Raw genomic sequence first — 57,671 nt, forward strand, 5'->3', positions numbered from 1 at the left:
TAGGCACGCGCACCGAAACAAACACGTTCCCCGACCCTCAAAAGGAGATGGAGGGGTGACCCGGCGTGAAAGACTGGATTCACGCAATTTCGACTTCCGGGAGCCATCTGTGACCATCACCACCCCCGCGAAAGCGGAGGTCGCCGTCATCGGCGGCTCGGGACTGTACAAGCTCTTCGACTCGAGCCTGTCCACCACGCACGAGATCGACACTCCCTACGGAACGGTGCAGGTCACCATCGGTGAGCGCGCGGACCGCACGGTTGCCTTTCTCCCGCGGCACGGCACCGGGCACAGCGAAGCACCGCACCTCATCAACTACCGCGCCAACATTTGGGCTCTCGCCTCGGTCGGCGTGCGCGCCATCATCTCGTCCGCGGCTGTCGGCGGCGTGAGTCCGGAGTACCCGCCGGGAATGCTCGTCGTGACCGACCAGTTCATCGATCGCACCACGGGACGCGCCGACACCTTCTTCGACCAGGGCTCAGTGCAGCACCTGGCCGCAGCCGACCCCTTCGACCCCACCCTGCGCCGCATCGCCATTGAGGCGCTCACGGCGCTCGGCGAAGATTTTGCGCCCACCGGCACCGTCGTCGTCATCCAGGGCCCGCGCTTCTCCACCCGAGCGGAATCCACCTGGTTCCGCTCCATCGGCGCCCATATCGTCAACATGACGCAGTATCCCGAAGTGGTCCTCGCCGCCGAGCTCAACATGGGCACCGTCAACCTGTCCTTTGTCACCGATGCGGATGCTGGACTGGCCCCGCTCGAAACCGCCGAGGCCGTCTCGGCATCCCTCGTGTTTCACCGGTTGAGGACGGCGCAACCGCGCATCCTCACGGCGATCGACGCGATTCTTCGGGGGCTGCCCGAGAACTTCGAACCACGTGAACTCGTGGCCAGTGCCGAGGTGAGCGCCGCGTTGGCGCGCGGAGTTGTCGGTAGCGCTCCGGTATTCGCTGTCTCGGACGCAGAATGACGCACCTTCTCGTCACAGGGGGAGCGGGCTTTATCGGCGGCGCCATCGTGGAGCAGGCCCTCGACCGAGGCTGGCGCGTGCGCGTGCTCGATTCGCTGCGTTCTGACGTGCACGGAGCGCCGCCCACGATCGACTCGCGAGTCGATTTCATTCAGGGTGATGTCACCAACCCCGACGATGTGGCGGCCGCTCTCGTCGGCATCGACGTTGTCTGCCACCAGGCCGCCAAGGTCGGTCTCGGCGTGGACTTCGCGGACGCCCCCGACTACGTCATGAGCAATGAGGTGGGCACGGCCGTGCTCCTCGCGGCGATGGCTGTCGCCGGCATCGACCGGCTGGTTCTCGCGTCGTCGATGGTCGTCTACGGCGAGGGCAGCTACCTCGGGCGCCACGGCCCGGCCAGGCCCGGCCCCCGTCGCGCGATCGATCTCGAGGCCGGCCGCTTTGACCCGGTCGATGAGATCACCGGCGATCGCCTGCACCCGGCCCTGATCTCCGAAGACGACCCGCTCGACCCCCGTAATGTCTATGCCAGCACGAAGCTCGGCCAGGAATACCTCGCCACCTCGTGGGCCCGATCGACCGGCGGACGAGTCATTGCGCTGCGGTACCACAACGTCTACGGTCCGGGCATGCCGCAGAACACGCCCTACGCCGGTGTCGCGTCGCTTTTTCGGTCGGCGTTGGAACGCGGCGAAGCCCCCACAGTGTTCGAGGACGGTGCCCAGCGCCGCGATTTTGTGCACGTGCGCGACATTGCATCCGCTAACCTCACAGCCGTCGACTTCACGGCGCACGCCCCGGCCGAGTTGTTTCGCCCGTTCAACGTGGGCAGCGGAACCGTTCACACCATCGGTGAAATGGCCGAGGCGCTGAGCGCCGCGGCGCACGGTCCCGCACCGGTGGTCACGGGCGAGTACCGCCTGGGTGATGTGCGCCACATTACGGCGTCTTCCGAGCGTTTGCGCCGGGAATTAAAGTGGATGCCGGCCGTCACATTCGAAGACGGCGTGCGTGAGTTCGCCTCGGCTCCCCTCCGGGCCGCGGTACAGCGGTAGGAGAGCCGAAGGTTGCGGATCGCTCCGGCGACCGTGCAACCGGCCGGGAGAGTGAGGGCCGGGTCAGGCGAAGGTGGGGGCTGTCACGTCTGTGGCGACGGGCAGCAGCACCTCGAAGCGACAACCCTCGTTGGTGTTCACCACGGACACCTCTCCGTGGTGCGCCCGCACAATTCCCTGCACAATGGCGAGGCCGAGCCCCGCGCCGCCGGTCGGCAGGCCGGGCGCGGCCGGGGTGCGCGGCTCACTGGCTCTCCACCCGGCCTCGAAGACACGCGGGAGGTCCTGCTCGGAAATGCCGCCCGCGAAATCGAGCACGGCGATCGACGCTAGCCCGCGGTCGTGACGGGTGGCCGACACAACGATGGGACTGCCCGGCGGCGAATGCTGGATGGCGTTCATCACCAGGTTGCCCACCACCCGGGACAGCTCTCGGGGGTCGGCGAGGATGGAGAGGCCTCTCTCGCCCTCAAACCGGAGGTCAAGCCATTTCGCGGTCGCCACCGGCGCGAGTTCCGCCACCGTGTCACTGATCAGGTCGTAGAGCGACACCTGCTCGAGGGAGAGGCGAAGCGTTCCAGCGTGAATGCGTGACAGCTCGAACAGGTCGTCGACCATGCCGGTGAGCTGGTCAACCTGCCCACGAATCTGCCGGTAGTACCGCACCGGGTCGGGCGCCATGCCGTCTTCGAGCGCTTCGGCCATCGCACGGATGCCGGCGAGCGGCGTGCGCAGATCGTGCGAGATCCACGACGCGAGTTCCCGCCGGCTTGCCTCGACCCGCACCTCGAGTTCCCGCGCCTCGGCGAGCTGACCGGCCGTGCGCGCAAGTTCCGCACGCGTCTCGGCCAACGCCACAGAGTCGGTGTCGATGTCGGCGATGCTCGTGGGAGCCGGCGCAAACGGGCGCGAAGCGGTCACCGCCTCCCGAGAGCGGATGCGCCGCGCCCCCACCACCAGCGCCACGAGAGCCAGCGCGGCGAGCAGGCACGCGCCGAGGAGGGCGACGGTGGCAATGGTCGCCAGGTCGCCCGGAGTCATCCGCCGGGTCCTGCCGGGGATGTGGACGACACGGGTCCCGTGGGCGAGAAGGGCACGGCGCCCTGGCCCGTCGGCACTGGATCGAAGCGGTAACCCACGCCCCACACGGTGTTGAGCAATTGGGGGTGCGCGGGGTCGGCCTCGATCTTCTCGCGCAGGCGGCGCACGTGCACCGTCACCGTGGAGAGGTCACCGAACTCCCAACCCCACACCAAGCGCAGGAGGTCTTCGCGACTGAGCACCTTTGACGGGCGCCAGATGAGGTAGGCGAGCAGGTCGAACTCCCGACCGGTGAGCACAAGCGCCACGCCGCGCAGCCGTACTTCGTGCGCCGACAGGTCGAGCGTGAAATCCCCGGCCGACATGACACCCTCCGGAATGTTTTCCTGGCCGGTGCGGCGCAGCACGGACTGCACCCGCAACACCAGTTCCCGCGGAGAGAATGGCTTGGTGAGGTAGTCATCGGCACCGGCCTCCAGGCCCTCGATGCGGTCCTGTTCCTCTCCGAGCGCGGTGAGCATGATGATGGGTATCGACCACGAAGCTCGGATGCGGCGGCACACCTCGATGCCGTCCAGCAGGGGGAGCATCCGATCAAGAATCACGAGGTCGGGCCGCATCGCCTCGGCCTGTTGTAGGCCACTGGGACCATCGGTGGCCGAATTCACCTCGAAATCGGCCGCCCGCAGGTAACGACACACCACTTCGGACACCATCTGGTCGTCGTCGATCACGAGGATACGGCGCCCGGCAAGCGCATCGGCGCGCGCGGATCCAAAGTACTGGGAGGGTGTCACCCCCTCAGGATAGGTCAGATGATGTCGCGTTTTTAGGACCAATTCAGGTTCCGTACCGCGGCTAACAGTGTTTCACCAGATCTTCCCACCTAAAGTCGAGCTATGACTCAGACACGGGTAGATGTGGTGTTCCCCTGCCTGAACGAAGCCGGCGCGCTGCCGTGGGTGCTCTCTCGATTGCCAAGGGGGTACCGGGCCATCGTGGTGGACAACGGTTCAACGGACGGGTCCGCCGACGTGGCCCTGGAGTATGGCGCAGTCGTGGTGCACGAGGCTCGCCGCGGATTCGGTGCCGCCGCACACGCCGGGCTCCTGCACTCCACCGCCCCCATCACGGCGTTCTGCGACGCCGACGCCTCCATGGACCCGCACGATCTGCCCCGCCTCGTGGGTCCGATCGAGGCCGGAACCGACGATTTGATGCTCGGGCGCCGCCGCCCCACCACGCGCGGTTCGTGGCCCGTGCACGCGCAAATAGCAAATACCTATCTTTCTTGGCGACTGCGCCGAATAACGGGCGTGACCATCCACGACCTGGGCCCCATGCGGGCCGCCCGGCGCGAAGCGCTACTGTCCCTTGACCTGCAAGACCGTCGCAGCGGCTATCCGCTCGAGATGTTCCTCCGCGCCGCCGACGCGCGCTGGCGCATCCGGGAGATCGACACCCCGTACGCTCCGCGAGTGGGGCGCAGCAAGGTGACGGGCACCGTTCGTGGAACGATCACGGCGATCGCCGACATGTCCAGGCTGCTGCGGGAGACGGCCTCATGACCGTTCTCGTTGTCATCGCCAAGGAGTGCCTGCCGGGCCGGGTCAAGACCCGGTTGCACCCGCCCCTGAGTCTTGAGCAGGCCGCCCTGCTCGCCGCCGCAAGCCTCGACGACACCCTCACTGCCGTCGCGAGCCTGCCCGCAACCCGCCGCGTGCTCGCCTTCGACGGCGACATCCCGCCGGCCGCGGCTGCGGGCTGGGAGATCCTGCCCCAGGTGAGCGGCAGCCTCGACGAGCGTCTCGCCGCCATCTTCGACACATTCGACGAGCCAACCGTGCTCATCGGCATGGACACCCCCCAGGTGACCGCCGAACTCCTCGCGCCGGTCTTCGCGTCCGATGCTGAAACGGATGCCTGGCTCGGCCTCGCCGAAGACGGCGGCTTCTGGGCGCTCGCCATGAACAAGCCCAACGGTGCCCTGATCCTCGGCGTGCCCATGTCCCGCGGCGACACGGGCGCCCACCAACTCGACCGCCTCACCGATGCTGGCCTGCGCGTGAGCCAGCTGCCTCCGCTCGTCGACGTGGACACGATCGACGACGCCCATTTCGTGGCGGCCGCGGCACCCCACGGGCACTTCGCAGTTACCCTCGCTACGATTCTCGACGCCACCCGAATCCTGCCCCTCTTGCCCGGCACCTCGCCCCGAAGGGATCACGTCGATGACTCTCGAATCCGCCCGTGACTACGGGGTGCCCGTGCAGACCGACGCCGCCTTCGGCGGCGGCGGCGCTGAACCGTATGCCGAGGCCCTTCTCGGCGCGTCGAACGTGTTGTACCTGCACGGAGTGCGCTCACCGGAAGGGTCCGGCGTGTTCGCTATGAATGCCGGCCGGTGGAGCGCCGATGCCGACGCCACCGATCTCTCGCTGCTCGCGGGTGCAGCCTCACCGGTGCTCGACATCGGCTGCGGTCCCGGCCGCATGGTGCGCGCGGCAACGACGCTCGGCCTGTCGGCCGTGGGCGTTGACGTGTCAGTGACGGCCGTGCGCATCGCGATCGCCGCCGGACTCACCGTGCTCAACCGCTCGGTCTTCGACCCGATCCCGCTTGAGGGCACCTGGGAAACCCTGCTGCTCGTGGACGGCAACATCGGTATCGGCGGCGATCCCCGGGCGCTCATGCGCCGGTGCGCCGCCCTGCTCGCCAGCGGGGGACTACTCGTCATTGAGGTGAGCGCCGACCCCGATCACGAGCTCAGTTATGAGGGCACGCTTGAAGATGCCCAGGGGCGCCGCAGCGCACCATTCCCGTGGTCCGAAATCGGTGCCAGGGCACTGGGACCGCACGCCGAAATGGCCGGTCTGCGCCTGGCTCAGGAGTGGCGCGTGTCGGGCCGCTCGTTTGTGCGCTTCGTGCGCGAGTAGAGCCACGCGGAGATCCCTGCGGCGAGCACGGCAAGCACCAGCCAGAAGATGGCCAGGTTGAGTCCGTAGTTGAGGGGCAGAACGGTGGGGTTGGCTGGCCTGTAATTGATGGCCACGATCGCGGGAACGACGATGAGCGACACGATCGAACCCACCACGATGAAGCCCTGAACCACAACGACGACGGTTCCGCCAACTCGCTGGCCGCCCCGGCGCAGCAGTATGCCGATCAGCAGCACGATCGGGGCCAGAATCGCGTCGTGCAGAACGGTCGCGGCGATGATCCACAGGGCCACGCCCGGCAGCCTCGTCACGCGCACCGTGTCGAGCATCACGTAGGCACCCCAGGCCAGCAGGCCAACGCCCAGTACAATCAGCCCCCAACGGATGCCGCGCATCACGCGCGTCTCCTCGACCTCCGGTGCCAGGGCGCCCCTGTCGGTACTCAGCTGATCGCTCATGCGTCTATTGCCTCGATTCGGCTGAGCCATTTGGTTTGCAGTACGCCGGGGCGACCCGGTGCGATCATGCGAGCGGGATAGCCGTGCTCAAGGTGGAGCGTGTCCCCGTTGAGTTCAAGCGCCACGAGGGTGAGCGGGTCGCGCACGTATTCGTGGCCCATCTGCGTTTTGCTGAAACTTCCACGCTCTTCGAGGCTGATCAGGCGGAACGAGGTGCCGGCATCCGCTCCCACCGTGTCGGCGAGATCCATCAGCCGTACGCCGCGCCAGGTGGCCATTTGACTCCAGCCCTCCACGCACGCGATCGGCAGTCGCACCTCGGTCTGCTCCATGGCGAGCAGTTGCGCACGCGTGAACCGGTGTTCCGTCCCGGCGTACACGACCGTGAGGGCCCAGCCGGCGTCCATGGCGACCTCCGCTACCTTGGCCTGTGTGGAGGTGCGGTTCACGGGCACGCCCTGCGGGCCGAGGCCCTTCTTGCGGGGCGCGAACACGTTCGTAGCGTCGAGGGGTGTGAAGGTCTGGCCGGCGGTGAGGCCCACAACCGCGGTGACGCCAACGGCCACGGTGGTGAGGAAGCCACGGCGACTCACTCGGCTTGGGGTGGCGGGGGTCGCGTCAATATAGTCGAGCAGGCGTCCGGTGATTCCGCCGGGGCGCGAGCTGCCCCACAGACGCACCTCTTCGAGATTCCTGGACCGGTCGGGGGATGCGGCTTCGGAGAGATGCTCGGGTTCGCTGGCGTCTGGCGCCTTGCGCCAGTACCGAGTGATGAGCGGGAGTTTCACCCCGATGTGAATGACCAGCAGGCCGATGAGCACCCAGCCGAGCGCGAAGTGCACCTGACGAAACGGGAACGGCCACGGATACCACTGGTAGGTGTTGAGCAGGCCGATGACGATCTGCACGAGCGATATTCCCACGAACAGGGCGATGGAGGTGCGCTCGAGAAAGTTCGCGAACGACTTCACCGGCGGCCACGCGAAGAGCGCGGGAAACACGATGTAGAGCTTGGCGAGCAGCAGCGGGAAACACGCGATTCCGGCGACGATATGCGTGCCCTGGGTGAACTGGTACAGATACGCGGGGCGGGTTGCGAAGTGCATGCCGGGGAGTGGCTGCTGCAAAAAATGGCTGTACAGACCGGTACCGAAGCAGAGGAGGAAGGCGGCGCCCAAGAGCCGCCCGATGACCGTGGCCATTCGGGGGTTTCGCACCGGCGACGCCAATGCTCGCTGGGCCTCGTACATCAATCGCCGCATATAACCAGTTCACACTACGCGCGCGCCCCAGGAGGGAGGAAAACATTACGGTGGGGTGACGGGCCGCGCGCACCGCGTCGCGTGTATCCGCTGACGTCGGAAGTCGGCAAGGATGACAGTGTGCGAATTGTCCTGGTCTCCGTGCTCCTCCTGCTGAGCACTGCCCTCACTGGCTTCACGGTTCTCACCTATGACAACTTCCGGCCGAATCCGGATTCGGCCGCGCTCATTGTATGCACGGGACTGTTGTGGCTTCTGTTCGTTCTTGCCCTGCTCGCGCTGCGCGGGGTCAGTGGGCGAGCCGTGGTGGTGCTTGTTCTCGTGGGCTCGGCTGCAATTGGCGGTGCCGCCATGGTGGGCCCGCCGAACACCAGCACCGATTCCGCCCGCTACGCCTGGGACGGCATCGTGCAGAACGCCGGCATCTCTCCGTACGCGTATCCGCCCACCGATGAACGACTGGACACGCTGCGCCCCGACTGGCTGTTCCAGGAGCCGGTCATAAACCAGCGCGGAGACGCCGTGTGCCCGGGGGAACGCATCCAGCGAGCACACAAGGATCAATCCGGTGAGCTGTTCTGCTCGGCGCTGAACCGCTCAAACGTTCCCACCATCTATCCGCCAGCGAGCGAGATCTTCTTCGCGGGGGTGCGGGCCATCGCTGGGCCGACCGCGCAATACTGGCCGCTCCAGCTCACGGGGTTGTTGCTGAGCGTGGGCACGACGGTGATGCTGCTGCTCGGGATGACGCGGCGGGGCATTGATCTTCGCTGGGCGGCAATCTGGGCGTGGTGTCCGCTCGTGGCCACCGAAGCGGTCAATAACTCCCACGTTGACATGCTCGGCGTGGTGTTCACGCTCGCGGCCGCCTTCTTCGTCAGTTCCGGCCGCCACTGGAGGGGCGGAATAATGCTCGGCATCGCCATCGGCACCAAACTTATCCCGGTGATCGCTGCACCCGCCATGCTGCGTCACCGGGGGTGGAAGGTGATCATCGCCTCGATTGTCACCTTCGGGCTGCTGTACGTGCCCTATGTGCTCGCCACGGGTATTGGTGTGCTCGGCTATCTGCCCGGCTACCTCAGCGAGGAGGGCTACCAGGACGGCTCGCGGTTCGCCCTGGTCTCCCTTTTTGCGCCCGGTGAGGCGGCGATCGTCGTCGCCGGGGTGCTGCTCGTCGGGATCGCACTGACCGTGTTCTTCACCACCAACCAGGCGGAGCCGTGGGTGGGCCAGCTCGTCATGATCGGCAGCACGCTGCTCATTGTCAGCCCGCGCTACCCCTGGTATGCCCTGCTGATGCTGCCGTTCATCGCCCTGAGCGGTCGATGGGAGTGGCTCATGGTTCCGCTCGCGCTCAGCCTGCGCCTGCTGGAACCCATGCCGGAAGTGACCCAGGTGGCGATGGCGCTCGCCGCAATCGTGATCGTGGTTGTGTCCCTGCTCCGCGCCGGACCGGGTGCCACCGGGCGCTTCTTGCGCGCCCCGGGGGCCTGGTTGAACCGGCGCGCTTCGGCCAGGTCCTGACCGACCGCTTCTGCCGCCTCTCCCACCACCGCGCCTGAGGCACCACCCCTCCGTCGGCGCACCGCCACCGCGCCCGAGTGGGGTGGCCGCTACGCCGAATCAGTAGTCCCCTCCGATTTCAGGGGCGGCCGCGAGCAGGATCGCGCGCTAGACGTACCCGGCCACGGCGTTGGTGATGCGGCCGCTCAGTGCGATGTCGCGCTCGTTTCACGCGCGTGGTTGCAGCGGCGACCCCAACTTCAGCGGCGATTTGCTCGCCAGGCGGATGGGCGTTCGGGTGGGGTCGGCCGCCGGTGGTGGGATCAGCCAGTACTCGGTGCCGGTGCGGGTGATCTCCCATAGGTCGTTGTGCAGGCGGAGGTGATCGCGGGCGCAGAGCAGGATGCCATCCTCAAGGTTGGTCAGGCCGCCGTCGGCGTTCCAGTCGTGCAGGTGATGCGCTTCGGAGTAGCTCGGTGGTCGGTGGCAGTCGGGCCACCTGCAGCCGCCGTCGCGGAGCGCCAGTGCCGCGCGTTGCGCCCGCGTGAAGAGCCGCTGTTCGCGTCCGACGTCGAGCACCGTGCCGTCTCGACTGAACAACACGGGAGTGAAGCCGGAATTGCACACCACTCGGTCGATCGTGGCCGACGGGGCCGCGTCCGGGGATCCTTCGATGAACCCGTTTCCCCAAGCCAGCGGGCCCGGAGCAGGCACTGCGGCCGTGGGTTCCGGTGCCGGCGCCTCGGTGACGACGAGTTTGACGGAGGGGCGGATGCGGCCGAACAGTGTGCCGGGGTCGGCGGCCGCGGCGACCTTGATCACCTCGATCAGAGCCTCCGCGGCGATCTGCTCCGTTGACCGCGGGTCGGCGATGATGCGCTGGGCCCGCTCCTTCTCACCCTTCTCCACAAACCGCGGCCCACCTTGGCGCGGGCCGGTGATCTGCAACAGAAAGTCCTTGAAATACGACCCGTTCTCCGGATCCAGTTCGAAGCTCCCGTGCAGCATCCCGTCGGGCTTGTCCCAGACCCGGAGGTATTGACGGGCTCGCATGGCGTCGGCGCGGGAGGCGATGCCAGCGGCATCAATGGAGTCCCGGCACTGCCGCGCCACCTTCGCCGCCTGGTCCGCGTTCACGGTGCGGCACTCGGCGATCAGGGCGACGACCGCGTCGGCGAGCATCTCATCGGTCACCCCGATCGCCGGTTCACCGAGGCCCCGGCGGATGGCCGTGGCGGCGTCGGTGCTGAGGGTTCCGTCGGTGACGGCGGTGCCGAGCGGGGCAAACCAGGGCACGTGCACGTCCACCGGCGGCGCCTCCGGGAGCTCCCGGGCCATTAAGTCCGCTTGTTCCTGTCGGTTCCGGGCGATTTCGGCTTGCGTGGCCATGGTGCCGGCCTCGATCAGGCGGCGGGCATCGGCTTTGGTGCTGCCGCCGCCACCGCCCAAGGCCTGCACGTAGTCCTCTGCGCTGGCGTAGCCCTTCTTGCGCGCGAGACCCTCGCGGCCGAGGGTCCAGTCGGAGCGGGAGGCGACGTTCGCCGCCGACAGTGCGACGTACTTGGCGACCTCGCGAGCGAGCTGCGCGATGGCCCGGTGGGTGTTCTCCGACTCGTCGTCGGACAACTCCGCGAAAGACGCCGCGGATATACCTGACCGGGCCAGCGACCCGGTCAGATCAACGAAAACACCGTCAATGGTGGTTGTCATGAAACAAGTGTGACAGCACCCACCGACACTGAGCCGACGGCCGATCAGGGCCCTCGCCTCGTCATCGCCAGTGAAGCACCCGGGCGCCCGGACCTCATGTCGGCATCCGGGTCAGGGCTAAAGTACCGACGTCATGTCCGGGGAGATCTAGCGAACGTACCGCAGCACGTTGACGCCGGTCAGGTGCCATTCCTGATCCACGTGCAGGCCGAGCGCGGCGAGCTTCGCGGTGACGCTGGGGCGCCAGTCCTGTTTGTCGCTCGTGACGAGCCACACTTCGTCCTTGCCGTCGAAACGGTCTGTCACCTGGGCCAGGGAGTACTGGTCCGCCCACAGCGTGCCGGCCTCGGCCCCAGCTGTCTTGAGGTTCACGTCCACGAGTCCCTTGAACGCGTCCGGGTACGAAAGCGCGATAAGGCGTGTGGTCGCCGCCGGGTGGTGTCGCACCGGGCCGTAAATAATGGCGCCGGTGGCCGGGTGAGTCCCGCGCGAGGTCGCCACCAGGGTAGCGACCTCGCTCCACGATGATTCCTGCTTGGCCTCGGGCAGCCGCTGGGCAACGTATTGGGGTGCGGCGAGGGCCACGAGCACCGCGAGGGCGAGAACGTGCAGCCACGTACGGCGAAGGGCGCCGAGCGCCACGCCCATGAGCAGGGCCACGGCGGGCGCACCGAACGTGAGGTAGCGGGGGGAGTAGAGGGGTGAGGCCAGCAGGGAGGCCACGATGAGACCCACGGTCGGAACGACGATCCACGGCACCGCGATGGCCAGCAGGCTCGGCGTCGATGACACGGGCCGCGCGCGCGCGCGGGTGCGCCGAGCGGCGCGAACGAGCAGAGCCACGCCCGCGATCACGAGGCTCCACCCGGCCACGGCGAACGCCGGGTTCAGGGCAAACCACTGCCACACGACAACGTCGATCAGCGTCTGGCTGCCGATCGGGGGAATCCAGCTCACCTGCTTGCTCTGTGAGGAGACGGCCAGGGCGAAGGGTAGGAGCAGCGCGCCAGCGCCAACGGATGCCCCGAACCAGCCGAGCAGGCCGACGCGGGTGGTGCGCCGCAGCGGCGTCGTCCCGTCGGAGCGGCGCTGGGCAAGCCCTGTCCACACCGCGGTCGCGCCGTGTGCCACCACGAGAAGTGCAAGGTAGAGGAAGACCCCGGTGCTGACGACCGCGAGGGCCCAGTAGAGCGCCCACCAGCGAGCACGCACCGCTCGGGGCGCGGCGCCGCGGCGCCACGCGGCGAGGAAGACGAGGGTGAGCAGAACGGCAAAGGTCGTGCCGAGGGCGAAAGACCGACCCTCCTCACCAGCCCACGTGACGCGGGGCAGCACGCTGAAGGCGAGCCCGGCGAGGATGGCCGTGCGACGGGAGGTGAAGGAACCCGCGAGCCACACGGTCAGTGCGGCGGCGAGGCCGGTGAAGATCGCGGAGGGAAGCCGCAGGGTGAAGGGGGAATAGGGCACGAGGTCGAACCACACGTGCATCGCCGCGTAGTAGACGCCGTGTACGAGGTCGACGCTGCTCAGCATTCGAAGCAGCTCGGGCCAGCTCCGGGTCGCCGAGGTGATCGTGGCGGCCTCATCGAACCAGATCGAGGGCACCCAGGAGAATGACATGGAGAGGATGAGGGCGATTGCGCCCACGACGGCTGCATCCCTCATGCGCGCTCCGCGGAACCGGCGTGCGGTCAACGCACGCAGAGTCCGGGCGGTCTCGAGGGATGCCGTCATGGTCTGGGTCCTTGCTGTGTTTGCGAGGTTGTGCACCCACGAGAATAGCCCGACGCAGCTGACATCTGGCCGGGCGCCGGGCGCCGGGCGTGAAAGAGGGGGCCCGTCGCGGTGTGCGACGGGTCCCCTTCGGGTGATCGGGTTATTTCGTGGCGACGGTGATGGTGGCGATGCCGACGAGGAGCTGGTCGGCGACGGCGTCGGTGTTGAAGGTGGAGTTCAGCAGGCCGGCGGCTTCGGAGGAGATGTGAACGGTGGTGCCGGTGAGGATGGCGTTGTCGCCGTCCATCTGGAGGGGCTTGAGGGTTCCGCCGTAGAGGTTGAAGAGAAGAACCTGGGTGGCGGCGGATTCGCCGTTGACGCTCACGTCGCCGAAGAGCTCCGAGGTTCCCGGGTCGATGGTGAAGTTGGTCAGTTCGACAACCGTGTCGCCGGCGGTCAGCGAGAAGCCGGAGCCCTCGTGCTCCAGTGAGCCCTGGACGTAGGGACGAACGGTGCCGTTCGGGTCGTAGTAGTCAACGTTTCCGCCGGTGATGGGGAAGTGCAGGCTTCCCTCTTCGAGCGTCGCGGTGCCCACGGTGCCCGGGTTCAGGCCCAGGGTGCCAAGAGCGGCAGCGAAGTCAGCGTCGAGCAGAACCGCGGTGTCCACACCGGAGAGGCTGGGGATCGAGGCGAGGGGTGCTTCGGCGGTCGGGGCGCTGGACGAGCTCGAGCCGGAACCTGAACCGGACTCGGCGGCGGTTGTGGTTCCCGTGGAGCAGGCGGCGAGACCGGCAACGAGAATTCCAGCGGAAGCGAGGCTGATGAGGGTCTTGGAAAAAGTACGCATGACGGGGGTGTCCTTGTCTGAGTGGCTGTGATTGTTTGGGATGGTGATGAGCTCTGCATGGTGTTCGGACTCATCCCCGAAAAGGTTTGGAACAAGTTCGTTCCGTCGCCATTCCGCCACCAAACACAGCAAACACTCAGCCACAAACCCCGCAACCACGCGGAACTGCCACCCTGCCCGCGTGGCCCGGGCGCACGCATCCGCTCGAGCCGCCGGAGGGCAGGTGGCGGTTCGAGCAGGGAGGTGAGCGCCTAGAAGTGGCGGAAGCGATCGGGAGCGAGCTCCCAGGGATCCTTGCCGAGCAGCTCGGCAATTCCGCGAAATACGCAGGTCTCGATGATCATGCGCTGGTGCAGCTCGTCGTTGTAGTGCAAGCGGGAGAGCCGCTGAATGGGCAGGCGATAAAAAACCACCCGGCGAGATGCGGGGGAGACCTTCCAGCGTTCGACGCCCACGTCAGCGACCACGGAGTGTGGGCCGGCGGCGGTTTCAAAGACGGCCCCGGCGAGTTCGTCCGGCCATACGCCCCGCAGGTATTCCACCGTTGACGCCACCGTCATGTCGAATAGATCGATGCGCGTGCGCAACGGGGGCAGAAAGGGTCCGGTCGCCGAGCTGCGCACACCGCGTCCGTGACGGTCGCGACCGCGACCGCGAACCGTGGGTTCAGGGATGGCGGAACGGCGGGATCTGGACATGCGCCCATCCTACTTCTGCCACCGCAGAGCATCCCTGAAGTTCCATTGAAAAGACGGACACGCACGAATTTCTTTTCTCGTCGGAAAAAAGTACGGCCAGGGTGGGTGCCGATATTCCCAGATGAGGGGGCGCGGCCGTGATCTACCCCTGGACGCCGCTAGCCTGAAGGTATGTCTAATCGGCCGTGCTCTCGAATCGCCTGCGGCAAACCCTCCGTAGCCACGCTGACCTTTGACTATGCCGATTCGATGGCGGTTCTCGGCCCGCTGGCGATCGAGCACGACCCGCACAGCTTCGACCTGTGTGACCGTCACTCCGCACGAACGACCGCGCCCCAGGGCTGGCAGCTCGTGCGCCATCGCGTCTTCACCGACCAGGCTGGCGCGGCAGGTTCCGCGACCTGACCGTCCCACAACTGCCTCGCCTCTGGGGCAGCTTCGGAGGACGCGCGCGCCGCTGGACGGTGACGCTGTGCAGCGCGTCGACGAGTCTCGTCGGGGTGCCGCATTCGTCGCCGTCGCCGTCGCCGTCGTGATGTTCGGGGCCGCCCGCCGCGCACCCGCGGCCCCGGCGTGGTTCAGGCTCCCGCTCCCGAGCTGGCCCTCGTGTAAAACGCTGGGAGCGCGGGTTCAAGCGGATGCCCGTGGCCGGAACCCAGCCCCTCGCATCCGCTCATGCCGACAATCTGCGTCATGTTCCGTCACCAGCCGGAAGAGACTGGCAGGATAGGGCCATGACTGTCGCCTCGCCGTCCACATCCGCTGCCTTCAGGTACAAGATCGCCGACATCTCGCTCGCCGAGGCCGGTCGGCACCAGCTCCGCCTCGCTGAAAACGAGATGCCGGGCCTGATGGCCCTTCGCACCGAATTCGGCGAATCGAAGCCGCTTGCCGGTGCCCGCATCGCCGGCTCGCTGCACATGACCGTGCAGACGGCGGTGCTCATCGAAACGCTCGTGGCGCTCGGCGCCCAGGTGCGCTGGGCAAGCTGCAACATCTTCTCCACCCAGGACGACGCGGCCGCCGCTATCGCGGTTGGCCCGACCGGAACGGCGGATGCCCCGGCTGGCGTGCCCGTATTCGCCTGGAAGGGCGAGACACTCGTGGAATACTGGTGGTGCACCACCCAGATCTTCGACTGGAGCGATGAAGCCGCCGCGGCGGGGGAGACGTGGACCGGGCCGAACCTCATCCTCGATGATGGCGGCGACGCCACGATGCTCGTACACAAGGGCCGAGAATTTGAGCAGGCGCGAGCCGTTCCCGCCGACTCGGATTCCGACAGCCAGGAGTACGGTGTGATCCTCGCTGCCCTGCGCGTGTCTCTTGCCGCCTCGTCGGATCGCTGGACCGGGGTGGCCGCCGACCTGCTCGGCGTCACCGAGGAGACCACCACGGGAGTGCACCGCCTGTATGAGCTCGCAGCGGGCGAGTCCCTGCTGTTCCCGGCGATCAACGTGAACGACTCGGTCACCAAGAGCAAGTTCGACAACAAGTACGGCATTCGGCACTCGCTCCCGGATGGCCTCAACCGCGCGACCGACGTGCTGATCGGGGGCAAGGTTGTGTTCGTCGCTGGCTATGGGGATGTGGGCAAGGGAGCCGCCGAGGCGCTCAAGGGCCAGGGCGCCCGCGTGATCGTGAGTGAGATCGACCCGATCAACGCGCTCCAGGCCGCGATGGACGGGTTCCAGGTGGCCAGGCTTGAGTCCGTGGTCGAAGATGTGGACATCTTCGTGAGCGGCACCGGTAACTTCAACGTCATCCGTACCGAGCACATGCTGCGCATGAAGCACCTCGCCATCATCGCCAATGTGGGTCACTTCGACAATGAAATCGACATGGCTGCCCTTGAGGTGCTGGCCGGTGCCGAGAAGGTACAGATCAAACCACAGGTCGACGAGTGGCGACTGCCGAGTGGGCGCAGCATCCTTGTTCTCTCCGAGGGGCGCCTGATGAACTTGGGCAACGCCACCGGCCACCCCTCCTTTGTGATGAGCAATTCCTTCACGAACCAGGTTCTCGCGCAGATCGAGCTGTACTGCTACCCGGAGAAGTACCCGGTGGGTGTGTACGTGCTGCCCAAGTACCTCGACGAGAAGGTGGCGCGTCTGCACCTCAACGCCCTCGGTGTGGAACTGACCGTGCTCTCACCCGAACAGGCCGACTACCTCGGCATCCCGGTTGACGGCCCGTACAAGGTCGATCACTACCGCTACTAACGGGTGCGGGCCGGCACCGCGCCCGTTTTCGGTGGGCGCTACGCCGGTTACCGTAGCGGCTCCCGATTTCGGGGGCGGCGACGGATGCCCGGGGCGTTTGGGGCGGCGGCGCGCCCGGGATGTGGGTAAATGGGTGTGGATTTGCGGCGTGTGGGGAATGGCCGTAATGTCTTCTAAGTCACCCCACAGGTGCGGAAAGCTGCTTAGCTTTTCGGCCTCATGCGGGACCATCTCGACGCCGTGAAGACAGCCGTTGTTCATCTTGTATGAATGTTGTCTCGTGGTTTAGAATTGTAAGTCTTCCATCTCGCTGGTTTCCTGGTCTGAGTCGTGGGTTTTGTGGTGTGCTTCGGCGGCCTGGAACGTGCGTTTCGCTCGACTTGACAGCGGCGAGCAGGGTGGCTAAGTTAGACAAGTTGCCTCAGCGAGATAGCCCATTAGGGTTCGAAGCTGGGTGCGTCCGATCCTTGAGAACTCAACAGCGTGCACAATGTCAAATGCCAAAAACCTCGTGGTTGTTGTATCCGTTTCTAGCGGGTGCGCAGCTAAGAGATTCCTTTGGAATAACAATTGAAGTCGTGGTTAATGACCACGCAAAATAACAAAAGCAAGTCAGTAATGATTTGTTCTTGCTAGTTTCAAACTTGCAGTTTCTTCGCCTATTCCGGCGGGTTTCTGCACTAGATGGGCACCTGGTTTCGACTGGGGAGCTATTCAACATTTACGGAGAGTTTGATCCTGGCTCAGGACGAACGCTGGCGGCGTGCTTAACACATGCAAGTCGAACGGTGATGAGGAGCTTGCTTCTCTGATCAGTGGCGAACGGGTGAGTAACACGTGAGCAATCTGCCCTTGACTCTGGGATAACTGCGGGAAACTGTAGCTAATACCGGATACGACCTTGGAAGGCATCTTTCTTGGTGGAAAGAATTTTGGTCAAGGATGAGCTCGCGGCCTATCAGCTAGTTGGTGAGGTAATGGCTCACCAAGGCGACGACGGGTAGCCGGCCTGAGAGGGTGACCGGCCACACTGGGACTGAGACACGGCCCAGACTCCTACGGGAGGCAGCAGTGGGGAATATTGCACAATGGGCGCAAGCCTGATGCAGCAACGCCGCGTGAGGGACGAAGGCCTTCGGGTTGTAAACCTCTTTTAGTAGGGAAGAAGTGACTGGGTTTTCCTGGAAGTGACGGTACCTGCAGAAAAAGCACCGGCTAACTACGTGCCAGCAGCCGCGGTAATACGTAGGGTGCAAGCGTTGTCCGGAATTATTGGGCGTAAAGAGCTCGTAGGCGGTTTGTTGCGTCTGCTGTGAAAACCCGAGGCTCAACCTCGGGCCTGCAGTGGGTACGGGCAGACTAGAGTGCGGTAGGGGAGATTGGAATTCCTGGTGTAGCGGTGGAATGCGCAGATATCAGGAGGAACACCAATGGCGAAGGCAGATCTCTGGGCCGTAACTGACGCTGAGGAGCGAAAGCATGGGGAGCGAACAGGATTAGATACCCTGGTAGTCCATGCCGTAAACGTTGGGAACTAGATGTGGGGACCATTCCACGGTCTCCGTGTCGCAGCTAACGCATTAAGTTCCCCGCCTGGGGAGTACGGCCGCAAGGCTAAAACTCAAAGGAATTGACGGGGGCCCGCACAAGCGGCGGAGCATGCGGATTAATTCGATGCAACGCGAAGAACCTTACCAAGGCTTGACATATACCGGAAACGGCTGGAAACAGTCGCCCCGCAAGGTCGGTATACAGGTGGTGCATGGTTGTCGTCAGCTCGTGTCGTGAGATGTTGGGTTAAGTCCCGCAACGAGCGCAACCCTCGTCCTATGTTGCCAGCACGTAATGGTGGGAACTCATGGGATACTGCCGGGGTCAACTCGGAGGAAGGTGGGGATGACGTCAAATCATCATGCCCCTTATGTCTTGGGCTTCACGCATGCTACAATGGCCGGTACAAAGGGCTGCAATACCGTAAGGTGGAGCGAATCCCAAAAAGCCGGTCTCAGTTCGGATTGAGGTCTGCAACTCGACCTCATGAAGTCGGAGTCGCTAGTAATCGCAGATCAGCAACGCTGCGGTGAATACGTTCCCGGGCCTTGTACACACCGCCCGTCAAGTCATGAAAGTCGGTAACACCCGAAGCCGGTGGCCTAACCCCTTGTGGGAAGGAGCTGTCGAAGGTGGGATCGGTGATTAGGACTAAGTCGTAACAAGGTAGCCGTACCGGAAGGTGCGGCTGGATCACCTCCTTTCTAAGGAGCACGTGCATCTCTCCTCTGTATACAGGGAGATCAAAGATGCCAGTCATGCCACGCCGAACGGTGTGGATGGCGCTCATGGGTGGAACATTGACATTGGTATGAGGACGGTCGTTCTCGAGTTAGTACGCTTTCCGGTGTTTACACGGGGGAGTTGGAGGATTCGGGTTCGGAGAGAATTGTATGTGCACGCTGTTGGGTCCTGAGGGACCGGAACATATCGTTGGTCGAGTTTGTTGAGACCGGGTATGAACTGTTCCTCTGGATCCTTTTCTGTTGGCATCAATGGCCGGCAGTTGGGGTACCGCCCGTACTTTGAGAACTACACAGTGGACGCGAGCATCTTAAATTTGACGGACTTTGGTCCGTTGGATTACAAAGATCTATGCACTTATTTATAAGTGCGTGATCATTGGTCAATTTCGATCATCACTTTCGAGTGGTGATACTTAATCGATTCAAACTCATGTGATTTCAAATTTTTAAGAGCAAACGGTGAATGCCTTGGCATGTAGAGCCGAAGAAGGACGTAGTAATCTGCGATAAGCCTCGGGGAGTTGATAAACGAACTGTGATCCGAGGATTTCCGAATGGGGAAACCCCGCCAGGCCCGTAAGGTGACCTGGTGACTCCCGCCTGAATATATAGGGCGGGTAGAGGGAACGTGGGGAAGTGAAACATCTCAGTACCCACAGGAAGAGAAAACAATAGTGATTCCGTTAGTAGTGGCGAGCGAACCCGGATGAGGCTAAACCGATCATGTGTGATAGCCGGTAGGCGTTGCATGGTCGGGGTTGTGGGACTTTTCAGCCGATTCTACCGAATGGCAAGGGTTAGAGCGTTGTATAGACGAACAGGATTGAAAGCCTGGTCATAGAGGGTGCGAACCCCGTAGTCGAAATGCAGTAATCACCCGAAGAGTATCCCAAGTAGCACGGGGCCCGAGAAATCCCGTGTGAATCCGTCAGGACCACCTGATAAGCCTAAATACTCCTACATGACCGATAGTGAACAAGTACCGTGAGGGAAAGGTGAAAAGTACCCCGGGAGGGGAGTGAAATAGTACCTGAAACCGTTTGCTTACAAACCGTTGGAGCCAGTCTGATTCTGGTGACAGCGTGCCTTTTGAAGAATGAGCCTGCGAGTTAGTGATATGTGGCGAGCTTAACCCGAGAGGGGAATGCGTAGCGAAAGCGAGTCTGAATAGGGCGATTCAGTCGCATGTCCTAGACCCGAAGCGAAGTGATCTATCCATGGCCAGGTTGAAGCGACGGTAAGACGTCGTGGAGGACCGAACCCACTTCAGTTGAAAATGGAGGGGATGAGCTGTGGATAGGGGTGAAAGGCCAATCAAACTTCGTGATAGCTGGTTCTCTCCGAAATGCATTTAGGTGCAGCGTTGCGTGTTTCTTGCCGGAGGTAGAGCTACTGGATGGCCGATGGGGCCCAAAAGCTTACTGACGTCAGCCAAACTCCGAATGCCGGTAAGTGAGAGCGCAGCAGTGAGACGGTGGGGGATAAGCTTCATCGTCGAGAGGGAAACAACCCAGACCACCAACTAAGGTCCCAAAGCGCGTGCTAAGTGGGAAAGGATGTGGAGTTGCGCAGACAACCAGGAGGTTGGCTTAGAAGCAGCCACCCTTGAAAGAGTGCGTAATAGCTCACTGGTCAAGTGATTCCGCGCCGACAATGTAACGGGGCTCAAGCACGCCACCGAAGTTGTGGCATTGATATTTTTGGTAAGCCGCCACCTTGTGTGGTTGGTTCAGCCGTGTTGATGGGTAGGAGAGCGTCGTGTGGCCAGCGAAGCGGCGGTGTAAACCAGCCGTGGAGGCTACACGAGTGAGAATGCAGGCATGAGTAGCGAAAGACGGGTGAGAAACCCGTCCTCCGAAAGATCAAGGGTTCCAGGGCCAGGCTAATCCGCCCTGGGTAAGTCGGGACCTAAGGCGAGGCCGACAGGCGTAGTCGATGGACAACGGGTTGATATTCCCGTACTGACGAAAAACCGCCCAAGCTAATCCAGTAATGCTAAGTATCTGAATCCTCTAGCTAATCCCTTCGGGGTGAGGCCAGGGGCCTAGCGTACGACCCGACACTGGTGCGGTTAGCGTATTAACAGGTGTGACGCAGGAAGGTAGCTGAGCCGGGCGATGGTTGTCCCGGTCTAAGGATGTAGGGCGAACGATAGGCAAATCCGTCGTTCATATAGCCTGAGACCCGATGGGTAGCCCGTAAGGGCGAAATCAGTGATCCTATGCTGCCAAGAAAAGCATCGACGCGAGGTTTTAGTCACCCGTACCCCAAACCGACTCAGGTGATCAGGTAGAGAATACTAAGGAGATCGAGAGAATCGTGGTTAAGGAACTCGGCAAAATGCCCCCGTAACTTCGGGAGAAGGGGGGCCTGAGGCGTGAACGGACTTGCTCCGGGAGCGTTCGAAGGCCGCAGAGACCAGTGGGAAGCGACTGTTTACTAAAAACACAGGTCCGTGCTAAGTCGCAAGACGATGTATACGGACTGACGCCTGCCCGGTGCTGGAAGGTTAAGAGGAACGGTTAGCCGCAAGGCGAAGCTGAGAATTTAAGCCCCAGTAAACGGCGGTGGTAACTATAACCATCCTAAGGTAGCGAAATTCCTTGTCGGGTAAGTTCCGACCTGCACGAATGGCGTAACGACTTCCCAGCTGTCTCAACCGCGAACTCGGCGAAATTGCATTACGAGTAAAGATGCTCGTTACGCGCAGCAGGACGGAAAGACCCCGTGACCTTTACTACAGCTTGGTATTGGTGTTCGGTGTGGCTTGTGTAGGATAGGTGGGAGACTGTGAAGCTTGGACGCTAGTTCAGGTGGAGTCATCGTTGAAATACCACTCTGGTCATATTGGATACCTAACTTCGAACCGTGATCCGGTTCAGGGACAGTGCCTGGTGGGTAGTTTAACTGGGGCGGTTGCCTCCTAAAAAGTAACGGAGGCGCCCAAAGGTTCCCTCAACCTGGTTGGTAATCAGGTGTCGAGTGTAAGTGCACAAGGGAGCTTGACTGTGAGACTGACACGTCGAGCAGGGACGAAAGTCGGGACTAGTGATCCGGCAGTGGCTTGTGGAAGCGCTGTCGCTCAACGGATAAAAGGTACCTCGGGGATAACAGGCTGATCTTGCCCAAGAGTCCATATCGACGGCATGGTTTGGCACCTCGATGTCGGCTCGTCGCATCCTGGGGCTGGAGTAGGTCCCAAGGGTTGGGCTGTTCGCCCATTAAAGCGGTACGCGAGCTGGGTTTAGAACGTCGTGAGACAGTTCGGTCCCTATCCGCTGCGCGCGCAGGAAATTTGAGAAGATCTATCCCTAGTACGAGAGGACCGGGATGGACGAACCTCTGGTGTGTCAGTTGTTCCGCCAGGAGCACCGCTGATTAGCTACGTTCGGAACGGATAACCGCTGAAAGCATCTAAGCGGGAAGCCGGCTTCGAGATGAGATTTCCATCCCTTAGGGGGAGAGGCTCGCAGCTAGACTACTGCGTTGATAGGCCGGATGTGGAAGTGGGGACTAAAGACCCATGAAGCTGACCGGTACTAATAAGCCGATAATTTGATAACACTCAGTTTGAAGAAGCTGCTTTAGCGTCCACTATGTGGTTCTCGATGTACGGTCGAGAACAACACCCCACGGTGTCTAATAAACATTGCAGGGGTCTATAACTAAAAAATATAGGTTCGAAACACGCATCACCAAGTGTTTCGGCGGCTATAGCAAGAGGGAAACGCCCGGTCACATTCCGAACCCGGAAGCTAAGACTCTTTGCGCCGATGGTACTGCAGGGGGGACCCTGTGGGAGAGTAGGACACCGCCGGACTTAACTTAGCAACACCATCAATGGCCACCCCACGCGGGGTGGCCATTTTTGCGTTAACCCCTCATACCGCCAGGGGCCAGGTCTCGGCAGACCCGACCAGCGGAAGAGTCGCTGCGAGGCTGGCTTGGGGTGAGGGAGACGGAGCCTAGCGGTTGGGGAACTCGTGGGGGAGGCCGTGCAGCACCGGAGCCAGACGCTCCAGGCGGCCGCGCTCGAGGAGCAGGGCGGCGTACTCCCGGTCACGACGTACCGCGGCCACACCGATCAGGAATGCCTCGGCTGGAGCGGACGGCACCGGGGAGACGAACGGTGCCACTTCGGCGGCCAGGGACGCGGCGAAGCGCTCCCGGGTTGCCGGAGTGAGCTTCGCAGCCTGCCGGAGGAACTGTGCCACGCGACGCGCGAGCGGATCGGGCAGCCGTGCCACATCCACCGTCTGAGACCAGCCGAGAAGCGGTAGAGGAACTCCGGTGACGGGCGCGGTATATGCAGGCACCCGCTCAAGCTGACTATACGTACCGGCAAGCAGATCACCGAGGCGTTGGGAGCGTGCGTTGAGGAGCCCCACGGTCGCAGCGAGGCCACCGAGGGTCAGGAAAATTTCCAGGATTCCCGTGAGGGAGCGAATGAAGGCATGACGCAGCGAGATCGCGCCACCGTCCACCCGCACGATCCGCGCACCAATGACGAGTTTGCCAAGAGATCGGCCCCGCATTGCTGTTTCGACGACCATGGGCGCGATCACAATGGATACGACCAGGCTGGCGATGGTCACGGCCTGATTGAGCGCGGGATCCGCCGCGTCGCCCAGCACGAATAGCGCAGACAGGAGCAGAACCGTGAAGAGGATGCCGTAGGCGACGACGTCGATGGCCGCGCCCGCGCCCCGAAGAATCAGGTTCGCCGGGAGCACATCGAGCGCGACTGCCTCGCCGGTGAGAAGTTCCTCGCTGGAGTCCGAGCCGTCATTGGCCGGATCAGTGGACTGCACGGTCTGCACCATGTCTACTATTGAACCAGATGGATCTCGACGCCTACACGGCCGCACACAAACAGGAGTGGAACCGCCTCACGGAGCTCGGCTCAAGGCGGCAGCTTTCCGGCGCGGAGGCCGACGAGCTCATCGAGCGCTATCAGGCTGGAGCGACACACCTGTCCGCCATGAAGACCACCGCCGGGTCAACGGTGCAAGGGGACCGCCTTTCCGTGGCGCTGTCCCGTGCGCGGTTGAGATTCACCGGGACAAGCGCCAACATGCTGTCCCTTCTTCCGGGTTTCTTTGCCCTGAAGCTGCCGGCAGCCCTGTATCGAATTCGCTGGCTCACCCTGGCGGTCGCTCTCGTCACATTCGCGGTCGCGGGACTCTATGCGCTCTGGGCGCTCAGTGATACGCAAGTACTGGCGAACCTCGGCACCGACAAGCAACTCGCGCAGGTCGCGAACGAAGACTTCGTGGGGTACTACTCGGATAACCCCGCCGCGTCCTTCACCGGTTTAGTGTGGACCAACAATGCCTTCATCGCGGCGCAGTGCATTGCATTCGGCATTGTGGGCGTCTACGTTCCGTTCATCATCCTGCAGAACGCGCAGAACATTGGCCTCACAGCGGCCATCATGTTCTCGCAGGACAAGGGCGACGTCTTCTTCCTCTACATCGCGCCCCACGGCCAACTCGAACTCACCGCAATTTTCGTGGCGGCTGCGGCGGGCCTGCGCATTTTCTGGGCCTGGATTGCGCCCGGCGCTCGAACCAGGGGGCAAGCCCTCGCCGAGGACGCACGAGCACTGTTCACGGTGGCCATTGGCCTTGTCCTGGTGCTGTTCGTGTCGGGCGTCATTGAGGGGTTTGTCACGCCTGCTCCCTGGCCATGGCCGGTGAAGATCGGCATCGGGACCCTCGCACTCGCCCTGTTTCTCACCTACATGATCGTGGTCGGTGGGCGCGCAGCGCGCGCGGGGGAGACCGGCGACCTCGGCGAGTACGAGGCTGGCAGCACGCGCATTTACGCCGCCTGAGGTCCCGCGGCGCTTCCTACAGGCGGCCGGTGGCCTTCAGCAGTATGTAGCGGTCGGCGAGGGCGGGAGGCAGATCGGCGGGTGCCCCCGTCACGACCTCCGCGCCGAGCCGGCGAATGGCGGCGGAGACCCGTGCCACATCGAGCATGGCCCGTTCGGCTGCGGCGGCCCGGTAAACCTCGGAGCGGGTGGCGCGCTCTTCAACCGCTGCGGCCGCGATGGGGTCGGTCACGGAGGCGACAACGACCGTGTGACGCCCGGTGAGCTGGGGGAGCACCGAGAGCAGGCCAGTGGATGCCCCCGCGGCGTCGATCGAGGTGATGAGCACGACGAGCGCGTGCTGGCTCGTGATGCTGCGCACCTGCGCGGGAACAGCGGCCCAGTCCATCTCGATCAGTTCGGGCTCGATGAGGGCCATCGTATCGACCATCTGCGACAGCAGCGCAGCACCCTTGGCGCCGGCCACCCGACCGCGAACGCGACGATCGAAGGCGAGAAAATCAACCCGGTCTCCGGCCGGGGCGGCCAGGGCAGCGAGAAGCAGGCTGGACTCGAAGGCGGTGTCCAGGCGGGGCTCATTGTCGATTCGCACGGCAGAGGTGCGCCCCGTGTCGATGAGAATCACAACCCGTCGGTCGCGTTCCGGCCGCCAGGTGCGCACCATGACATCGTTGCGCCTGGCCGTGGCGCGCCAGTCGATCGAGCGCACGTCGTCGCCGCGCACATACTCACGCAGGGAATCGAACTCGGTACCCGGGCCGCGCACCATCACGTGCGTGCGTCCGTCAAGTTCTTTGAGCCGCTGGATGCGGGACGGAAGGTGCTTGCGGGAATGGAACGGCGGCAGCACCCGAATGGTTCCCGGCGCGCTCAGGGTCGCCTGCCGGTTCCACAGGCCGAGGGGACCGCGTGCCCGTGCCGTGACCTGGCCCACCCGACGCTCTCCCCGTCGAAAGGGAGTCAGGGCGATCGCCACGCGGCGGCGCTCTCCGGGCGGGATGGAGACGGCCGAACGATTGTTTCCGGCACCGGCCGACGGCTGCCAGGCATCCCGAATCACCGCATGCAGATGACGGCGACCGGTGTTGGTGACGAAGAGCTGGCTCGTGACCGTTTCGCCCAGTCGCACCCTGGAGGGCAGCACGCGTTCCAGAAGGAGGGCGCGCGGCGAGGCGGCAAGAAGCAGATCGAGGCCGCCGAGCAGCGCCATGGCGAGGAGCCACAGCCCCAACACGGCGACTGCCCGCGTGAGCGTGTCGCCGAAGAGCACCACGGGGATGACGCCGAGCGCGAGGAGCGCCACAAATCGGCCGGAGAGAGTCATGGGCTAGATCGGAACCTGCACCTGCTGCAGCACCCCGCGCAGGATCGCATCGACCGAGACGCCCTCGAGCTCGGCCTCCGGTTGCAGCATCAGCCGGTGGCGCCACACCGGCAGCACCATCGCCTGCACGTGATCGGGCGTGATCGACTCGTAGCCGCTCAGCCAGGCCCATGCCTTGGCCGCCGCGAGCAGGGCAGTGGTTCCTCGCGGACTCACGCCGAGTTTCACCGAGGGGCTGGAGCGTGTGGCGCGCGCAAGGTCCACGACATAGGCGAGAACATCGGCGCTTGACCCGACGGATGCCACGGCCGCCTGTGCCGCCGCCAGCTCGGCTGCACCCAGCACGGGTGTGACACCCGCGCCGGCGAGGTCGCGTGGGTTGAAACCGGCCGCGTGTCGACGTAACACCTCAACCTCATCGTCGCGCGCTGGAATGTCGAGGACGAGTTTGAGCAGGAACCGGTCGAGCTGTGCCTCCGGCAGGGTATACGTGCCCTCGTATTCGATCGGGTTCATCGTGGCTGCCACAATGAACGGGACCGGCAGCAGGCGCGTGGCCCCGTCCACGCTCACCTGGCGTTCTTCCATCGCCTCGAGCAACGCCGATTGAGTCTTCGGGGGAGTGCGGTTGATCTCGTCGGCGAGGAGGATGTTCGTGAAGACCGGTCCGGCACGAAACTCGAATTCACCGGACTTGGCGTCATAGATGAGCGAGCCGGTCACGTCGCCCGGCATCAGGTCCGGTGTGAACTGGATGCGCTTTGTGTCGAGGCTGAGGGCATGGCTGAGTGTGCGCACGAGCAGCGTTTTGGCCACGCCGGGAACGCCTTCGAGCAGCACATGGCCTTTGGCGAGCAGGGCGATGATCAACCCGGTGACGGCGCCGTCCTGCCCGACGACGGCCTTGCCCACCTCGGCACGAACCCGGGTGAGGGACTCGCGCAGGGAATCGGTGCTGATGGCGCTGGCGGGAGTGATCATGAGTCCATTCTGCCGTGAGGCGGGAGGTCGTGAGGTGCCGGGGCGTGAGGCGCCGAATGCGGGGTTGTCGAGTGCGCGGAGACCGCGGCCTGCGTCATCCGCTCCATCTCCTGCAGGCGGTTGGCGAGCCGCATAAGGTCGGCGTCGCCGGTTGGGTGCTCCTGCACGAGCACACCTCGCACGTCGGCAGCGGCCAGCCCGGTGAGCGCGGCGACGCTGTGCACAACGTCGTCGAGCCGCGCGCTGCGGCCGAGCCCCACCCGACCGGCCAGACGCTGCACCGTTCCGATGCGCAGGGCATCGAGAGCGCGCAGGCGGGTGTTTCCGCGGGCGTAGAGCCGAGCCCGCCCCTCCAAAGTTTCACTCGCCTTCACCGTCACGGGCAGGTTCTCCGCCACGAGGGGTCCGAATCGGCGACCTCGCCACAACGCTGCCGCCGCGGCGACGAGCCCGAGCAGAATGAGCGTCGGCGTCACCGATCCGGGGGTGAGATCGCCGATCGACGGCGGCCCCGTGCGCGGCACGTCGGCCAGGGTCGGCAGGTACCACACAACGGTGTCGCTGGGCCCCAGCAGGTTGAGGGCGAAGGCGGCGTTTCCGAAGTCCGCGATCGTTTCGTTGCTGAACACGGCCGCGTCGGGCACGAGCGTGAGCGTGTGATCAGCCTCCGCTCGTTCGATCACCGAGAACGTGGTGTCGCTGCTCGGGAAACAGCCGGTGAGTGTTGCGCCGGATGCCGGGGTGCTCTCCGGGGTGCCCTCCGGGATGCTGAGCGTGCCTCCCCCCGGGGAGAGTGACCCGGCCCGCGCCGCCGCAGGCACCGAGCACTGCGGCGTGAGGTCAGTCGCCATCGACAACCCACCGAATCCGACCTCGGGGGACAGTGCCTGCAGCGCGGCGAAATCGGGCGCGGCGATAACCGTGCGCGGGGCGAGGGACCCCAGCGCGGTGAGGCGTGACGCGTCGAGGAATCCGTCGCCGTCGAAGACGAAGAGCGTGGGGGCAGCCGCTTCGCTGGTTGCCGAACGTGCCTCGGCCAGGGTGTCGACGGTCACGACCGTGACCCCCTGTTCCCCCAGCACCGCGACCAGGGCCATGGCACCAGACGGTGCCGCGCTGTCGGCGGCGAGCCAGCGTCCCGTTGCGGGGCCACCGACCAGCAGAACGACCACGAGAGTGACCAGAACCGTGCCCGCAGCGGCGATGATCCAGAACCGGGACCGGCGCACGGACTCTCGTACGGTCGGCGTCACCGCGGTGGCGTTGGCCGCCGAGTCATCGAGGACGAGCGGACGCGGTTCGACGACGAGCGAGCCGCTCACGAGCTGACCTGCCGGGCCGCGACGCTCTGCTCGGAGGGCGTCGCGAGCCGGGCCGGCGCGGCGCGGCGCAGCTCGCCCTCAAGCGCTTCGAGGGTGCGGAAGTCGGCCTCGGCGCCGGACACGCCCAGATAGCGCACGCGGTCGAACACGTCGGCAGCACCGATGAGTCCGTCGCGCGCGGCAGGAAAAGCGGCAGCCGCGCGCTCGGCGAAACCGTGCGCGGTCGTACCGGGTGTCACGCTCACCACCGTGCGTTCGAACATGTCGGCGGCAAGCGCGCGGAAGATCTCTTCGGCGGCCAGGCTCCAGTTGCCTGCCTGTGCGGCGGCCTGCGCGGCGCGGCGCATGTCCGCGGCGCTGCGACGGTCATCCGTGCCGAAGAGGTCGGTCGCCTGGGCACGCCGGCGATTACGACGCGGGACTCCGAAGATCAACCAGGCGGCACCGATTGCGACGAGTACAACGGCGATCACAAGGGCGGGCAGCCAGCTGTTCCACACGCCGCCGTCGGGAAGGCGCAGCGACCCCAGCCAGTCGAAGAACGACTGTGACAGGCGGTCGAACCAGGTGGGCCGCGCCGCCTCGTACGGCGCCTTGAGAAGTTCGTCCTGCAGCCAGCGCTGCGCCTCTGGACCATCGGGTGTCACCGGAATCTCTGCCGGCCGTAGACGAACGGGACTGATCATGCCTGGGGCGAGGTGGGCGTGATGAGGTACGGATCCGGTATGACGGCACCCGTCTGCGTGCCCTCCACATACCGGGCGAGCTCGAGGTCGAGCCCTTCCTTGCGCATCCGGAGGTCGAGATAGATGAGAGCATTCGTGGCGGACGTGATGACGGAACCGATCGCACCCGCCACAACCGTGACAAAGATGACGCCGGCATAGGAGATGAAAGCGGGGACGTACGCATCGACGGAGGCTGTCGGGTCGACAAGCGACATCAGTATGGAGAACACAATCGCGAACGGGGTGGTCACGAGCTGTACGAGCAGATTCACCGCGATCGTCACGAGCGCGAGCACCCCGAAAGTGCGCCAGAAGTAGCCCCTGGTGAGCGACCAGGACCGCCGGATCGCGGCCCGCACGGTGAGACGCTCCAACACAATCAGGCTGGGCACCACGGCTGTCTTCGTCGCGATCCACAGCGTGACAGCCAGTATCGCGAGGCCACCGATCACGCCCGTGAGAATGGCCAGAATCAGCCCGCGCGTGTCGCCCAGGAGCGCGAGCAGCGCCACGGCGAGAACGAGGATTCCGAGGCCAATGATCAGCGCCGTGAGCAGGAGCAGGGTCCAGAGCACCAGCGTCCACAGACGGGGCCGTGCCGCACGCCACAAGCGCCCCAGGCGCAGCTTTTCCCCGAGCGTCGCCCGGGCCACCTCCGTGACGATCACGCCCTGGAGCAGGGCAGCGGCGATCACGCTGAGAAAGAGGGGCACCAGCGCCGAGAGCAGGATGAGGAGGGCCCCGCCCGATTCGATCTCGCCCTGCTGGTCGGTCGGCGCGGTTGAGATCCGGTCCGTCACCCAGTACGTGACGGGACCAACAACGGCGATGGTCGCGAGCAGCACAATGCCCTGGATGATCAAGGCGCTGCCGAAGGTGGCGCGCGGGTTGCGACGCAACACCCGCAACGGCGCAAACAGGAGGGCGCCGAATCCGAGCGGGCGGAGCGGGATCAGGCCCGGCTTCGGCGGCGGCGTCCAGCCGGGAGGAGGGCCGCCGAGCGGTGCGCCGACGGGTGGTGCGCCGACGGGTGGTGCGCCGACGGGTGGTGGAATGGGGCCCCCGGTCGTTCCGCCGAGAGGCGCCCCGATGGGCGGGCCATGCGGGGGCGTCTGCGGGGGCGCTCCGAACGTGGGCGGTTGCCAGTTCTGCGGGTCGGTCACGACTCCCATGCTGGCACACCTCGGTTCCAAGCGCGCTCCTGGTCTCTCGACTATTCTGGAGACCGGAATGAACTACTCACCGGGTAATCCGCAGCTTCAGGGGGGCGGCGACGTTCAGGCGTCGGAGCCGACGAAACGCACGATGATGGCAAAGAGAGAATAATGACCTCACGTATTTTGGTTGTCGACGACGACACCGCGCTGTCCGAGATGATCGGCATCGTCTTGCACAGCGAGGGATTCGAGCCAAGTTTTTGCGCGGACGGGGCGCTGGCTCTTGACGCCTTTCGCACGACCAAGCCCGACCTGGTGCTTCTCGACCTCATGCTGCCTGGCATTGACGGCATCGAGGTGTGCAGCCAGATTCGAGCGGAGTCCGGCACCCCGATCATCATGCTGACAGCGCGGACGGACACAACGGATGTTGTGCGCGGGCTTGAATCCGGCGCCGACGACTACATGGTCAAACCGTTCAACCCCAAAGAACTCGTGGCCCGAATTCGCACCCGGCTGCGCCCCACGCCCGACGCCTCGACCCTCAGCCTGCAAATCGGTGACGTTGTCGTCGATGCCGCGGGCCATGAGGTGAAGCGCGGCGATCGCAGGATCAATCTGACTCCCCTCGAATTTGACCTGCTGCTGGCTCTGGCCTCCAAACCGCAGCAGGTATTCACGCGCGAGATGCTGCTCGAGCAAGTGTGGGGTTACCACTACAAGGCTGACACTCGCCTCGTGAACGTGCATGTGCAGCGCCTCCGGGCGAAGGTCGAAGAAGACCCCGACAACCCGAAGATCGTGATGACCGTTCGCGGCGTCGGGTACCGGGCCGGCGCGGTCGGCTAGGCCCTTGATGGCTCCGACAACGGGCACGGACGTCACGTGGCGTTCGAGAATGCAGGTGCGGAACTGGCGATCCTGGCCCCGAGCCGTCGCCACATCCTGGCGAGCATCCCTGCACTTTCGTACCGTCACCATCTCGGTCGTGCTGTCGGGTATGGCCATCCTCGTGGTCGGTGTCTACATGTCGGTGAGCATCGGCAACGACCTGTTCCAATCGAGGCTCAACCAGGTGCTGCTCGACTCGAATCGAGCCACGAATGCCGCGCAGGGAATCCTCGACGCCTCAGATGCCGTGGACCGCGTGCAGGTGCGCGCGCTGCTCGGATCGGCGCGCACGTCGATCACCGCGGCATCCTCGAGTCGGCTCATTGCCGTGCTGCGCGTGCCCGGCCAGGATGCGTCGACCGTTGCGCCGCAGGATTCCTCGACCTTCGGCGAGGAGACCGGAGTCGTCTCGAACGATCTGCGCCGCGCGGTGCAGGCGAGCTCCGACGAACAATTCTGGCAGTCAGTGACCCTCACCGACGACCTCGGCACCGAGATCCCCGGCGTCGTCGTTGGGTCGCAACTCACCGTTCCGGTTGCCGGGCGGTATGAGCTCTACATCGGCTACAGCCTGCAGGACTCGGAGTCGACGCTGCTCTTTGTGCAGCAGACCCTGGGCGTCGCCGGCCTGGCCCTCGTGCTGCTCATCGGCGGTGTCAGCTGGGTGATCGTGCGCTTCGTCGTGACGCCGATTCGCGTGGCCGCTGAAACGAGCGAGAAGCTCGCCCGCGGCGATCTCGAGGTGCGCATCCCCGAGAAGGGCCAGGATGTCATTGCCACCCTCGCCCGATCCTTCAACGGTATGGCCGACAGCCTGCAGAGCCAGATCCAGAAGCTCGCCGACCTCTCCGAGGTGCAACAACGTTTTGTGTCGGATGTCTCGCACGAGTTGCGCACACCGCTCACCACCATTCGCCTCGCCGGCGACGTACTGTACGACCAGCGCGCGAGCTTTCCCCCGGCAACCGGGCGCACGGCAGAGCTGCTGCACACCCAGGTAGAACGTTTCGAGGTGTTGCTGAGCGACCTGCTCGAGATCAGCCGATACGACGCCGGGTCCGTCGAACTCGAGAGCGAACCGACCAACCTCGTGCACCTCGCGGAGGACGCCATTGACGGCTTACGAAGTCTCGCCGAGTCCAAGGGCAGCGACCTGCGGCTTGTGGCCCCCGGCGGATACCTGAATGCCGACGTCGACCCGCGTCGCATCCGTCGTATTCTGCACAACCTGGTCGGCAATGCCATTGAGCACGGCGACGGCAAACCCGTGGTCATCTCGGTCGACAGCAATAGCGATTCGGTCGCGATTGCGGTGCGCGACTATGGGATGGGCATGAGCCAGTCCGAGGTGACGCATGTTTTCGACCGCTTCTGGCGAGCCGACCCCAGCCGCAAGCGCACCATCGGCGGCACGGGCCTTGGCCTGTCGATTGCCCGCGAAGACGCCACGGTACACAATGGGTGGCTGCAGGTCTGGGCGTCGCCCGGTCACGGCGCCTGTTTTCGCCTGACCCTGCCTCGTTTGTCAGGGGGAGTGCTCACCTCGTCACCGATCCCACTTCCGCCCGCCGATGCCACGTCGGAGCTGGGTGACTTGGGACCCAACCACGGAATCCCGGAGGGAACTCATGCGTAGAGTGCCGATTCGGGCTGCGGGCATCGGTCGCGCGCTCGCCGCGGTTGTGGCCGCCGTCATCGTCCTGACCTCGTGTGGCGGGATCCCGCGAGAGGGAAACGTACGCGCGGGACAGGCCGACCTCGTCGACGAAAGCCCGGCCCAGGTGTTTCTGCCGTCCGGGCCGCAGCGTGACGCCAGCGCGGAATCGATCCTGCTCGGTTTCATCGACGCGGCGTCGAGTCCGGAGAACAACTACGCCATTGCGCGCGAATTCCTCACCCCAAGCTTCAGCGCGGACTGGGACCCGACGGCCGGCGTCATCGTGGACGACGGCATCGGACGCGTCGTCACCGCCCGGGACGAGCAGACGATCCAGGTCATGGTGACACCGATCGCGGAGGTGAGCGCGACGGGCGAATACCGTGAATCGGATTCGACGCCCGTGCCGCTCGGCTACCAATTCGTGCAGGTCGACGGGCAGTGGCGAATCCAGGCCGCCCCCAACGGAACGGTGATCGACGAGAACACGTTCAACGACGTCTTCAGCGCATCCGCCCTCTATTTCTTCGACCCCGGCTTCGACATGCTCGTGCCCGACCTGCGCTGGTTCCCTCGCGGGGCATCCGCTCCGACCAAGATCGTCAACGCCGTGCTGAGCGGCCCGAGCTCCTGGCTCGTTGGAGCCGTCGCCACGGCATTCCCGGACGGGACGAAGCTCACCGCCGATGCCGTGCGGGTCGTGAGACGCAACGCCATGGTCGACCTCAACAGCGAGGCGCTCAACGCGGACCGCATCACCCTTGAGCGGATGAAGGCGCAGCTCACGGCGAGCCTGCCGTCGGGGATGAGCGTGAAGGTCACGATCGACCAGAACCCGCAAGACATTGCCGATCTCGGTCCCGCCGTGAATCCGCGCGTGGACGCGCGGGCGTTGATTTTGCGGGAGGGAGACTTCGGGTTTCTTGCCGCCAGCGGACAGGCCGTGACCCCGGTGGACGGTGTCTCCGATGCCATCGTGGGACTCGCCCCCACGGCGGTATCCCTCGCGGCCGGCCAACAAGCTGCCGTGGCCCTCGCGGAGGGCGGAGTCTGGCGGGTGAGAGCCGGCAACGATCCCGAGCTGGTCGACTCGCGTGCCGGGCTGATTGCGCCGTCGATTGACAACGACGGGTACACTTGGTCGGTGCCGATGAACCAACCGAACGACATTGTCGTGACGGGCATGGACTCCGCGGCGGTGAGTGTTGCCTCACCCTGGCCGGAGGCCACGACGATCCAGGCCATGAAGGTTGCCCGCGACGGTACCCGCATCGTGGTGGCGTACACGATCGGCGCCGAGCCCCGACTGGCCGTTGTGGGGATTCTTCGCAAGGATGGTTTGCCGATCGGCCTCACCGCCCCACTGCAGCTCATGGCGGATTCAACCCCTGCCCTCGATGTGGCCTGGGTTGATGAGTTGACGGTGGCCTCGCTCAGTACCCTGGCAACCGGGGCCAAACAGATCTCCGCCCGCGAGCTCGGAGGCGCGAGCCTCGTGCTTGAGTCGCCCCCTGACGCCGTGGCGCTCGCCGGAAGCAACTCGTTGCGCGACCTCCGGGCGATCACGTCATCCGGAGGGCTGCACGTGCAGCGTGGCGTTGGTTGGCAGAAACGCCTCGACGGGGTGACCGTGCTCGCCACCCAGCAGGGCATCGACAAGTAGCCGGTCCTCCCCAGCTTCCGGCTGTGCACCGTGGCCGGCGCGGCCGTCACTGTCGCGGAGTCGCGCGGCAGTATGGGTGGCATGCATGGCAAGGCGCTGTTTGCAGGACTGCCCGCGGCGCTTCTTGACGCCTGGGCCGTTGTCATGCCCACGGAATGTGTCGGGTGCCATGCCGCCGATCGGGCGCTGTGCCCCGCGTGCCGGCAGGGCCTCCGTCCCGAGGTGCACGAGGCGAGGCGCGAGGGAGTTCCGGTGTGGTGCGGCCTCGACTATTCCGGTGTGGCGCGGCACGTGATCGGGGCTTTCAAAGACGGCGGCAGAACGGATGCCGCGGGTGCGCTCGCCATGCCCCTCCGGTTGGCCGTGACGGCCGCCCTCGGAGTCGCGACCCCGGCTTCGGCGCGGCGGGGAGTGCGCCTCGTGGTGATTCCATCGTCCACGGCGGCATGGCGGGCCAGGGGATTCCATCCCGTCGAGCTGATCCTGAAACGCGCGGGACTGACGGCCACGACGGCTCTTCGAACGGTCGCACCGGTTGCGGACCAGGTCGGCCTCGGACGCGAGGAGCGCACCGTGAATCGTCGGGGATCTCTTCGGGCCGTGCGACGGCTCGACGGGTTCGCGTGCGTCGTGGTTGATGACATTCTCACGACCGGCGCGACCCTCCTCGAGGCGCGGCGCGCCATCAGTGAAGCGGGCGGACACGTCGTCGGGATGGCTGCACTGGCGGAAAGACGGCGACTCCATCCGGTAACCGAGCCGTCACTGAAATCTCATTGACAAAAGCTGTGACATATTCAGTCCACCCGGCTACGGTTAGGAACACAGGCGCGCAATGATCGCCCATACACAGGGCGATCCGCCAGATCAGGAGGTCGTCATGGAAACTAACATTGTCGGACGAAACCTAGGGATCACTGATCGCTTTCGGGAATACGCGACGGAAAAGGCCGAGAAGATTGCCGGTCTTGCCGATAAGGCGCTCGCTCTCGAGATCAAGGTAAGTCGTCACCACGAGAAGAATGGTGCCGCGGCTGGAAAAGATCGGGTCGAGCTGACCCTGATCGGCAAGGGTCCTCTGGTTCGCGCAGAAGCGGACGGGGCAGACAAGTACGCGGCATTCGACATTGCATTGGGGCGTTTGCTCGAACGAGTTCGTCGTGCAAAGGACCGCAAGAAGGTACACCGTGGCGGGGCGCACCGGCCCACGTCCCTGCAGGAGGCCGCATCCGTTGCCTTCAGCGTGATCGACATCGTTCCGGCCTCCAGCGAGAGCCTTGATCGTGTTCGTACCGGTGCAGTTCCGATCGTGTCCCCGGATAGCGTCGATGGCGACGCAAGTGCCGAGGCCGAAGAGGACGAGGCCTACTGCCCCGTCGTCATCCGCCGCAAGGTTTTCGCTGCGGCACCCATGACGGTCGACGATGCCCTCTACTTCATGGAACTCGTTGGGCACGATTTCTACCTGTTCCAGGACTCGGAGACTCACCGACCGAGCGTGGTCTACCGCCGCAAGGGGTGGGACTATGGCGTCATCGAGCTGGATGATTCCGCAGCGGAGTTGCGAGAGGCCCCGGCTGAGGCCGGCGTTCGGTCCAACTGACCACCTGGCATTGCTATAGTTGCCGGTTAGGTCGGTGCTCCGGCGCCGACCAGACGACAGGTGTCGGCTGCGCGGTGTGAAAACACGGCGCAGCCACATGCCGTGACGACTACTGGAGTGCATTCGTGGCCTCAATTTTGGAAAAGGTTCTTCGAGTTGGCGAAGGGCGCGTACTTAAGCGCTTGGAAAACTATGCGAAGGCCATCAACGCGCTGGAAGACGATTTCAGCCACCTCACCGACGACGAACTCAAGAATGAGACCGTCACACTGCGGGAGCGCTATTCGGCCGGGGAGTCCCTCGATGACCTGCTGCCTGAGGCCTTCGCCGCGGTGCGCGAGGCGAGCACCCGCACCCTGGGGCTGCGTCACTTCGACGTTCAGCTGATGGGGGGCGCCGCGCTTCACCTGGGCAACATTGCCGAGATGAAGACCGGTGAGGGCAAGACGCTTGTGGCCACCACGGCCGCGTACCTCAACGCCATCACGAGCCGGGGCGTGCACGTCATCACGGTGAACGACTATCTCGCGAGCTACCAGAGCGAGCTCATGGGCCGCGTCTTCCGAGCCCTCGGTATGACGACCGGATGCATCGTCTCCGGCCAGACGCCTCCCCAACGTCGCGAGATGTATGAGTGCGACATCACGTACGGAACGAACAACGAGTTCGGCTTCGACTACCTGCGCGACAACATGGCGTGGCAGGCCTCAGACATGGTGCAGCGCGGCCACGCCTTCGCCATCGTTGACGAGGTCGACTCGATCCTGATCGATGAGGCACGGACGCCGCTCATCATCTCGGGTCCGGCATCCGGTGAAGCAAACCGTTGGTTCTCTGAGTTCGCAAGCCTCGCCAAGCGACTCGTGCCCGACGAAGATTTCGAGGTCGATGAGAAGAAGCGCACCATCGGCGTGCTCGAACCCGGCATCGAGAAGGTCGAGGACTACCTCGGCATTGACAACCTCTACGAGTCCGCGAACACTCCGCTGATCTCATTCCTGAACAACGCCATCAAGGCCGACGCCCTGTTCAAAAAAGACAAGGACTACGTCGTGATGAACGGCGAGGTGCTCATCGTCGATGAGCACACCGGCCGAATCCTCATGGGGCGCCGCTACAACGAGGGCATCCACCAGGCCATTGAGGCCAAGGAGGGCGTTGTGGTCAAGGCCGAGAACCAGACGCTGGCCACGGTCACCCTTCAGAACTATTTCCGCCTGTACTCGAAGATCTCCGGCATGACCGGTACCGCCGAGACCGAGGCCGCCGAATTCATGAGCACCTACAAGCTCGGTGTCGTAGCGATCCCCACGAATAGGCCGATGCAGCGCATCGACCAGTCCGACCTCATCTACAAGAATGAGGAGGCGAAGTTCAATCAGGTCGTCGAAGACATCGCGGTCCGTCACGAGAAGGGGCAGCCGGTTCTCGTCGGCACCACGAGCGTCGAGAAGAGCGAATACCTTTCCCGGCTGCTCGCCAAGAAGGGGGTGCGCCACGAGGTGCTCAACGCCAAGAACCACGCCCGTGAGGCCGCCATCGTCGCGCAAGCCGGACGCCTCGGCTCCGTGACGGTCGCCACAAACATGGCTGGCCGTGGCACCGACGTGATGCTCGGTGGCAACGCCGAGTTCATGGCCGTGGCCGATATGAATGCCAAGGGCCTCAGCCCCGTGGAAACCCCCGAGGAATACGAGACAGCCTGGGACGACGTCTTCACCGCCGTCAAGGACAAGGTGCGCGAGGAAGCCGAGAAGGTCATCGCGGCCGGAGGCCTCTACGTGCTCGGCACGGAGCGCCACGAATCCCGCCGTATCGACAACCAGCTGCGTGGACGCAGCGGCCGCCAGGGCGATCCGGGGGAGAGCCGCTTCTACCTCTCGCTCACCGACGACCTCATGCGCCTCTTCAACGCGGGAGCCGCCGAAAGCCTCATGGGCCGACAGGGGGTCCCCGACGACATGGCGATCGAGTCCAAGGTCGTCAGCCGCGCCATTCGCAGTGCGCAGGCGCAGGTGGAGGGACGCAACGCCGAGATTCGCAAGAACGTGCTCAAATATGACGACGTGTTGAACCGCCAGCGCGAGGCGATCTACGGTGACCGTCGTCACATCCTTGAGGGCGACGACCTGCACGAGCGCACCCAGACATTCCTGGACAACGTCATTGACGAGGTCCTCGACGTTCATGCCGGTCAGGGCAACGGCGATGACTGGGACTTCGACGCCATGTGGGTCGAACTCAAAACGCTCTACCCCGTTGGCATCACCATCGACGAGGTCGTTTCTGAGGCCGGCGACAAGGGGCGGATCAACCGCGACTTCATGCGCCGCGAGATTCTCTCCGACGCGAGGGAGGCGTACAAGCGCCGTGAGGAGTCGCTCGGTTCGCCCGCCATGCGTGAACTGGAACGTCGTGTCGTCTTGTCGGTCATTGACCGTCGCTGGCGCGACCACCTCTACGAGATGGACTACCTGAAGGACGGCATCGGCCTGCGCGCCATGGCCCAGCGCGACCCGCTCGTGGAGTACCAGCGTGAGGGCTTCGCCATGTTCCAACAGATGATGGGCCAGATTCGCGAGGAGACCGTCGGATTCCTCTTCAACCTTGACGTGGAGGTCAGCCAGGCTCCGGGATCAGTGTCGGCTCCGGTCGTCGCAGCCAAGGGGCTCGCCCCCGCCGACCAGGCAGATGCGAAGCTCAGCTATACGGCGCCGAGCGATTCGGGCGGAGTAGAGGTACGCAACCAGCGCGGCCAGATCCAGCAGGCGGCAACGGATCGTACGCGCCGCTTGGCGACGGAGGATTCCGCTCCCGCCGACGATTCCCCGGCCGAGGCGACGCCGGCCCAGCGTGGTGCCTTCGGCCAGCGCGACAGCAGCGACGCGACTCCCGCGAACCGGGCCGAGCGTCGTCAGGGCAAGAAGAAGTAGCCGCCGGACCGTTCGACCCGAACGCTCCTGAACACTCGTCGCCTCCCTTCCGCCACTGCGGGACGGGGGTGACGAGTGTCTGTGCGGCGTCGCCCATACGGCTTCGGAACGGCGGGTACGCAGCTCATGGGTCGCCGTCAATGGGTCGTCGTTAATTGACCGCGGTCAATGGGCCGCGGTTAATCGGCCGCGGTTAATCGGCCGCGGTTAATCGGCCGCGGTTAATCGGCTCAGAGCACGTTGATGGCACTCGCTCGCCACCGGGTGCCAACCGTCTCGAGTCTGAGGGCGACACACTGCACGCGGGCCTTGCCGTGAACCATCACAACGGCCTCAATGACACCGGGGCGGGGCTCGTAGATATGCACGCGACCAATGGAGATGGTGGGCCGTTGGGGTATGCGGCCGGTAACCGCGCGGGCCCTCGCGGATAACACGACTCGTCGGAGCAGGTGTTTGTACACATCGTCGCTGACCCATCGCGCGAGCTGGTCGAGTTCACGGGCGCCAGCGAGTACCTCCATCACCCCGCGGGTCAGATTGATGAGCAGTGGCTCGGGGTCGGGCAGGACAGTGCCCGGAACGGACGCTCGCGGGGAAGCCTGCTCGGGGAAGGAATCGGGTGCTGGCTCTGGATACAGGCTCATGACTACTCCGCTGTCGGTCTGGTGCCCGGGGTGTCTCCGTGGCGATCACTCAATCAGTCGGAGCTCACGCTGTCCAGCGTTTTTAACCCCTGTGGATAACCCCACGACGCCTTGAGCAGCGGGCTAGGTTCGTCGTGTGCGCTGGGACAACCTATTTGACGATCTTGAGGGTCAACTCGAACGCGAGCTGACCGCGGAGGAGAGTGACCTGCGCGCGGAAGAAGAACGGCATCGCCTCGGACGCCTCACGTTGCGGTCGCGACTCATGGTCCTCAGCCTCGGTCCGGCGGGCCCCGCGGCGATTCGCGTCGTGCTGGCAACGGGAAACACCGTCGTCGTGCGGGCAACAACCTTCGGTCGGGATTGGTTTGCCGCTGACCTCTTCACCGCAGACCTCTCGGACGTGGAACGCCCCACCGGGTTGCACGCCGACCGCGCGCGGCGTACAGCGCAGTGCGTGGTGCCGCTGGCGAGCATCGCCGGGCTCGCACTCACCGCCGACCAGGTGGACCGCTCTCTGGGTCCTGAGATTGAATCGCCATCCGCAGCGCGCTTGTCCGACCGTATCGGCCTCTCCTTCGTTCTGCGGGACCTGTGTCGTCGCCGAGCCGGCATTGAGCTGCACACGCGGACAGGCCTGCTCACCGGCACAATTGACCGGGTGGGCCGCGATCATCTCGACCTGGCCGTTCATCCTCCGGGGACCCTGCGCCGCACGCCCGCTGTGGAGCACTACCGCGTCGTCCCCCTCGAACAGGTGGCCTTCATCAAGCTGACCTGAGCGCCCCCGATGATCGCAGCGGACTATCTCGGAGAGTCGCTGGGGTGGGACCGTGGGCGCATGACGCGACCTCCAGAGATCTCCGGAATGTTGCCGAAATCAGACTGTTCCCACAGCGAGAGCCGCCGTGCCTCTTCGTACTTTGCCTCGATATACGACTCGAGTATGACGCGCTCGACCCGCCAGAGGTGCGACGAACCGATGCGAATGGCCGGTAGTTCGTTGCTTCGCACGAGTTCAAGGGCCTCGGCGGGCGTGATGGCAAGGATCTCGGCGGTATCCGACAGAGTGAGAAAACGCCCCAGTGCGGCTGCGTCTGAATCGTCCATGCGTCGATTATCCGTCAAACCGGTAAATTTGGGTGGGAATGAATCTGCCCTGTGGATAACTCTCCCGCTGGCCCCAAACCCGGGCACCATAGAGCGAGCCGGCAGGCGGTGACAAGGAGTGAGGATGCGGATGACCAACTCGGCAGGCACAGGCACAGGCACAGGCACAGGCACAGGCACACGAGCACGAGCACGACTCCGGTTCGACCCGCGATTCGGCATCGGCCTCGTCCTCGTGGCGGCGTCCGTTGCGGGAGTGGCGGCACTCGTCACGACCGCCGACCGCACAACCGAGGTCTACCTCGCCTCCTCCGCGCTCCTCGTGGGGGACCACATCGACTCGGGTGATCTCGAGCTGGCTCACGTACGGCTGGGGGACTCCGCGCAGAAGTACCTGACTCCCGGGCGGGTGCCGTCCGACGGCCTCATTGTCACGCGCACCGTTCAGGCGGGTGAGCTGGTTCCGGCGGGTGCGGTCGGCACGGTCGCCGGGGCATCCGTTACGAGCGTTGTTGTCATGGTGCGTCCCAACCTCGCCGAGTCGATTGTGCCGGGCTCATTCGTGGATGTGTGGGCGGCCCAGAAGACCGCCGCCGCCCAGTACGCGCCGCCCGAGGTGCTCGTACCGTCCGCGACGGTGGTGCGCGTGATCGCAGCGGCCGGCCTGATGGCCTCATCGGAGGGGCAATCTGTGGAGATCCTCGTGCCGAAAGGTCTGGTCGGGCCGGTGCTGGAGTCGATTGCGAACGGCGATGTTGTCTCCGTCGTGGCGATCGACACGCCCCTGGGCGTGCCGCCTGCAGGTGGCCCCGATGTCTCGGAGACGCCAACACCGAGCGCGACACCCGAGGGCACCACGACCGGGGGCAACTGACCATGGCCGGGCTCGTGCTTGTGCTCGACCGGCACACCGAAGACCGACTGTTTGCGGATATCGTGGAGCACGGTCACTCGGTCCTCGCCCAGGTGCGAACGGTCACCGAATTCGTGCTCGCCCTGCCGCAGCTGCGCCCGGATGTCGCGGTTGTGGGGGCCAGACGCGAGTCCCTGACCGGCGAACTGATCGCAGCGTGTGACGCGCGTGGCATCCGGGTGATTGCGCTCGCCGCCTCCGACCGGGATCGCCGCTACGCGGCCACCCTCGGGCTGCTTGAGGTTCTCGATGCCGCGGTGGGCTGGCCGGAGATCGATGCGCTCGTACATGCCGGGGTCGTGGTGCCGCTGCGGGTCGGCGACCGTGGACGTTCGGTTGGCGCTCCGCGGTCCGGCCTCGTGGTGGCGGTGTGGGGTCCCACAGGAGCCCCGGGGCGCACGACCCTGGCGATCAATATCGCGGCGGAGATCGCAGCGGCGGGGCACACCGTGGTGCTCGCTGACGCAGACACCTACAGCGGGTCGGTCGCGGCAAGCCTGGGGATGCTCGACGAGGCGCCGGGATTCGCGGCGGCCTGTCGCCTGGCGGGATCGGACAGCCTGACCCAAAACGAATTCGAACGCATCGCGCAGCGCTACAATTCGCCTCAAGGTGCCTTCTGGGTGCTCACCGGCATCGGTCGGCCCTCGCGATGGCCGGAGTTGTCGTCGGAACGCGTGACTCGAACGATCGAGGCGCTGCGGCATTGGGCGGACTACGTCGTCATTGACACTGGGTTCAACCTGGAGAGCGACGAGGAACTCTCAAGCGACATGTTCGCGCCGAGGCGCAACGCCGCAACGGTGACGGCGTTGCGCGCCGCAGACCACGTGGTGGCGTGCGGGCTCGCCGATCCGGTGGGCATGGCGCGTTTTCTGCGCGCCTGGAGTGACCTGACCGACGTGATCAGCGACACCGCGGTGAGCGTCGTGATGAATAGGGTGCGGTCGAGCGCCGTGGGTCTCGACCCGGCGGGGCAGGTCATCGGGGCACTGCGTCGCTTTGGCGCTATCGAGGCGCCTGTGCTGGTGCCGAATGACCAGCCCTCGCTCGACGTCGCTGTGCTGACGGGGCGCACGTTGCGCGATGCCGCGCCGAAATCGCTCGCGCGGGCGAGCATCCGTCGCTTCGTGCTTGCGAAACTCGTGAGCGCCCCGGCAACGGCCGCGCCGCGCCGGACTCGGCGGCGGCGCCGTGCCCTCGCTCCGCAATAGGGCCAGCGGCGCCGGTCAGTCCTGGAGGGGGATGACCTCGAGCCGGCCGCCTTTCCCTGCCACGACGAGAACGCGCGCGGCGGTGATGGGCCCGAAAATGCGGGCGAGTTCTTCAGCCGTGGGGGCAGCGGCATCGTGGGCGGGAACATCCGCTCGTCGCAACAGCGTCACGGTCGCACCCGTCGCGTCGACAAGGGCGCGCACGAGAGGTTGCGGATCGGTGCCGGCCACGAGAACGATGCGTTGGATCCGGCGTGGGGGGCGCGCAGGAACAAGGGCGCGGTCGCGTCGCCAGATGGCGAAGTGATACCCGGCCACCAGGCCGGTGGCGACGAGGAGTCCGAGCGGTGCCCGTACCCGGGTGAGCAGGTCTGTTGCGTTCGGGTCGCCGAGCGCCGACTCGAACAGGCGATAGCCGATGACGAGTAGGGTGACGATGGCCGCGATCGCGCTCAGCCCGAAGACGAGCACCAGGTAGAGGCGCCGTCCGGCGCTGGCCGCCTCCGCGGGGTCGACGGGCGCGGCCGGTTTCCACGCGAGCCACCACGCCGGGCCGCTCACGACGAGTGCGCTCAATCCTCCGAGCAACAGGGTGCGCGCGTCGGAGCCGACGAACGACGGAGCAAGCGTGGCGAGCAGGGCAGTGACGATCACTCCCACCCCTGATGCGGCACCGATCAGGCCCACCGCAGCGGTCACAATGCGCGTTGCCAGCACGACGGCCGCAGAGCGGAGCGCGGCCTGGCGCTGGTGATATGCCCAGACGAGCGCTCCGATGGCGGCGGCGGCCAGGGCGAATCCCAGCGTTTCGATCATCTGTTGCACGGACTCGGTGCGGTCAAACGTGAGGCGCAGCACCCGGTACAGCACGGTCCCCGCGCCGGCGAGGGTGAACGCCACGGACACCGCGATGCCCACGACGATGAGGGCCACTGTGGCGAGGCCACCGCGCAGTCCGCGGGCGTCGTCACGGAACCAGTGCAACCACCACACGACGGCGCCGCCCAGGGACCAGAGCAGCGCCTGCAGGGTGAGCCGCCACCAGGGGTCGCCGATGGTGACCGCGGCCGCGAGGCCGCCCAGCGCAGTATCGATGAGCGACGAGAGCGCGGTGAGGGCGCCACCGGCGAACAGGAGCAGGCCGAACACCGCGCCGAGAACGGGCGCGACACTGCGCAAACGGGTGGGTGCCTTGTCGGCGTGCCGCGACATCCGCCGGTGCCATACCCACACGCCGGCCCACACCAGACCGGTAGCGAAGGCGTTTGGTTGCCAATCGGAGCGCACGAGCGCTGCGGCCGTGACGAGCAGGGCGGAGGAGAAGACGATGAGTGAGACCGTGGACATCAGCGCCACGTAGAGGCCCCAGGCGACGGATGCCCGCTCCGCGTTACCGAGGCGGCGCCACTGCACCCACCACAGAACCGCGGCCAGGGGGCCGGCGATGAGCGTGAACGCCAGTGCGCGCGCGAGACCGGGCACATCGTTGGAGACGAGAAGGTCACTGCGGTCGAGGAGCCGGTTGAGCAGCCCGGCGAGGCCGATCGCGGCGATGATCACGAGCGCAAACAGGAGGGTGAAAACGACAACGCGGCGGGCAGTGGGCTGAGTGGTCGTTTCGGCCGACGAGTCGGCTTCGGCGCTCATCGTGTCACGGTGGGGGTCGGGCACACGGTGAGCTCCCAGGGAGCGCTCTCGATCCGCCACGACCCGTCGGTCTTCACGAGGCTCACGGTGCCGTCAGAGTCGTAGCTCGACGGCCCGAACAGGCCGCCGTCGTACGTGGTCGTCATCGTGACGACGACGTCGGCGGTATCGCCTCGTATCGTCGTTGACGCGAGGGTGATGCGCATGTTGTCGTTCGGGGGTGACCGGTCACCGGGCATGCACAGGTCTGGGGCATCGGGGCTGAGGTAGCGGGCAGCCGTTGCCTCGTCTCCCGTGATGATCGCTGCGGCATACCGTTGCACGATTCCCGCGGGCGTTGACTCGTCGAGCGGAGCCGGGGCGCCCCGGGAAAACACCACGGCGAGGGCGACCGCCGCCAACGCGGCGATGATGCCGATGATCACCATCAGGGTTCGATCTGGTCGAGACTGTGTGGCATTCATAAGCACAGCATGCACCCGTTTGCCCCCCGGGACTATGCGCGCTCGGGACCGACTTGGCAACAGTCATCGCCGCGGCCCTCCGGGCACCGTTTGTCCGCAATCGTTACAGTCCACGAGGCACGTGCGGACGCTCGGATGCAGCTGGCTGGCCTAGGCTATTGATCGTGTCGACGCTCAGTGATCTCGTACTTGCCCATGGCCACAGCACGGCGGAAGACGTGGACTGGCTGCACATGCTCGTCGCGGATGGCCAGCTGCTGGCCGACCTTGCCTTCGCCGATATTGTGGTGTGGGTACCCACCGAGAGCGGCAGCTTCGTGGCTGTCGCCCACGCGCGCCCGTCGAGCGCCGCAACGCTGTTCTACCGTGACTTCGTGGGCCAGAACATTAAGGTGGACTGGCGCACCCAGGTGACCGAAGCCTTCGAGACCGGAAAGATCGTCGACACGACCGCACCGGACTGGTACGAGGAGACGCCCACCCGAGTGCGAGCGATCCCCGTGCTTCGCCGACTGAGTGTGACGGGCACCGAGGTCGCGCCCGTCCCGGTGGCCGTGCTCACCCGACACACGAACCTGAGCGAGGCGCGCACGCCGAGCCGCCAGGAACTCACATTCAACGACTGCGCCAACGACCTCTTCGACATGATCGCCTCGGGTGACTTCCCCGATCTGGGCGCACCGACCGGTCCCCGACGCGGTGCCCCGCGCGCCTCTGACGGGCTGATTCGCGTTGACGTCGACGGGTTGACCACCTTCGCGAGCCCCAACGCACTCTCGGCCTTCAACCGCATGGGCTTCGCCGACGAGCTTGAGGGCGAGTCTCTCGCCGAGGTCACCACGAGCCTGCTCGCGGGCACCGGAAATGCCGTGGTCGACGAATCGCTGCCGCTCGTCGTCACCGGCCGCGCCCCGTGGCGCACCGACGTTGAGTCCCGTGGCGTCACCGTCTCACTGCGCGCGATCCCCATCCGCAATCACGGCCAGCGCGTCGGCGCGATCGTTCTGTGCCGCGACGTGACCGAACTGCGCCACCAGGAACGCGAACTCATTACCAAGGACGCGACCATTCGGGAGATTCACCACCGGGTGAAGAACAACCTGCAGACCGTCGCCTCACTGCTGCGTATTCAGGCGCGCCGAACCCAGTCCGACCGTGCCCGTGAGGCGCTCACCCAGGCCATGCGTCGCGTCGCCGCGATTGCGGTCGTGCACGACACGCTCTCCGAGGGACTGAGCCAGATTGTGGACTTCGACGCCGTGTTCGACCGGGTGCTGCTGCTCACGGTTGAGGTTGCATCCGCTCACAACACGACCGTGCACCCCAAATCGTCGGGCAGCTTCGGTACGCTTCCGAGCGCCTATGCCACCCCGCTTGCGCTCGTGCTCACCGAACTCGTGACCAATGCCGTGGAACACGGGCTGGCTGGCCGCGAGGGCGAGGTCTCCATTGAGGCGCAACGCACTGCCGAGACCCTCACGGTGACGGTGCGCGACACCGGTTCCGGATTGCCGGAGGGCAAGGTCGGTTCCGGGCTCGGCACCCAGATCGTGCGCACGCTCATCCAGGGCGAGCTGGGCGGCACGATCGATTGGCACACCATGATGGGCAGCGGAACCGAGGTCACGATCGAGATTCCCCTGCGCTTCATGCACGAGGGGTAGCGGATGCGCGCTCCATGCCGGTGCAACAAGAAGAGCCTGGGCCCGCCGGTAAGACCGGTGGGCCCAGGCTCGAGATGTAGGGTGCGGGTGCTGCAGTGCTTAGGACGCGCGGCGGGCGCGTGCGGCGCGACGCTTCAGGGCGCGACGCTCGTCTTCGCTCAGGCCACCCCAGACTCCGGAGTCCTGTCCGGTTTCCAGTGCATACTGGAGGCACACCTCAGTAACGTTGCATCGAGCACAGACCGACTTCGCCTTCTCGATCTGGTCCACTGCGGGACCAGTGTTGCCAACCGGAAAGAAAAGTTCCGGGTCGGCGGTGAGGCAGGCAGCTTTATCGCGCCAGTCCATAGAGATGCTCCTTTATTGCGGGGTGCACGGCCGAATGGCCAGAATTGCAGGGGTACGGTCGGTTGCAGGAAAAAGCTCAGATCTAAACAGATTAGAAAAACTCACGTCCCTGTGAGCGTCAACCGGACCTCAAATATCGTCCCATAATAGGGGTGTCAAATCAATACTTTGGGATGGAATGTACCTGTGAATCAGCGAGAAGAGCCAGATCAGGGCCCGTGGACGCGCCTTCGACGGCACGTGAGTGACTTTGGCCGCGCGCCCGGGCTGGCCTTCTTCACCGCACTCCTCGCCCTCGAGGCCGCGGTGCTATGGCTCCTCGCCGCCTGGCTCGTTGTCGAACTGCTCACGCAGACCCCCGCGTCCCTCGGTGGGGGGCTCGCCATCCTCGCCCTCGCCGCCCTGGCTGCCGTGTGGGTGAGCGCCATCACCGTGGGAACACTGCGCCGCCGCCCATGGATCCGCGGCGGCGCGATCACCTGGCAGCTCGTGCAGATCATGGTCGCGGTCGGCTGCTTCCAGGGGCTCTACGCGCGGCCCGACGTGGGCTGGGTCATTCTGCTGCCGTCTCTCGTGGTGCTCGCGCTCGCCTTCACCCCGAAGGTCGTGGCGGCCACGAGCCACCCCGTCGAATAGCCTCAGGCGTCGATTCCGAGTTTCTTACGCAGGCTCGCCACGTGTCCGGTTGCCTTCACGTTGTACAGCGCGAGCTGCACGAGACCGGCCTCATCGATCACGAACGTCGAGCGCAGTACCCCGGTGACAATCTTGCCGTAAAGGTTTTTCTCTCCCCACGCCCCGTAGGCGCGATGCACGTCGAGGTCGGTGTCGCTCAGCAGCGGAAAGTTGACGGCGTCGTGCTCCTGAAAGGACTTGAGCTTGCCGGGGGTGTCCTTCGAAACGCCGAGCACCTGGTACCCGGCCGACGCGAGCGAGCCGAGGTTGTCTCGAAAGTCACAGGCCTGCTTCGTGCACCCGGGTGTCATGGCGGCCGGGTAGAAATACACGACGACCTTGCTTCCCGCGTAGTCGGCAAGCGAAACGGATGCCCCATCCTGGTCGGTCAGTGTGAACAGGGGGGCCGTGTCGCCCGCCGCGAGTCGCGTGGTATCCGTCATGACTCCACGCTAGTCGGGTCTCCCGCACGTGCGGTTCCAGCGAGCGGGTCGCAGGCGGACGGGGAATGGTCAGCGTGCTGGCGCGAACGTGGCGAGCAGGCGCTGCAAGGAGTCCAGCCGCACCCGTCCGGTTTCACCGAGTTCGCCGGCCTCCACAGCCTCGATGATGGCGCAGTCGGGGGAGCTCGGCAGATGCGTGCAGCCGCGTGGGCAGCGTTCGGAAATCGTCGCGAGGTCGGTGAAGGCCTTGAGAATGTTGGCCGTATCGATGTGCCCCAGGCCAAAGGACCGCACGCCGGGGGTGTCGATGACCCAGCCGCGGCCGGCATCCGTTTCGAGGCGCAGCGACACCGTTGACGACGACGTGTGACGGCCGCGCCCGGTGACCGTGTTGACGACGCCGATGGCGCGGTTGGTGCCCGGTACGAGCGCGTTCACGAGCGTGGACTTGCCCACCCCCGAGTGACCCACGAAAACCGTGTCATGGCCCACGAGAGCGGCGGAGATGGCGTCGATGGGCATCTCGCCCTCGCTGCTCTGGAACACGGGCAGGTCGAGGCCGGCAAAATTCGCGAGGAAATCGCTCGGATCGGCGAGGTCGGTCTTCGTGATGCAGAGAATCGGGGAGACGCCCGCGTCGTAGGCGGCCACGAGGTAGCGGTCCACGAGACGAATGCGAGGCTCAGGGTTGGCCGCGGCGACGACGATGAGTATCTGGTCCGCGTTGGCCACGATCACCCGTTCCACGGCGTCGGTGTCATCGGCGCTGCGGCGTAGCAGCGTGTCACGGTCGACGATGCGCACGATTCGGGCGAGCGTGCCCTCGTCGCCGGTGGTGTTGCCCACAATATCGACCCGGTCGCCGTTGACCACGGCTTTCTTGCGCAGCTCGCTCGCGCGGGCCGCGGTGACACGCCGCTCGGTGGGCAGGTTCTCGTCGAGCATCACGGTGTAGCGACCGCGATCCACGGTGAGGATGCGCCCGGTCAGCGCATTTTCGTGCTGGGGCCGGGTCTTGGACCGAGGCTTCGTCCCCTTGCGTCCGGCGCGCACGCGCACGTCGGACTCGTCGTATTTCGGTTCGTCTTCGTCGGGCGTCGACCACCAGGCCTCGGCGTCAGGCTCGTGCATCTAGAGCTGCGCCTCCGGCAGCATCGCGTTCCACAGCTCAGGAAACTGTGGCAGCGTCTTGGCGGTGGTGGCGATGTTCTCCACGAGCACGCCGGGAACGGCAAGCCCGATCAAGGCGCCCGCCGTGGCCATGCGGTGGTCGTCGTAGCTCCGCCACTCGCCTCCGGTGAGGGGACGCGGCTCGATGTGCAGGCCGTCAGGCAACTCGGTGACGTTGCCGCCGAGCCGGTTGATCTCGGTTGCGAGCGCCTCGAGCCGGTTCGACTCGTGGTGGCGCAGGTGGCCGATACCGGTGATCGTGCTGGGCGAGTCGGCGAGGGCGGCCAGCGCCACGAGCGCGGGAGCGAGTTCGCCGCCGGCCCCCAGGTCGAGTTCGACCCCACGGATGCCGTTGCCCGCGGTCACCGTGAGGTGATCGCCGTTGAGATCTACGGTGGCGCCGAAGAGAGACAGCAACTCCTGCAGGTGTGCGCCGACCTGGGTCGTGTGCGACGGCCAGCCTGAAATGGTGACGCTTCCGCCGGTCACGAGTGCGGCTGCGAGGAACGGTGCCGCGTTGGAGAGATCGGGTTCGATATCAATTTCCGCACCCCGGATGATGCCGGGCTCCACAATCCACTCGCCCACCGTGGGGCTTGCAACGGTGATCCCGCGATTGGCGAGCGTGGCAATGGTCATCTCGATGTGCGGCAGGCTCGGCAACCGTTCACCGGAGTGTCGCAGGTGCAGGCCCTGGTCGAAGCGAGAGGCGGCGAGGAGCAGGCCGGAGACGAACTGGCTCGATGCGCCGGCGTCGATCGTTACCTCGCCGCCAGTGACGGCTCCGCGACCGTGCACCGTGAAGGGGAGGGCGCTGCGGCCGTCGTCGTTGATGTCGGCGCCGAGGTCGCGCAGGGCCGTGATCATGGTGGACATGGGCCGAAGGCGCGCCCCGGGATCGCCGTCGAAAGTTGTCGGGCCGAGTGCGAGCGCGGCGAGCGGCGGAACGAAGCGCATCACGGTGCCCGCGAGACCGCAATCCACCGTGGTGGAGCCGAGGAGTTCGTCCGTGGGGGTGATGCGCAGGTCGTTCCCGAAAGCGCCGTCTCCGGGAACGGCCTCGATCGTGGTGCCCATCTGGCGGAGCGCGTCCACCATCAGGTCGCTGTCGCGGGAGTGCAGGGGGCTGCGCAGCAGCGAGGGAGCGTCGGCGAGGGCGGACAGCACCAGCTCACGATTGGTCAGCGACTTCGACCCGGGCAGGGACACCGTGCAGGCCAGGGGCGCGACCGCCGTGGGGGCCGGCCACCAGGCATCCGTCTCAACGGGCACGTTGTCGCCGTAAGGATCGAACTCTGGCTTGGAATATCTCGAGATCAACATCGGTTATCAGAATAGTCGGGATATGACGTGACGGAAGGATTCTATGACGGTGTCGATGCTCTTGGAGCGAACCAGCACGGCGCTGATCGACGGCCTAGAATGGCCGGTGATGACTTCAGACATGCCCGTGGGACCTGATCTGGCCGAAAAGGCGGACACAGCTCGCGAAAAGAACCGGAACCTGTTCGAAGAGCAGGCACTTCCTTTTATCGACCAGCTCTACGCGGCGGCCATGCGCATGACGCGCAACCCCTCGGATGCCCAGGACCTCGTGCAGGAAACCTTTGTGAAGGCCTTCGCCGCCTTCGCGCAGTACGAGCAGGGCACCAACCTCAAGGCCTGGTTGTACCGGATTCTCACGAACACCTTCATTAACATTTATCGCAAGAAGCAACGTGAGCCGTACCAGGGCACGATTGACGAACTCGAAGACTGGCAGATGGGCGGTGCCGAGTCGACCACGGCCATGTCGGGGCGCTCGGCCGAGGCCGAAGCCATCGACCACCTGCCCGACAGCGCCGTCAAAGACGCCCTGCAGTCCATTCCAGAGGATTTCAGGCTCGCCGTGTACTTCGCTGACGTTGAAGGCTTCTCCTACCAGGAGATCGCAGAAATCATGAAAACCCCCATTGGCACCGTGATGAGTCGCCTGCATCGCGGCCGGCGCCTGCTTCGCGAGCTGCTGGCCGAATACGCGAACGGCCGCGGGCTCGGAACCGGAACCGGAACCGCACAGAATTCCAGGAGCGCAGAATAATGACCGATTGTGGATGCGAGAGGGCCAAGGCCGAACTCGAGGAATACCTGCACAACGAACTCCGCAAGGAGGAGGCCGCCGATATTCGCGACCACCTTGCGGCCTGCACCGATTGCAGCAGCGAGCACCTCGTGGGGGTCACCCTCACCGATGCGGTGCAGCGTGCCTGCAAGGAGGCTACGCCTGAGGACCTCCGCGACCAGGTGCTCCTGCGCCTGCGCGCCATCCAGTCCACCCACTAGCAGAGCAGGCCCCGGCCGCATCAGGCTCAATAGTGTCCGAGTCGGACGACTGTGCCTGGTGCGCCGGGAACAGTGGTCAGTTTCGGGCACCGTCACGCCCCGGGGCATCCCGACGTCAATGAAAACGGCCCTCCCGCGAAACCGAGGTTTCGCGGGAGGGCCGTTTTTTTGCCGTGCGTGCGAGCGTTACAGGGTCAGTGCGTCGTGGATCAACGCGGTCTGCTCCGTGGCATGACGCTTGGCGGAACCGGCTGCCGGTGACGCGGACGCCGACCGCGAGAACAAACGCACCGGGCGCGGGCCCAGCTTGTTGGTCTCGAGGTAGAAGAACGGCCAGGCACCCTGGTTCTCCGGCTCGTCCTGCACCCAGGCGAGCTCCGCCGTGGGGTACTGGTCGGACACCGCCTTGAGCTCGGCGGAGGGAAGCGGATAATACTGCTCCACACGCACGAGGGCGATCTCGGGGTTCGGGTTCTTCTCGAGGTCGTTGAGCAGGTCGTAGTAGATCTTGCCGGCCAGGAAAAGCACGCGCTTGACCGCGCTCTTGTCCTGGATGCGGGCATCGTCAATGACCGGTTCGAACTTGCCGCTCGTGAGGTCTGCGACCGAACTCGTCGCTCCACGCAGGCGCAGCATCGACTTCGGGGTGAAGACGACGAGCGGGCGGCGCGGCCGCATGTACGCCTGGCGGCGCAGCAGGTGGAAATACGACGCGGGTGTCGACGGACGAGCGACGGTCATGTTGTTCTCGGCGCAGAGCTGCAGGAACCGTTCAATCCTCGCCGAGGAATGGTCGGGGCCCTGACCCTCGTAACCGTGCGGCAGCAGCAGTACAACGGATGACCGCTGGCCCCACTTCTGCTCGGCCGAGGACACGAACTCGTCGATGATCGTCTGGGCACCGTTGGCGAAGTCGCCGAACTGGGCCTCCCAGAGAACGAGCGCGTCAGCACGTTCCACCGAGTAGCCGTATTCGAAGCCCATGGCCGCGTACTCGCTCAGCAGCGAGTCATAGATCCAGAATCGGGCCTGGTTGTTCGTGAGGTTGGCCAGTGGCAGCCATTCTTGACCGTTCACCCGGTCGTGCAGCACCGCGTGGCGCTGAACGAAGGTGCCACGGCGGGCGTCCTGCCCGGCGAACCGAACGGGGGTGCCCTCAAGCAGCAGGGAACCCAGGGCGAGCAGCTCACCGAAGCTCCAGTCGATGTTGCCGTTGCGGCTCATGTCGAGGCGCTTCTGCAGCAGCTGCTGGAGTTTGTTGTGCACGGTGAAGCCCGCGGGCTTGTTGTTGAACGCGTCACCGATCAGGTGGATGACAGACTCGGCAACGCCGGTCGTGGCCGGTTCCCCAGCAGCGGACTCCGCTTCGATCGCACGCTTCTCGGCCTCGGCCTTCGCAGCGACCTCCGGAGTGATGATGGGGATGGATGCGGTCTGGGCAGCGTGCGTTTCCATGAAGGCGCGCTCGAGGCGGTCCTGGAAGTCGCGGTGTGCGGCTTCGTACTCCTCCTCGGTGATGTCGCCACGGCCGACGAGCGCCTCGGTGTACAGCTTGCGAACGGAGCGCTTGGCTTCGATCAGGTTGTACATGAGCGGCTGGGTCATCGAGGGGTCGTCGCCCTCGTTGTGCCCGCGACGGCGGTAGCAGATGAGGTCGATGACCACATCACGCTTGAACTCCTGGCGATATGCGAACGCCACTTCGGCGGCGCGCACGACGGCTTCGGGGTCGTCGCCGTTCACGTGCAGCACGGGTGCCTGGATGGTCTTGGCGACATCCGTGGAGTAGACGGACGAACGCGCGTCGCCGGGCGTCGTCGTGAAGCCGAGCTGGTTGTTCACGACCACGTGGATCGTTCCGCCGGTGCGGTAGCCGCGAAGCTGCGACATCTGCAGCGTCTCGAGCACAACGCCCTGGCCGGCCATTGCCGCGTCACCGTGAATGAGGATCGGCAGCGTGGAGAACGTTCCCATCGGCTTGCGGTCCTGCTTGGCACGCACGATGCCTTCGAGCACGCCGTCGCCGGCCTCGAGATGGCTCGGGTTGGCGGCGAGCGAGACGGGGATCTCGGCGCCATCGTCGCCGTGGAACGTGCCCATGGTGCCGAGGTGGTACTTCACATCGCCGGAACCGTGCACGGTGCGCGGGTCCTGAGTTCCTTCGAACTCGCGGAAGATTTCGCCGTACGTCTTACCGGCGATGTTGGTCAGCACGTTGAGGCGACCACGGTGCGCCATGCCGATGGCGACCTCGTCGAGGCCCTGCTCGGCTGCGCTCTGCAGGATGGAGTCGAGCAGCGGGATCGTGCACTCGCCACCCTCAAGGCTGAAGCGCTTCTGGCCCACGTATTTGGTTTGCAGGAACGTCTCGAAGGCCTCGGCCTCGTTGAGCTTGGCGAGAATACGCATCTGCTCGACGTGAGTCGGCTTCACATACGCCTTCTCGATCTTCTCCTGAACCCACTTGCGCTGGGCCGGGTCCTGAATGTGCATGTACTCGATGCCCGTCGTGCGGCAGTACGAGTCACGCAGCACACCGAGGATGTCGCGCAGCAGCATCAGCCGCTTCTCACCGAATCCGCCGGTCACGAAGGAACGGTCGAGGTCCCAGAACGTGAGGCCGTGGGTGGCGATGTCCAGGTCAGGGTGCGACCGCTGCTTGTACTCGAGCGGGTCGATATCGGCCATGAGGTGACCACGAACGCGGAAGGAGTTGATGAGCTCCTGCACGCGGGCGGTCTTGTCGACGGCGCTCGCGAGGTCGACGCTGATGTCGGGCGCCCAGTGGATGGGCTCGTACGGGATGCGCAGGGCCGCGAAGATCTCCTCGTAGAAGTTGTGCTGGCCGATGAGCAGCTCGTGCACAATCTTGAGGAATTCGCCAGAACCCGCACCCTGGATCACGCGGTGGTCGTAGGTGCTCGTGAGAGTGATGGTCTTCGAGATGGCCAGGCTCGTGAGCGTCTTGACGCTCGCGCCCTGGAACTCGGCCGGATAGTCGAGGGCGCCGGCTCCAATGATGCAGCCCTGCCCCTTCATGAGACGGGGCACGGAGTGAACCGTGCCGATGCCGCCCGGGTTGGTGAGCGAGAGCGTCGCGCCGGCGAAGTCATCCGCCGTGAGCTTGTTCAGGCGGGCCCGCGTAACGAGTTCTTCGTAGGACGCGAGGAACTCGCCGAAGGTCATCGTGTCGGCGCGCTTGATCGTGGGCACGAGGAGGGCGCGGGTGCCGTCGGGCTTGGGCATGTCGATCGCGAGACCCATGCCCACGTGTGCGGGGGCGATGACCGACGGCTTGCCGTTGACCTCGTCGTAGTACACGTTCTGACTTGGGAACATCTTGAGCGCCCGGATGAGGGCCCAACCGATGAGGTGCGTGAACGACACCTTGCCACCACGGGCACGCTTCATGTGGTTGTTCATCACGATGCGATTGTCGATGAGCAGCTTCGCCGGAATGGTACGCACGCTTGTGGCGGTGGGCACGGTGAGGCTCGCCGCCATGTTCGTGGCGAGGGCCTTGCCCATGCCGCGCAGCGGCGTGATTTTATCTTCGGCCACGGTTGTCGCGGCATCCGTCATGGCCTGCATCGGGCTCGTGACCGGGGCGTCAGCGGGAACCGGGACCGGATTCGGAGCAAGTGACGTCGTGCGCGCGGTGGGCTGGTTCGCGGACGGAGCCTCGACCGGGGCCTGGGCCTTGGCCTTGGCCACGGGCTCTACCGGGGCCGCCTTGGCCACGGGCTCTAACGGGGCCGCCGGGGCCACGAGTGCTGCCGGAGCCTCAGCCGCCGGCGGCGTCGCACCGCCGTCTGCCGGCGTATTTGCTGTCTGGTGGTAGCTCTCCAGCACGGGCCACCAGGACTCGTCCACCGAATTCTTATCGACGAGGTACCGCTCGTAGAGCTCGTCCACGAGCCACTCATTAGCTCCGAATTCGCCCGACGTTTTTTCGTCAGAAGCTCCACCGGTTACCTGGCTTGACACCGTCCGATCGCCTACTCTCCGCGTTGATTTTGGATGTCCTGGCGATGACACTCGCCGGGTCAGTCTGATCATCAAGCCTAATCCCATTACTGGCGGCTGCGTTCCCCCGCGCCAACGGCTAACTTTCTTATATGCGGTTCTATGGAACGACTCCCACAAGCGACCTGACGTATTCCGACGTTTTTCTCGTACCAGGCCAATCGAACGTGACGAGCCGTATGGACGTGTCGCTCGCCCCGCCGGACGGCACCGGAGCCACACTCCCCATCGTCTCGTCGAATATGAACTCCGTCACCGGCCCCCGCCTTGCAGCGACGCTGGCCCGCCGCGGGGGGCTGGGCGTACTGCCCCAGGACATGCGGCTGCAGGATCTCGATGCGGCGATTCGCTGGGTGAAGGCCCAGTCCGTGCGCTTCGACACTCCCTTCGTGTTCGGGCCGGACGACACCGTGGAGGTGGCGCTGAGTCAGGTTCCACCGGTCGACGGGCAGGGACTGGTCATTCACACGGCGAAGGGCGAGTACCTCGGCTGCATCGTGGCGTCCCGGCTGCGTACCGCGCTCGGTGACGCGCGGCTGGGCGACCTGCTGCGCGGCCCGATGACCTCGCTCGACGCCGACGACGTGGACGGACCCCGCCGCGCCTTCGACCTGATGACCGAAGCCGAACTCGATTTCGCCCCCGTTCTGCACCACGGTGTCGTCGTGGGCACGCTCAGCCGCAAGAGCGCTCTGCGCTCCACTCTCTATGCCCCTGCCATCGACACCCAGGGGCGCCTGAAGGTCGCCGCCGCCATCGGCATCAACGGCAATGTGGCGGCGAAGGCCAGCGCCCTCGCCGCCGCCGGTGTGGATGTGCTCGTGATTGACACCGCGCACGGCCACCAGAAGGGCATGATGCGCGCGCTCAAGATCGTCGCCGATCTGAACCTGGGGCTCCCCATCGTGGCAGGCAACGTCGTGACGGCCGAGGCCGTGCAACATCTCGTCACTGCGGGAGCAACCATCGTGAAGGTCGGCGTGGGGCCCGGCGCCATGTGTACGACGCGCATGATGACGGCGGTCGGTCGACCCCAGTTCTCTGCGGTGCTCGAGACGGCCGCCGCGGCCTCCGAACTCGGCGCGCACGTCTGGGCGGATGGCGGGGTGCGCTACCCCAGGGACGTGGCACTCGCCCTTGCCGCGGGCGCGGCATCCGTCATGATTGGCTCCTGGTTCGCCGGCACGGCCGAGGCGCCCGGCACTCTCAAAACGGATGCCGCTGGTCGCCTCTACAAGGAAAGCTGGGGGATGGCCTCGACGAAGGCGGTGCAGAGTCGCTTCGACCGGCTCGACGCCTATGAGCTCGCTCGTAAGACGCTCTTCGCCGAGGGGATCTCCAGCTCGAAGATCTACCTCGACCCGCTGCGTCCCTCGGTTGAGGACCTGCTTGACATGATCACGGCGGGCGTGCGCAGCTCGTTCACGTATGCCGGTGCGACCTCGGTGAGCGAGTTTCACGCGAAGGCGCGTGTGGGGTTGCAGTCCGCCGCCGGGTACGACGAGGGCAAGGCTCTCCCGGTCTCCTGGTAATGCGGTCGGCTATAGTTGGGGGAATAATGGACGACCCCCCAGCGACATCAGAACCCACACATAAACCCTCGCCCGTGAGCGACGGTGGTGACCGTGCTTGAGTGGTTAATGCTCGGGTTTGGTCTGCTTCTCACCGTCGGCACGGGCATCTTCGTCGCAAGCGAGTTCGCGCTGGTCAACCTGGACCGCTCAGAACTCGAAGCGCGCCGCGATCGCGGTGAAACCCGCCTCGGACTCACCATCGCGGCCCTGAGAATTACGTCGACGCACCTCTCGAGCGCCCAGCTCGGGATCACGCTCACCACGCTGCTCACCGGTTATGCCATGCAGCCGGCCCTCACCTCCCTCATGTCCGGGCCGCTCGGCGCCGTGGGGCTGCCCGCGGCGACAGTGCCGGCGATCGCGACGATCGTGGCGATCGTGGTCGCTACGCTGCTGTCGATGATCATTGGCGAACTCGTTCCCAAGAACTTTGCCCTCGCCCTGCCGATTCAGACGGCGAAGCTCGTGATACCCGCTCAAACTCTGTTCACGACCGTGTTCAAGCCCGCCGTTCTTGTGCTGAACGGCAGCGCAAACGGTCTGCTGCGCGCCGTGGGCATCGAACCCAAGGAAGAGCTGTCGGGGGCGCGCTCTGCGGAGGAGCTCTCCTCCCTCGTGCGCCGTTC

47 protein-coding genes and 3 rRNA genes (1 of these 50 running past the window's edge) are annotated in these 57,671 nt (G+C 65.1%); 27 read left to right on the top strand and 23 right to left on the bottom strand.

Going from position 1 to position 57,671, the window contains the following annotated elements; genetic code table 11:
- The first annotated feature begins 109 nt into the window (after positions 1–109).
- Together EDD25_RS12040 and EDD25_RS12045 are read left to right on the top strand one after the other, a co-directional pair.
- Positions 110–979, top strand: coding sequence for an MTAP family purine nucleoside phosphorylase (locus EDD25_RS12040; RefSeq protein WP_241986495.1), 870 nt, complete (start codon positions 110–112; stop codon positions 977–979).
- Complete coding sequence (locus EDD25_RS12045; protein ID WP_134173484.1) at positions 976–2,037, top strand: NAD-dependent epimerase/dehydratase family protein; 1,062 nt, start codon at positions 976–978, stop codon at positions 2,035–2,037. The genes EDD25_RS12040 and EDD25_RS12045 overlap by 4 nt, the downstream gene beginning before the upstream one ends.
- A 63-nt stretch (positions 2,038–2,100) precedes the next feature.
- Here EDD25_RS12045 and EDD25_RS12050 read toward each other — a convergent pair whose 3' ends face one another.
- Positions 2,101–3,078, bottom strand: coding sequence for a sensor histidine kinase (locus EDD25_RS12050; RefSeq protein ID WP_134173485.1), 978 nt, complete (start codon positions 3,076–3,078; stop codon positions 2,101–2,103).
- Positions 3,075–3,875, bottom strand: coding sequence for a response regulator transcription factor (locus EDD25_RS12055; protein WP_241986493.1), 801 nt, complete (start codon positions 3,873–3,875; stop codon positions 3,075–3,077). The genes EDD25_RS12050 and EDD25_RS12055 overlap by 4 nt, the downstream gene beginning before the upstream one ends.
- A 102-nt stretch (positions 3,876–3,977) precedes the next feature.
- Here EDD25_RS12055 and EDD25_RS12060 point away from each other — a divergent pair, with 102 nt between their 5' ends.
- Genes EDD25_RS12060 through EDD25_RS12070 form a run of 3 tightly spaced genes read left to right on the top strand, consistent with a single transcriptional unit; the run spans position 3,978 to position 6,014 of the window.
- A complete protein-coding gene (locus EDD25_RS12060; protein WP_134173486.1) occupies positions 3,978–4,646 on the top strand; it encodes a glycosyltransferase family 2 protein in 669 nt (222 codons plus the stop codon).
- The gene (locus EDD25_RS12065) at positions 4,643–5,332 is read left to right on the top strand and encodes a TIGR04282 family arsenosugar biosynthesis glycosyltransferase (protein WP_134173487.1); all 690 of its coding nucleotides are present in this window, start codon (positions 4,643–4,645) and stop codon (positions 5,330–5,332) included. Before EDD25_RS12060 ends, EDD25_RS12065 begins: the two co-directional genes overlap by 4 nt.
- Positions 5,310–6,014, top strand: coding sequence for a class I SAM-dependent methyltransferase (locus tag EDD25_RS12070; protein WP_134173488.1), 705 nt, complete (start codon positions 5,310–5,312; stop codon positions 6,012–6,014). Before EDD25_RS12065 ends, EDD25_RS12070 begins: the two co-directional genes overlap by 23 nt.
- Here EDD25_RS12070 and EDD25_RS12075 read toward each other — a convergent pair.
- Positions 5,963–6,475 (bottom strand): hypothetical protein, encoded by a 513-nt coding sequence (locus EDD25_RS12075; RefSeq protein ID WP_134173489.1) that lies wholly within the window; start codon positions 6,473–6,475, stop codon positions 5,963–5,965. The genes EDD25_RS12070 and EDD25_RS12075 overlap by 52 nt on opposite strands.
- Positions 6,472–7,581, bottom strand: a complete 1,110-nt coding sequence (locus EDD25_RS12080) for a molybdopterin-dependent oxidoreductase (protein ID WP_243834556.1) — start codon at positions 7,579–7,581, stop codon at positions 6,472–6,474. The genes EDD25_RS12075 and EDD25_RS12080 overlap by 4 nt, the downstream gene beginning before the upstream one ends.
- Before the next feature lie 276 nt (positions 7,582–7,857).
- Between EDD25_RS12080 and EDD25_RS12085 the strand changes: the two genes are divergently transcribed.
- On the top strand, positions 7,858–9,264 hold the full coding sequence (locus tag EDD25_RS12085) for a glycosyltransferase family 87 protein (protein ID WP_134173491.1): 1,407 nt from the start codon (positions 7,858–7,860) through the stop codon (positions 9,262–9,264).
- A 207-nt stretch (positions 9,265–9,471) separates the two neighbouring features.
- Here EDD25_RS12085 and EDD25_RS12090 read toward each other — a convergent pair whose 3' ends face one another.
- The 4 genes from EDD25_RS12090 to EDD25_RS12105 all read right to left on the bottom strand — a co-directional run bounded on the left by EDD25_RS12090 (position 9,472) and on the right by EDD25_RS12105 (position 14,214).
- Positions 9,472–10,953: an HNH endonuclease signature motif containing protein gene (locus tag EDD25_RS12090; protein ID WP_134173492.1), complete on the bottom strand. Its 1,482-nt coding sequence runs from the start codon at positions 10,951–10,953 to the stop codon at positions 9,472–9,474.
- Positions 10,954–11,100: 147 nt separating this feature from the next.
- Complete coding sequence (locus EDD25_RS12095; protein ID WP_134173493.1) at positions 11,101–12,687, bottom strand: glycosyltransferase family 39 protein; 1,587 nt, start codon at positions 12,685–12,687, stop codon at positions 11,101–11,103.
- A gap of 142 nt (positions 12,688–12,829) precedes the next feature.
- A complete protein-coding gene (locus tag EDD25_RS12100; protein WP_134173494.1) occupies positions 12,830–13,516 on the bottom strand; it encodes a hypothetical protein in 687 nt (228 codons plus the stop codon).
- Positions 13,517–13,767: 251 nt separating this feature from the next.
- Positions 13,768–14,214, bottom strand: coding sequence for a metallopeptidase family protein (locus EDD25_RS12105; RefSeq protein WP_134173495.1), 447 nt, complete (start codon positions 14,212–14,214; stop codon positions 13,768–13,770).
- A gap of 171 nt (positions 14,215–14,385) precedes the next feature.
- Between EDD25_RS12105 and EDD25_RS12110 the strand changes: the two genes are divergently transcribed.
- From EDD25_RS12110 to rrf, 5 genes are all read left to right on the top strand, one after another.
- On the top strand, positions 14,386–14,619 hold the full coding sequence (locus EDD25_RS12110; protein ID WP_134173496.1) for a DUF3499 family protein: 234 nt from the start codon (positions 14,386–14,388) through the stop codon (positions 14,617–14,619).
- A 329-nt stretch (positions 14,620–14,948) separates the two neighbouring features.
- Positions 14,949–16,436: an adenosylhomocysteinase gene (gene ahcY / locus EDD25_RS12115; protein ID WP_134173497.1), complete on the top strand. Its 1,488-nt coding sequence runs from the start codon at positions 14,949–14,951 to the stop codon at positions 16,434–16,436.
- Between the two features lie 720 nt (positions 16,437–17,156).
- Positions 17,157–18,691, top strand: a 16S ribosomal RNA gene (locus EDD25_RS12120).
- Positions 18,692–19,169: 478 nt separating this feature from the next.
- Positions 19,170–22,296: ribosomal RNA gene (locus EDD25_RS12125) — 23S ribosomal RNA — on the top strand.
- A 140-nt stretch (positions 22,297–22,436) separates the two neighbouring features.
- A 5S ribosomal RNA gene (rrf, locus tag EDD25_RS12130) occupies positions 22,437–22,553 on the top strand.
- The 16S, 23S and 5S rRNA genes sit together here, the layout of an rRNA operon.
- A 145-nt stretch (positions 22,554–22,698) precedes the next feature.
- Here rrf and EDD25_RS12135 read toward each other — a convergent pair.
- Complete coding sequence (locus tag EDD25_RS12135) at positions 22,699–23,556, bottom strand: RDD family protein (RefSeq protein ID WP_134173498.1); 858 nt, start codon at positions 23,554–23,556, stop codon at positions 22,699–22,701.
- A gap of 17 nt (positions 23,557–23,573) precedes the next feature.
- On the opposite strand from EDD25_RS12135, the gene EDD25_RS12140 reads away from it, so the two are divergent.
- On the top strand, positions 23,574–24,569 hold the full coding sequence (locus EDD25_RS12140) for a stage II sporulation protein M (RefSeq protein WP_134173499.1): 996 nt from the start codon (positions 23,574–23,576) through the stop codon (positions 24,567–24,569).
- Positions 24,570–24,585: 16 nt separating this feature from the next.
- Here the strand turns inward: EDD25_RS12140 and EDD25_RS12145 are convergent, their stop codons facing one another.
- Genes EDD25_RS12145 through EDD25_RS12165 form a run of 5 tightly spaced genes read right to left on the bottom strand, consistent with a single transcriptional unit; the run spans position 24,586 to position 30,096 of the window.
- Entirely contained in the window at positions 24,586–25,893 is a 1,308-nt protein-coding gene (locus EDD25_RS12145) for a DUF58 domain-containing protein (RefSeq protein WP_134173500.1), read from the bottom strand.
- A 3-nt stretch (positions 25,894–25,896) separates the two neighbouring features.
- Positions 25,897–26,874 (bottom strand): AAA family ATPase, encoded by a 978-nt coding sequence (locus EDD25_RS12150; protein WP_134173501.1) that lies wholly within the window; start codon positions 26,872–26,874, stop codon positions 25,897–25,899.
- Positions 26,871–28,196, bottom strand: a complete 1,326-nt coding sequence (locus EDD25_RS12155; protein WP_134173502.1) for a DUF4350 domain-containing protein — start codon at positions 28,194–28,196, stop codon at positions 26,871–26,873. Before EDD25_RS12155 ends, EDD25_RS12150 begins: the two co-directional genes overlap by 4 nt.
- On the bottom strand, positions 28,193–28,882 hold the full coding sequence (locus EDD25_RS12160) for a DUF4129 domain-containing protein (protein ID WP_134173503.1): 690 nt from the start codon (positions 28,880–28,882) through the stop codon (positions 28,193–28,195). Before EDD25_RS12160 ends, EDD25_RS12155 begins: the two co-directional genes overlap by 4 nt.
- On the bottom strand, positions 28,879–30,096 hold the full coding sequence (locus tag EDD25_RS12165; protein WP_134173504.1) for a hypothetical protein: 1,218 nt from the start codon (positions 30,094–30,096) through the stop codon (positions 28,879–28,881). The genes EDD25_RS12160 and EDD25_RS12165 overlap by 4 nt, the downstream gene beginning before the upstream one ends.
- Before the next feature lie 153 nt (positions 30,097–30,249).
- Between EDD25_RS12165 and mtrA the strand changes: the two genes are divergently transcribed.
- The 6 genes from mtrA (at position 30,250) to secA (ending at position 38,828) form a co-directional block, all read left to right on the top strand.
- Positions 30,250–30,930: an MtrAB system response regulator MtrA gene (gene mtrA / locus EDD25_RS12170; RefSeq protein WP_134173505.1), complete on the top strand. Its 681-nt coding sequence runs from the start codon at positions 30,250–30,252 to the stop codon at positions 30,928–30,930.
- Positions 30,931–30,979: 49 nt separating this feature from the next.
- Complete coding sequence (gene mtrB, locus EDD25_RS12175) at positions 30,980–32,608, top strand: MtrAB system histidine kinase MtrB (RefSeq protein ID WP_134175440.1); 1,629 nt, start codon at positions 30,980–30,982, stop codon at positions 32,606–32,608.
- The gene (locus EDD25_RS12180; RefSeq protein WP_166671291.1) at positions 32,601–34,292 is read left to right on the top strand and encodes an LpqB family beta-propeller domain-containing protein; all 1,692 of its coding nucleotides are present in this window, start codon (positions 32,601–32,603) and stop codon (positions 34,290–34,292) included. Before mtrB ends, EDD25_RS12180 begins: the two co-directional genes overlap by 8 nt.
- 81 nt (positions 34,293–34,373) lie before the next feature.
- On the top strand, positions 34,374–35,072 hold the full coding sequence (locus EDD25_RS12185; protein WP_166671292.1) for a ComF family protein: 699 nt from the start codon (positions 34,374–34,376) through the stop codon (positions 35,070–35,072).
- 100 nt (positions 35,073–35,172) lie between these two features.
- Entirely contained in the window at positions 35,173–35,895 is a 723-nt protein-coding gene (gene hpf / locus EDD25_RS12190) for a ribosome hibernation-promoting factor, HPF/YfiA family (RefSeq protein WP_134173508.1), read from the top strand.
- A 125-nt stretch (positions 35,896–36,020) separates the two neighbouring features.
- Positions 36,021–38,828, top strand: a complete 2,808-nt coding sequence (gene secA, locus EDD25_RS12195) for a preprotein translocase subunit SecA (RefSeq protein WP_134173509.1) — start codon at positions 36,021–36,023, stop codon at positions 38,826–38,828.
- Positions 38,829–39,058: 230 nt separating this feature from the next.
- Here the strand turns inward: secA and EDD25_RS12200 are convergent, their stop codons facing one another.
- The gene (locus tag EDD25_RS12200) at positions 39,059–39,475 is read right to left on the bottom strand and encodes an Rv3235 family protein (protein ID WP_241986563.1); all 417 of its coding nucleotides are present in this window, start codon (positions 39,473–39,475) and stop codon (positions 39,059–39,061) included.
- 136 nt (positions 39,476–39,611) lie between these two features.
- Here EDD25_RS12200 and EDD25_RS12205 point away from each other — a divergent pair, with 136 nt between their 5' ends.
- Positions 39,612–40,256 (top strand): hypothetical protein, encoded by a 645-nt coding sequence (locus EDD25_RS12205; protein WP_134173510.1) that lies wholly within the window; start codon positions 39,612–39,614, stop codon positions 40,254–40,256.
- Between the two features lie 23 nt (positions 40,257–40,279).
- Here the strand turns inward: EDD25_RS12205 and EDD25_RS12210 are convergent, their stop codons facing one another.
- Complete coding sequence (locus EDD25_RS12210; RefSeq protein ID WP_134173511.1) at positions 40,280–40,585, bottom strand: helix-turn-helix domain-containing protein; 306 nt, start codon at positions 40,583–40,585, stop codon at positions 40,280–40,282.
- A gap of 130 nt (positions 40,586–40,715) precedes the next feature.
- Between EDD25_RS12210 and EDD25_RS12215 the strand changes: the two genes are divergently transcribed.
- Together EDD25_RS12215 and EDD25_RS12220 are read left to right on the top strand one after the other, a co-directional pair.
- A complete protein-coding gene (locus EDD25_RS12215; RefSeq protein WP_134173512.1) occupies positions 40,716–41,459 on the top strand; it encodes a hypothetical protein in 744 nt (247 codons plus the stop codon).
- Between the two features lie 2 nt (positions 41,460–41,461).
- On the top strand, positions 41,462–42,712 hold the full coding sequence (locus tag EDD25_RS12220; RefSeq protein WP_134173513.1) for a CpaE/TadZ family protein: 1,251 nt from the start codon (positions 41,462–41,464) through the stop codon (positions 42,710–42,712).
- A 15-nt stretch (positions 42,713–42,727) separates the two neighbouring features.
- Here the strand turns inward: EDD25_RS12220 and EDD25_RS12225 are convergent, their stop codons facing one another.
- Together EDD25_RS12225 and EDD25_RS12230 are read right to left on the bottom strand one after the other, a co-directional pair.
- The gene (locus tag EDD25_RS12225) at positions 42,728–44,359 is read right to left on the bottom strand and encodes a DUF5671 domain-containing protein (RefSeq protein ID WP_134173514.1); all 1,632 of its coding nucleotides are present in this window, start codon (positions 44,357–44,359) and stop codon (positions 42,728–42,730) included.
- Positions 44,356–44,823 carry an LpqB family beta-propeller domain-containing protein gene (locus tag EDD25_RS12230; protein ID WP_134173515.1) on the bottom strand — a complete coding sequence of 156 codons (468 nt, stop codon included), beginning with the start codon at positions 44,821–44,823 and terminating at the stop codon, positions 44,356–44,358. Before EDD25_RS12230 ends, EDD25_RS12225 begins: the two co-directional genes overlap by 4 nt.
- A gap of 164 nt (positions 44,824–44,987) precedes the next feature.
- On the opposite strand from EDD25_RS12230, the gene EDD25_RS12235 reads away from it, so the two are divergent.
- The gene (locus EDD25_RS12235; protein ID WP_134173516.1) at positions 44,988–46,487 is read left to right on the top strand and encodes a sensor histidine kinase; all 1,500 of its coding nucleotides are present in this window, start codon (positions 44,988–44,990) and stop codon (positions 46,485–46,487) included.
- A 99-nt stretch (positions 46,488–46,586) separates the two neighbouring features.
- Here the strand turns inward: EDD25_RS12235 and EDD25_RS12240 are convergent, their stop codons facing one another.
- Entirely contained in the window at positions 46,587–46,835 is a 249-nt protein-coding gene (locus EDD25_RS12240) for a WhiB family transcriptional regulator (RefSeq protein ID WP_035837005.1), read from the bottom strand.
- A gap of 240 nt (positions 46,836–47,075) precedes the next feature.
- Between EDD25_RS12240 and EDD25_RS12245 the strand changes: the two genes are divergently transcribed.
- Positions 47,076–47,471, top strand: a complete 396-nt coding sequence (locus EDD25_RS12245; RefSeq protein WP_134173517.1) for a hypothetical protein — start codon at positions 47,076–47,078, stop codon at positions 47,469–47,471.
- 2 nt (positions 47,472–47,473) lie between these two features.
- On the opposite strand, the gene bcp is transcribed toward EDD25_RS12245, so the two are convergent.
- The 3 genes from bcp to aroA all read right to left on the bottom strand — a co-directional run bounded on the left by bcp (position 47,474) and on the right by aroA (position 50,446).
- Entirely contained in the window at positions 47,474–47,953 is a 480-nt protein-coding gene (bcp, locus tag EDD25_RS12250) for a thioredoxin-dependent thiol peroxidase (RefSeq protein ID WP_134173518.1), read from the bottom strand.
- Positions 47,954–48,022: 69 nt separating this feature from the next.
- Positions 48,023–49,084 (bottom strand): ribosome small subunit-dependent GTPase A, encoded by a 1,062-nt coding sequence (gene rsgA, locus EDD25_RS12255; RefSeq protein WP_134173519.1) that lies wholly within the window; start codon positions 49,082–49,084, stop codon positions 48,023–48,025.
- Positions 49,085–50,446 carry a 3-phosphoshikimate 1-carboxyvinyltransferase gene (aroA, locus tag EDD25_RS12260; RefSeq protein ID WP_134173520.1) on the bottom strand — a complete coding sequence of 454 codons (1,362 nt, stop codon included), beginning with the start codon at positions 50,444–50,446 and terminating at the stop codon, positions 49,085–49,087.
- Between the two features lie 121 nt (positions 50,447–50,567).
- Between aroA and EDD25_RS12265 the strand changes: the two genes are divergently transcribed.
- Positions 50,568–51,203 carry a sigma-70 family RNA polymerase sigma factor gene (locus EDD25_RS12265; RefSeq protein WP_241986576.1) on the top strand — a complete coding sequence of 212 codons (636 nt, stop codon included), beginning with the start codon at positions 50,568–50,570 and terminating at the stop codon, positions 51,201–51,203.
- Positions 51,203–51,445 carry a zf-HC2 domain-containing protein gene (locus EDD25_RS12270; RefSeq protein WP_134173521.1) on the top strand — a complete coding sequence of 81 codons (243 nt, stop codon included), beginning with the start codon at positions 51,203–51,205 and terminating at the stop codon, positions 51,443–51,445. The genes EDD25_RS12265 and EDD25_RS12270 overlap by 1 nt, the downstream gene beginning before the upstream one ends.
- A gap of 186 nt (positions 51,446–51,631) precedes the next feature.
- Here the strand turns inward: EDD25_RS12270 and EDD25_RS12275 are convergent, their stop codons facing one another.
- Positions 51,632–55,432, bottom strand: a complete 3,801-nt coding sequence (locus EDD25_RS12275; RefSeq protein ID WP_175183021.1) for a multifunctional oxoglutarate decarboxylase/oxoglutarate dehydrogenase thiamine pyrophosphate-binding subunit/dihydrolipoyllysine-residue succinyltransferase subunit — start codon at positions 55,430–55,432, stop codon at positions 51,632–51,634.
- Positions 55,433–55,563: 131 nt separating this feature from the next.
- Between EDD25_RS12275 and guaB1 the strand changes: the two genes are divergently transcribed.
- Both guaB1 and EDD25_RS12285 read left to right on the top strand, forming a co-directional pair.
- On the top strand, positions 55,564–57,003 hold the full coding sequence (guaB1, locus tag EDD25_RS12280; RefSeq protein ID WP_134173523.1) for a GMP reductase: 1,440 nt from the start codon (positions 55,564–55,566) through the stop codon (positions 57,001–57,003).
- 108 nt (positions 57,004–57,111) lie between these two features.
- Positions 57,112–57,671: the start of a hemolysin family protein gene (locus tag EDD25_RS12285; RefSeq protein WP_134175446.1), read on the top strand. The gene runs 805 nt beyond the window's last position; only the first 560 of its 1,365 coding nucleotides appear in the window; it begins with the start codon at positions 57,112–57,114; its stop codon lies off the right edge, out of view.

It is taken from the genome of Cryobacterium psychrophilum (genome assembly GCF_004365915.1).
Lineage (GTDB): Bacteria > Actinomycetota > Actinomycetes > Actinomycetales > Microbacteriaceae > Cryobacterium > Cryobacterium psychrophilum.

Excerpts from the sequence above, each read along its gene's own strand:
- EDD25_RS12045 (WP_134173484.1), top strand. The coding sequence starts at position 976 with ATGACGCACCTTCTCGTCACAGGGGGAGCGGGCTTTATCGGCGGCGCC.
- EDD25_RS12050 (WP_134173485.1), bottom strand. The coding sequence starts at position 3,078 with ATGACTCCGGGCGACCTGGCGACCATTGCCACCGTCGCCCTCCTCGGC.
- EDD25_RS12060 (WP_134173486.1), top strand. The coding sequence starts at position 3,978 with ATGACTCAGACACGGGTAGATGTGGTGTTCCCCTGCCTGAACGAAGCC.
- EDD25_RS12065 (WP_134173487.1), top strand. The coding sequence starts at position 4,643 with ATGACCGTTCTCGTTGTCATCGCCAAGGAGTGCCTGCCGGGCCGGGTC.
- EDD25_RS12070 (WP_134173488.1), top strand. The coding sequence starts at position 5,310 with ATGACTCTCGAATCCGCCCGTGACTACGGGGTGCCCGTGCAGACCGAC.
- EDD25_RS12075 (WP_134173489.1), bottom strand. The coding sequence starts at position 6,475 with ATGAGCGATCAGCTGAGTACCGACAGGGGCGCCCTGGCACCGGAGGTC.
- EDD25_RS12080 (WP_243834556.1), bottom strand. The coding sequence starts at position 7,581 with ATGCACTTCGCAACCCGCCCCGCGTATCTGTACCAGTTCACCCAGGGC.
- EDD25_RS12090 (WP_134173492.1), bottom strand. The coding sequence starts at position 10,953 with ATGACAACCACCATTGACGGTGTTTTCGTTGATCTGACCGGGTCGCTG.
- EDD25_RS12095 (WP_134173493.1), bottom strand. The coding sequence starts at position 12,687 with ATGACGGCATCCCTCGAGACCGCCCGGACTCTGCGTGCGTTGACCGCA.
- EDD25_RS12100 (WP_134173494.1), bottom strand. The coding sequence starts at position 13,516 with ATGCGTACTTTTTCCAAGACCCTCATCAGCCTCGCTTCCGCTGGAATT.
- EDD25_RS12105 (WP_134173495.1), bottom strand. The coding sequence starts at position 14,214 with ATGTCCAGATCCCGCCGTTCCGCCATCCCTGAACCCACGGTTCGCGGT.
- EDD25_RS12110 (WP_134173496.1), top strand. The coding sequence starts at position 14,386 with ATGTCTAATCGGCCGTGCTCTCGAATCGCCTGCGGCAAACCCTCCGTA.
- ahcY (WP_134173497.1), top strand. The coding sequence starts at position 14,949 with ATGACTGTCGCCTCGCCGTCCACATCCGCTGCCTTCAGGTACAAGATC.
- EDD25_RS12135 (WP_134173498.1), bottom strand. The coding sequence starts at position 23,556 with ATGGTGCAGACCGTGCAGTCCACTGATCCGGCCAATGACGGCTCGGAC.
- EDD25_RS12140 (WP_134173499.1), top strand. The coding sequence starts at position 23,574 with ATGGATCTCGACGCCTACACGGCCGCACACAAACAGGAGTGGAACCGC.
- EDD25_RS12145 (WP_134173500.1), bottom strand. The coding sequence starts at position 25,893 with ATGACTCTCTCCGGCCGATTTGTGGCGCTCCTCGCGCTCGGCGTCATC.
- EDD25_RS12150 (WP_134173501.1), bottom strand. The coding sequence starts at position 26,874 with ATGATCACTCCCGCCAGCGCCATCAGCACCGATTCCCTGCGCGAGTCC.
- EDD25_RS12160 (WP_134173503.1), bottom strand. The coding sequence starts at position 28,882 with ATGATCAGTCCCGTTCGTCTACGGCCGGCAGAGATTCCGGTGACACCC.
- EDD25_RS12165 (WP_134173504.1), bottom strand. The coding sequence starts at position 30,096 with ATGGGAGTCGTGACCGACCCGCAGAACTGGCAACCGCCCACGTTCGGA.
- mtrA (WP_134173505.1), top strand. The coding sequence starts at position 30,250 with ATGACCTCACGTATTTTGGTTGTCGACGACGACACCGCGCTGTCCGAG.
- mtrB (WP_134175440.1), top strand. The coding sequence starts at position 30,980 with ATGCAGGTGCGGAACTGGCGATCCTGGCCCCGAGCCGTCGCCACATCC.
- EDD25_RS12180 (WP_166671291.1), top strand. The coding sequence starts at position 32,601 with ATGCGTAGAGTGCCGATTCGGGCTGCGGGCATCGGTCGCGCGCTCGCC.
- EDD25_RS12185 (WP_166671292.1), top strand. The coding sequence starts at position 34,374 with ATGCATGGCAAGGCGCTGTTTGCAGGACTGCCCGCGGCGCTTCTTGAC.
- hpf (WP_134173508.1), top strand. The coding sequence starts at position 35,173 with ATGGAAACTAACATTGTCGGACGAAACCTAGGGATCACTGATCGCTTT.
- EDD25_RS12200 (WP_241986563.1), bottom strand. The coding sequence starts at position 39,475 with ATGAGCCTGTATCCAGAGCCAGCACCCGATTCCTTCCCCGAGCAGGCT.
- EDD25_RS12210 (WP_134173511.1), bottom strand. The coding sequence starts at position 40,585 with ATGGACGATTCAGACGCAGCCGCACTGGGGCGTTTTCTCACTCTGTCG.
- EDD25_RS12215 (WP_134173512.1), top strand. The coding sequence starts at position 40,716 with ATGACCAACTCGGCAGGCACAGGCACAGGCACAGGCACAGGCACAGGC.
- EDD25_RS12220 (WP_134173513.1), top strand. The coding sequence starts at position 41,462 with ATGGCCGGGCTCGTGCTTGTGCTCGACCGGCACACCGAAGACCGACTG.
- EDD25_RS12225 (WP_134173514.1), bottom strand. The coding sequence starts at position 44,359 with ATGAGCGCCGAAGCCGACTCGTCGGCCGAAACGACCACTCAGCCCACT.
- EDD25_RS12230 (WP_134173515.1), bottom strand. The coding sequence starts at position 44,823 with ATGAATGCCACACAGTCTCGACCAGATCGAACCCTGATGGTGATCATC.
- EDD25_RS12240 (WP_035837005.1), bottom strand. The coding sequence starts at position 46,835 with ATGGACTGGCGCGATAAAGCTGCCTGCCTCACCGCCGACCCGGAACTT.
- bcp (WP_134173518.1), bottom strand. The coding sequence starts at position 47,953 with ATGACGGATACCACGCGACTCGCGGCGGGCGACACGGCCCCCCTGTTC.
- rsgA (WP_134173519.1), bottom strand. The coding sequence starts at position 49,084 with ATGCACGAGCCTGACGCCGAGGCCTGGTGGTCGACGCCCGACGAAGAC.
- aroA (WP_134173520.1), bottom strand. The coding sequence starts at position 50,446 with ATGTTGATCTCGAGATATTCCAAGCCAGAGTTCGATCCTTACGGCGAC.
- EDD25_RS12265 (WP_241986576.1), top strand. The coding sequence starts at position 50,568 with ATGCCCGTGGGACCTGATCTGGCCGAAAAGGCGGACACAGCTCGCGAA.
- EDD25_RS12270 (WP_134173521.1), top strand. The coding sequence starts at position 51,203 with ATGACCGATTGTGGATGCGAGAGGGCCAAGGCCGAACTCGAGGAATAC.
- guaB1 (WP_134173523.1), top strand. The coding sequence starts at position 55,564 with ATGCGGTTCTATGGAACGACTCCCACAAGCGACCTGACGTATTCCGAC.